Raw genomic sequence first — 57,671 nt, 5'->3', positions numbered from 1 at the left:
CTGTCCAATCGTACGCCGGTGCATTTGTCCATTCCCGGTGATCTCTTTCATTTGGTGACGAAGAACCGGCCCGAGCCGCCGCCGCTGCAGTCCGCTCCTGTCCTCGATCCGGACGGGTTAACGAAGGCGATCGAGATCATTCGAACCGCCCAAAAACCGATGATGCTTGTAGGCGGAGGAGCCCTCCGGCACCGCGATCCCCTCCAAGCGTTTGCCGAGGCTTGGAGCTGCGGCCTTGCGATGGGCTACGGAGCGGCAGGCATCTTCCCGGATGACCATCCGCAGCTGTTAAACGGTCTTGGTGAAGGCGGCAATCCTTACCTGACCGAGCTGTTCAAGGATTCGGACGTTGTGCTTGTCCTTGAGACCGATTGGTGGCCGGAACGGAGCGTTCCAAGTCATGCGCGGGTGATTCATCTCGCCGTCCGGCCGGATATCTACGATGCTACCCTGCCTGTCGAAATCGAGCTGGCGGGCGACCTATCGGTTATGCTGACGCGGATGGCTGCAGAGCTTGATAATTATACGGTACAGCCTGAGTGGATGAACCGGGTCAAGCACTGCAAACAAATTTGGAAGGAGCAAAGCGAAGGAGAGAAAGAGCAGACGGCGACGCCGCTTCATCCTGCGGGCATTATTCGTGAACTTGAGCGGCACCTTGACGACGAAGCTATCATCGCTTTGGACGAAGGGGACTCCACGCTTTGGTTTTTGCGCAGCTTCGCCGCCCGCCGGCAGCAGGTGCTGCTGTCAGGCCGCTGGCGGACCATGGGCTTCGGCTTGCCGGCCGCGATGGCGGCAAAGCTGATCGATCCGCATAAACAGGTCGTCTGCATTACGGGCGACGGCGGTTTGGGCATGGTGTTGGCGGATCTGCTGACTGCCGCGCGATACGGGCTGGCGATCGTCGCGATCGTTTTTGACAACGGCACGCTGCAGATGGAACGCGACAAGATGATCATGAAAGGCCTTGAGCCGGAAGGAACCGCAATCTCGAATCCGGATTTTGTTCAAATCGCGAGGGCATGCGGCTGGCATGCGCAGCGAATCCAAAACGGAGATGAACTGGACGAGGCGCTCGCTTCGATTCGAAGCTTGAGCGGACCGGCATTGCTGAGCGTTGAGACGGCCCGCATTCCCCATCCCGATTACAAAAAATAGCCATAAGGAGAAACGATACCCATGAACCAACCATCGCAAGCGGCTTCCGGTTCGGCGGGAGCGCCAACGCCTCCCTCCCCCCCTTATCCGCCCCAGCATCAAGATGCGCAGCCCGGGATCGAGTCGTTAATGAATCCGCGGCCGATCTTTGATAATCCGGCTTATGCCGGAAGCGGAAAGTTACAGGACAAGGTCGCGATCATTACCGGCGGAGACAGCGGTCAGGGACGCGCGATCGCCGTTGCTTACGCCAAGGAAGGCGCGGATGTCGTTATTGTCTATTTGAACGAGCATGCCGATGCGGAAGAAACCAAACAGGCCGTCGAGAAAATCGGCCGCCGCTGCTTGAATTTGGCCGGCGATATCGGAGACGAATCGTTCTGCTACCAGGTAGTGGAGAAGACGCTGGCGCAATTCGGTAAATTGGATATTCTGGTCAACAATGCGGCTGAGCAGCATGTGCAAAACGGCCTGGAACATATTACGTCCGAACAGATGGAGAAGACGTTCCGGACGAATTTTTATTCCGTCTTCTACTTGACCAAGGCCGCTTTGCCGCACTTGAAACCGGGAAGCGCCATTATTAATGCCGCCTCCCTGACCGCCTACGAGGGGAACGAGCTGCTGATGGATTATTCCGCTACGAAAGGGGCCATCGTCTCCTTTACGCGTTCGCTGTCCAAGTCGTTAGCCGGCAAAGGGATTCGCGTCAACGGCGTCGTTCCCGGTACCATTTGGACGCCGCTCATTCCGGCTTCCTTCCCTGCCGATCAAGTCGCAAACTGGGGCGGCAAAACGCCGATGAAACGTGCGGGACAGCCTTTCGAGGTCGCGCCGGCATACGTTTATTTGGCTTCGCAGGATTCATCTTACGTTTCGGGCCAGTTCCTTCATGTCACCGGAGGCGTGGTCGTGAACGGTTAAGGGATTACAACGAAGGCATTTCGGACGGTACCCATAGCCGCTCGACGTCGAGCCCGCGTTCGTCTCTCTCCTTCAGATCCCGCAAAAATTCCGGAAAGCCGTATTTCGGTTTCCAGCCCAGCGTCCTCTCCGCTTCGGACAGGTCATGCTGTTCGACCTGCGCGGGAAGGTTCAGCTTGTACTTCTCGATCAAACGTCTCGCGCCCGGGACGCGCGACTCGCACCAATCCGGACCGAGCTTGCCAAAATTCTGGACGACGTCGGACGGCATCCCGTGGTCGGTGTGAACGATCGTCCGGAACAGTCCGAAACGCTTCTCCAGCGCCGCTTTGACGGATGCCGCCGTGGCCGCTGCCACATCTCTCCGGTCCACGCCGTTGCGAAGCAGCCGTTCCCCGTATTCCAGATACGGCCGTGGAATGAATTCGTGGTACCGAAGCATGGCGATCGAAGCGCCGGTCATTTCATGGTAAGCTTTGCACAGGTCTTCACCGATAACTTTACTGACTCCATACACGGACCACCAGCCGTAAGCCATCGACGATGCGTAGACGATCGCCTTGATGCCCTCTTGCCGGCATGCCTCGAGCATATGGAACGTGCCGTCGACATTGACGGCAAAGATCGTTTCGTCGCTGACCGGCGGCTGATGGGCGCAGTGCCAAGCGGCGAGATGAACAACGGCGTCCACACCCTCCGCCGCGCGGCGCGCATCGCCCGGGGATCTTGCATCGTACCGGATAAATTCGACTCCCGCCAGATCCTCCGAAGGCGGAGGCATAACATCCGCCATCCTGACCGACAATCCTTGCCGAATCAGCTCGCGGCAAACCGCTTGACCTCCGTTGCCGGACGCGCCGGTAACCAGTACCTTCATAAGATAACCTCTCTCGTTATTGGAATTTGGATTGCGGCGTTAATGCCAGCGTTATGCACGATTACTCAATTCGTTACGGAACCCTCAACTTCCTGTTTGGAAACAAGAGAGATACTGGATGGATGCTATCCGTTCTTTTCGTCCCGGAAAAGCTTCCGTTCGGTGCAGCAGCGTTCAAGCGTTTTCATAACATCTTCGGGTATACCCTGCGGATATATGCGATCCAGATCCAGTAACAGCGCCCCGACGACCGGTTCGAACCGCGCGTTTATACAGTATGCCTTGGGCACTTTTTCCTTGAGGTGTTTTTCAATAAGCTCCTGAATGATATTGTCGCCCTTGCACACGCCTCCCGAAATGACCACAGGCAGCGGCCTGTCAACGATACTCAGTTTTTTTGCGGCAACCACCACATAATTAGCCAAAGCGGCGCAAAATTGGTCAATGTACTGCAGCGACACGGCGTCTCCGAGACGTATGGCCTCAAAAAGCAGCGGGCAGAACTCCTTATACACCGGCTGTTTGGGAGGCTCGTCTTCGGTCCGGCCCGTCGTACAAAGCATATAAAACTCTTCGACGGAGGAAAAACCCGTAAAATCCAGCAAAAGGCGCGTCAGTTCGGTTGGCGGTGCAAGACCGACGCTGGCGTCCACCACAGCGTCTACAATAAAGCGGCCGATGGCTTCGCCGCCCTGATGGATGTTCTTTAAGTAATAGGCATACTCATAACTTTTGCCGTCCTTGTTAAAGACCGCGCAATTGGCGCCTGTGCCCAAGCAGATCACGGCGCAATCGCGTCCGATCATTTCCGTGCCGCCCCGAAGCGCGCCTATGCAGTCGTTAACGTAAGTAACATTCTGGACGCCCAATGTCTCGCGAAGCTGTCTGACGCCAATCGGCAGTTCAAACGGCCAGTCCGCACCGGAACAGCTGGCGGATACCCGGTCGATTTTCGACAGAGGCAAGCCTGCGTCGGCGAGAGCTTTGTCCGCGGCGAAACGGATACGTACCATTTTAAAAATGCGTCTTTCCAGAGCCTCGTATACCCATTCCTTGTCGTCTCCAAAGCCCAGAATATGGCCTTGGCGGTCGGCGACGATCGTATGGGCTTTCGTGCCGCCCAGATCAACAGCTAATATCAATGACATGATTAACACTCCATTTTTTTACTGAACACGTTCAGCGGGTATGCGCGCTTAGCCGTGAGTTAGGGTCCGCTGGAATCTTGGCGATCATTACGAACACACATCGACAGCGCTTCCTAGCACGACTAAAGTCATTTCCGATCCATTTGCGCCAATGCACACCGAACATACGATTTCGGACTCGTTTGTATTAAAATTTCACTAATCGGTCGATTTTGGCCATTTGACTCCCGGGGTATTTATCCTTCACCCTCATCAGGAAGTTCAACTTTTCAATCCGCTCGCCGGAGCGGGGACAGCCGTTTTTAATAAAAGGGATCTGCAGTCCGACTGCCATATCCATGACAACATCGTCGATGACACCGCCGGAACGCCCGGAAGTGATCGAGTGCAGCCCGTGAGCTTCTGCGAAGTTGTGAGCTTCAAGCGCCTCGCTGATCGTACCGACCTGGTTAGGCTTCAGTATGAAGCCGTCGATGGAATTCGTCTTATACGCGCGCAAAATACGGGCTTTGTTTGAAACGGTAAGATCGTCGGCAAGGATAAGCGTACGAGTAATTTCCTGATGCGCTTTTTCATACCCTTCCCAATCGTTCTCGTCCAAAATGTCTTCAATGAATACAAAATTATATTTTTCTGTAAGGTACTTGATATAGCGGATAACCTCGTCACGGGTCACGGCTTTTCCGTTCAGATAATAGCGGTTGGTTTTGGCATCGTACATTTCGCTCAACGCGCAATCCAGCGCAAATGCACATTTATCGGCATAGCCGCATAGATCGATGGCTTTTTGGATCAGGTCAAGGCATACCTCGGGGTCTTCGGAGGGGGCCGCCCAGCCGTACGACTGCCCGACGGCAGGTTCGGCGCCGGTGTATATCCTTATCACATGGCCGAGTTTCTGAAATACTTTGACTGCTATTTCCACAGCTTCCTCAATGTCGTCAGCGCGATAAGGCATGACGATGAATTCGTTGAAGGCCTGCGTAATGCCACCGTTTTTGCCGCCGTTAATCACGTTAAATGATGGAATGGGAACGGTTTTGATATGTCCTCCGGAAATTAAATCATAGAGCGGACGGTGTTTAGTCGCAGCCGCCGCACGGTAGCAGGCGACGGAAACGCTGTAAATCGCGTTGCCGCCAAGAATATGCTTATCCGGGGTGCCGTCAAGGTCAATCATCACCTGATCAAGCATCTTTTGGTCGGTTACATCCAACCCTATCAATTTGGGAGCGATTATTTCATTGATGTTCGCAACAGCCTTGTGAACGCTGAGACCGTCGTATTCTTTCGGGTTGCCGTCACGAAGCACCCAGGACTCGTGCTTCCCCACGGAACTGCCGGTGGGAGCGGAACCGGTACCCATCGATCCGTCTTCCGTAACGACTTCAACCTCGACCATGGGTCTGCACTTGCAGTCGATTAGCTGGCGAGCATGAACGGATCTGATCCGGATGCCATGCTTTGTTTCGGTCTTTCCGGGAAGGGCAGGAACGTACATAATGTTCAAATCACACAGATTGGTGCCCGTGTTTCCGGTAAAGACCGTATCTCCAATCTCTTCAAGCGCTTCAAAGCACGCGTGGCCGTGCAAGGACGCATACATATCAATTCCTTTTTCGCAAGCATTCGCAAAGCTTTGGGAATCTGTAATGCCTCCGGCTACCTTGGTCGTTCCGTCGGTTCCTTCCGTGTCGATGGAAAGCAGAGCGCAGCCGGGTACCTTCTGAGCGGCAATCGCAAAACTGAGCGTGAGCTCCTGACCGGGACCGCCATGCCCCTTAATTTGTGAATTGTCTACAATTTTTGTGGTCGCTTCGCCGGAGCTCAGCACGACGCAAGGAGCCGCGATAGGATTGCCGCTATGCTGGATTTCACGGGCAATAGAGGCAAATACCGTTCCCACATCCTTGCTTTCACCCTCGATGAAGGAGGAAAGAATGGCAGCAGGAATCCCCATCTCCTCTGCCGCTTTCTTTGCATACAGACAAGAATCGGGCAGACTGTTAATGAGAAAGTAGGTATTTTCAGAAAAAGCCTTCGGCGTTTCCCCTTCTGGACCGGCATTTAGGAGGTAGTCCACAACTGCTTTGGGCAGCCGGTCCTTGACATCGTAATCGCGTATGACCCGCCTTGCATCTTCCAGCGTGGTCTGGTCCGGTCCCATGGGGGTGCCTCTATAATCCGGATACGGTTCACCTATATTACGGGTGGCAGGCGTACCAACCGCATCGCTGATACCGAAGCCGATCAACTCGGCGCCGCGGGCTTGGATCCGTTTGGCCAGCACGCCGCCGTTCATCCGGGAAATATGTCTGCGAATGGCGTTTATTTCGTAGATGCCGCATCCGGACTTCAGCATGATATCGGTTGTGTCGATCTCATCCTGAAGCGTTATCCCGTCAATCGGGTAACTCATAAGAGCTGAACTTCCGCCGCTCATCACAACAATAAAAAGGTCGTCGGAGGATGCATGATCAACGATTTTTAATATTTCCCGGCAGGCGCGTAATCCTTCTTCGTTAGGAAGCGGATGACCGCCTACATAAACGTTTGTCTTACGAAAAATATCCGTCTCCTCGGAAATCTTCACGATCGCAATACCAAGTGTAAGATGATCGCCGAGAATCTCCTCCACTGCCATCGCCATGTGATTGCAGGCTTTACCCGCACCGATCAGAAAGACGCTGCGTTTTTTGGAAAGGTCCCATTTACGGCTTCCGATCCAAAGGATATGATCCTCCATATGAGCGATACTTTTGATTCGCTCGTAAGCGTCAAGCTGCTGCAGTGTCTTATCCGCAATGTCAAGAACGATTTTTCTGCTTTCGACGTCGCCATGCGACAGCAGGACGTGTCTGTTTTTTATTTTGGCCTTCATTCCGAATCTCCTTATCGACATCCATCTCAATAGAGCTACTCGTTTTCTTCACACTGTTTCGGACTCTCCCAGAGCAGCAGCTTCTGACCGATTCCCTTCTCGAGCGCAGTCCGATAAAGATCGTATCCGAGACCCAGGTCAAATACGGACATCCCGCATGAAACAAAGCAAATGATTTGCTTATCGCTGATACGGCCCTGTTTTTCCCCGGTAATGACCTGGCCGATGCTGATGGAATCATCAAGGGCCGGTTTCCTGCCGGCATCAATAAGACGATAGATGGGACCGCCGATTACGCCGTTGTAATATTCGTCCTTGTCACCGGATTCGATGGCCTCTTCTACATAGGCTTGGTGCAAACCGATATGGTCATAAACGATATCGGTGTCCATCCAAAGCGTTTCATCGCACTGGAGAGGACCGGAGGCAAGTAGGGTACAACCCGGCTTGATCCATTCGTGTTTAAAATGCAGGGGAGCGGTACGGGAGGCGGCGACAGAAATCACATCCGCTTCACGGGCGGCAGATTCCAAATCGTTTTCAACGGCGGCATTCAGGCCGTAATTTTTTTTGATATAGCTTGCAAGCGAAACGGCTTTTGCTTCAGAGCGGTTATGGCAAATCACCTTCCCAACATTCGGAAGCTCAGTTATAATCGCTTCAAAGCAGGCTTTGCCGATAGGGCCGCAGCCAACAAGAGCGAGAATTTTGGAATCCTTACGCGCGAGGTAGCGGGCGCCGACGGCAGGGACCGCGCCGGTACGGGCGGCACTGATCAGATTAGCGCTCATATAGGCTAAAGGCTCGCCGGTGCTTTTATTATTCAGCGTAAGCATCAGGACGGACCGCGGGAGACCCGCTTTTTTGTTTTCTGCATTTGAGCCGTACCATTTCTGTCCGCATAGATCAAAACGCCCGCCAAGATAGGCAGGCATAGCAACAAAGCGGCGATCCGGCCCGGCAACCGGCATGTTGGGAAATGATGTATCTTTCGGGAAAACAATGTACATCCCGTGATTGTTATGATTGTTTCCCCCCATCAGATAGTCGCCTTGCACTAAAAGCTTGAACACCTCTTCTGCGTTATTCACGCACCTTTTCACATCCAGAACGCCAGCTTTGATGACATCCGGTTCGGACATATATAGGAACTCTGTTCTCTTGCCCAAATTGTTTTCTCCTTTCGAGCCTTAAAGAAAGATGAATGGCGACGTGTGCCCCCTATTGCTGGTTTATTCCCCTGCGACAGGGGGCTACTTATTTTTTGACTTTTTTGACCGATTTTTGAGGGCGATATATGAGCGAATCCAGGGTTGGCGCTTATATCGTGTCCACTGGAATCCTGGCGATGACGGCGCTTCTTACGCCATCGGGCTCCTGCAGAGTACAGGCGATATACAGGATTCCTTCCTGCTCGCAGGCGCAGGGATAAAACCAGACGCCTACTCGATTGTCGAGTTCCGCAGCCTTGTCTTCGAATAACTTATAAACTTTCGTGTATTCCACCTCTCCCGGTTCGGAGAGAGCCATACAGAGCAGACCTCGTTTAAAGTAGCCCTGATCGTTGTTGTAAATCAAGTAGCGCCTGCCGTCGGACAGGATACCTGCGAACATTTTGGAGTTTCCGACCGGCATGGCGGTCATTCGGGCCGGCTTCGACCAGCTCTCGCCGTAATCCTCGCTTGTAAAGACAAAGGACGGTCCGCATGTGAGATCGCCATGCTTGCCCTCGTCATTACGGACATAGGCAGTGACAGCGCTTCCTTGCACGATCAATGTAATCTCGGGGCACCTGATCTTCACGGCGTCCGGAGCGAGCGGATCATACAGGAAAGAGCAGCGCCACGGCTTCGCGATGTCCGCGCCCTGACTGATGAGCACGGCCGGAAAAGCGGGAGTGTCCCCTTTCAGCGGCATCCAGACGCCGGCAATGTAATCGCCCGTATCCATCGGAATGGGGGAAGAATTGCTGAGAAACCCTCCGGATAGGACGGAGACTCTTTCCCATTCGTCAAGCGAAGTCTCCGGAGCCTGGAACAGGTCAAGCGAAATCGATAAATTTTTGCCGCCCATCTCGGTAATCAGCGAATACAGTTTGCCTTCGTGTACAAAGAAGCTTGCCGGCACAAAATGCTCCTCGGCGCTGCCGATCTCGCCCACCACGTTGAATACCTCCGACCAGCTCTCCCCTCCGTCCTCGGAATAGCGTCCGCGGATCAGGGAAGAACCGCAAATTTCCGCATCGGTGGAGTTATACCAGCCCAAATACAACCTGCCTTCATGCGAGGTGATCGTGCAATCGTGAAGAAAGGGCAGCAGATCGCGCCGTCCATCGTGCGCGAGTATCCTTGTCATGCCGCCGGGATAAGACATTTCGGATGGTTGGGGGTAAGCGAGCCCCTCCTTCCAGACGGGAAGCTTCATGCTTTCTCCTCCTTCGGCCGGCTTGTCCAAAAGCCCGGATCCGGCTCATCTCCGGCGATGGCCTGCCATACGGCGTCAAATGCGCGCCCGGAGCTGCTCATCCAGCCGGAGCATATTTTTTTCGCGGTGCCTATATCCCTGATGATAATATTGATTTTGAGGACAATCCTTGAGCCGTCGCGGATTGAAAGGAATACGGGAACAACCCCGGTGGACGACTCGGTGTACTGGGCAATATAGTCTTTCTCCTGTTCAAAGACACGCCTGTACACCGCGCTTTTGGCGGCTACGTCCGTTTTGATCCCCGCAAGCTCCGCGTCGCCGCTCGCCAAGCTCCGGCCGTCGTTCGTGATTTCGTAGACGAGACCGCGCAAATTCACGGCCTGGCAGACAAGTCCCTGCTCCTTGAGAGAGGTAAGCGGCAGCCTGAGATCGGTTTCCGCGACAAGGCCGGTTTCAAATAAAAAACGTGAAAGCTCTTCCACGCTCAGCTGATCCATCTGCGCTAAAGCGCACAGAACATACGATTCCTGGCTCGTCATGATGATCCATCCTTTCCACTCCATAGTTTGCCTTGTTGTAATGATAGGTAATATACGCCCGCGCAGTCGAGAATGAATAAATTCGCTCCCATCGCCAAAAGCCGAATTGGTAGGATATTTTATCATCCTAATCATTTGAAAACTTTTAGTATAATGTAAAAAATGAGAGATACCCTTATCCGGAATTGCCGGTGCCGGACAAAGGCTCCCTTTACCGCCAACACAGGAGGACTGTTTAATGAAAAAGACTTTGCTTGTCGTGATGACCTTTTTACCTGAATTTCGCGCGAAGCTGGAGGCGCTTGCACCTGAGCTCGATATCGTCTACTGCGAGAAGCAGCCTCCTTCGGAAGAAGATCTCAAGCGAGCCTCCTATATCTGGGGGAACCCCAGCGAAGCACAGCTTTCCTTATGCGGGAGGTTGGAATGGCTGCAGCTCCAGACAGCCGGGCATGACCGGTATGTGAAGCCGGGCGTGCTGCCGAATGGCGCTATGCTGTGTAACTGCTCGGGCGCTTACGGGCTTGCCATCTCCGAATTTCTGCTTGCCCATACGCTCGTCCTCATGCGCAAGCTTCACCTGTACCGCGATCTCCAGCATGAGCGCAGTTGGAAGCATCTGGGGCGCATCGGGATTGTAGCGCGTTCTTCTGTACTGGTTGTCGGTATCGGCGATATCGGGGCACGGTATGCTCAAAAAATGCACGCGCTCGGCGCGAAGGTTTTCGGCATTCGCCGGCACGTCGATAAAAAACCCGATTATCTGGATGCTCTGTATCGATTGGATCAAATTGACGATATTTTGCCGCAATGCGACATTGTCGCTTTGTGTTTGCCGAACCACCCGGAAACGGAGGGCTTATTCAGCCGCGAACGCATCGCGAAAATGAAGCAAGGAGCGTTCCTGCTTAATGTGGGACGGGGTTCGGCGGTCGACACCGAGGCGCTCTGCGACGCGCTGGAAAGCGGCGCGCTGGCAGGCGCGGGCCTCGACGTGGTAGATCCGGAGCCTCTCCCTGAAACCCATCGCCTGTGGAAGATTAAAACGGCGATGATTACTCCCCATTGCGCCGGCGGTGACGAATTCGGCGAAATCTATCCTTCCATCATCGAGGTCTGGTGTGAAAATCTGCGCCGTCTGCAAGCGGACGAACCCCTGCTTAACCGTGTTGACACGGAAACGGGATATCGAGTGTAACAAACGCCGAAACAGCCCCTGCCTCCCTCTAATGGCAAGGGCTGCTTCGGCGTTGCCTTTTTGGCGGAAAAAAGGAATCAGATGCCCTTGTAAACCTCTGCAATACTCCACATCACGCGCGCAGTGCTGCACACCCATACTTCCTTATAAGTGCAGTTATTTTGCATAGGCATGTAGGGCTCGTCTTCGTTTTCGAAAGTCTCGAAGCCGACAGGCACGGCGCCTACAGGCTGGCCTGCAAAGCCGCCGTAAAGCGGAGGATAATCATAACCTTCTCCATACATGGTACTCATGGCAAAGGGGTTGAAACCCAAAACATATTCCAGCTGTCTGGCGGCCAAGTCATAAAGCTCGCGGTCGCCCAGGAACCTTGCCAGGGTGAAAACGTTTTTGGCCTTGCTCAGTAAGGTCGCATGAAAGCCGCGGAACTGGTAGGACACCGGAAATCTCCGCAAATACGTGTTTTCGTTCAGCTTGATCCCGTTTTTCACCTGCGCATTGTATTCTTCGATCGTCGGACCGCCAATGTCCTTTGACCCCTCGTGCGACATCTTGGAATAATCGGTGTTGCCCAGTTCATATATGCCTGCAGGCAATATGCCGTAGGGCTCCATGACGTGTGCGGTTTCCTTGATATAGTCGGTGTAAGCGTCCACGCATTGCCTCCACAACCCTGCATCCGGGTGATCCGGCGCGCCTTCGAGCAGCAATATGAAGCCCATCATGAAGAAATGCTCATAACTGCGGTGGTAAAAGCTGATGGGCCTTGTTTTATCGCGATCTTCGTAGAAGTAGCCGTGCAGCGGAAGGGAAAAGTCCGTCCTGCGCTCCAACTGCTGGCATTGAGCCAGCTGCCGGGCACGGTTCGCCGCTGCGTCAAGAAAACGTGTCTCGCCGGTCACGCGGTAGAGCATGGCGGCGGCTGAAACGGCCGCTGCGATACGCTCGGACATCAAGCTGTTATCGTTCGAAGAGACAATCGTTTCTTCGGCAAAGAAAAAGTCTTCACTGGCGCACTTGACGCACCAGTCGTAAAAATTCCGGTCCCATTTGTAAAACGGCGCACCGTAGGCGCAGGTATAGGCGGCGGTGTAGTTATGAATGGCGGTATTCTTCGCCTCCCCCGTCATGTCGTCCTTATCGCCGCGGTAATTTTTGGTCCAGATGCCCTTTGTGAGACTGGTATGACGGTAACCGTCGCCAAAACGGGTGCGCATTGCCCAGTTCAGTCCCCAGCGGGCTTCCTCCAGTACGCGGTCGGATAGATCCGGCTGCGTTTCGCGGGTGGCGTCGCCGAGATCCAGCATGGCGACAATGACATCTGCGGTTTTGTCTATAGACTGCGATAAATCTCCGGCATCGTGCCAGCCGCCATGTATAGGTATCGTGCGTCCGTCGGGGTGTTTGCAAAAAGTATCGAGATGGCATTCGATGTGCAGTTCCGGCACTTCAAAGCCGCAGCGCTCGGTAAAAAAGAAATTAAGGCTCTTCCAGGCGGCGGCGAGAAAGGCGTCCGGGCCGATGGGAATGGCTTTGGAAGTCAGTTCTCCTGCAGCAATCGTATAGAAGCCGGGTGTTTGAAAACCGGAGAAATCCAAAAGGCCAAAGCCGTTTTCGCAAGCCGTTACTTTGCCGGTGTACACGGTTTCACCCTTATCATCGGCCAATGAAAAGGTTTCGGCATGCGAGCCCTGTACCAGCGCCTGTTTGCGCGCATTACTCAAGTAGCCGCTGTGACAGTATGCTATGGAACCTGCCGGAAGGTCCCATCCGCGGCTCTTTTCGGGCTCTACCGATTCAATCCGCAAATCGTCGATATACAAGGACATGCTGTCCGAGGCATTCATGGGCGAGCCGGGCAGGAAAGTGCCTACCGAGATACCGGTGACATTGTCGCGATAAATATCGGGGAGCTCCCAGATAATCTGTGTCCACCGGCCGGGCGTCATGTCAGCGTGATGAGTGCCTTCAAAACGGCCGGGCACTGGCATGATGTGCTCCCCCTCATTGTGCAGTGCAACCAGGACAAATTGGCTGGAAAAACCGGGAGAGTTCACATAGACCCAAAGCGAGATGCGGTTGTACTCATAGAGATTTTCGTGCTGCAGCGGAAATAATATGCCGGGCTCGTCGTATCTGCGGTTGTTGGGTCTTTTGACAGCCGTTGAAGTGGGCGTGTCCAGCCGGACGCTTCCCTTGCCGGATATGGTGTTTGTAAAATCCCTGTGAATAGTACCTGGGCCCTTTTGGATCAGGGAATCGAAATTTTCGCAAAGCAGAAGCTCACGGGACTTCAAAACGGGCTTCTTGCGCCAGCGTTCATAAGCCGAATCCGATTCGTCCACCTTCATGGACCTGCGGATATAACGGCTCTCTTTGAGCTGATCGAGCAGAGGCTGGTACATGGTAAAACCGCCTTTCTTTTTTTGTTAAATCCGGTCGTACGTCTCAAAACAGGGCGATGATCGATCGGGCCGTGAAAAATTCATTCGACATTCAGGCTATTCCAGCCCTCTGTCGCACTTTAAATACCGAATGAGCTCCTGCTCCCGGGCCTTGGTCATTTGCGCGGAAAACGCTTCGTCCCACTCGTAAAAGCCGGCGCCGGTTTTCAGCCCGTACATGCCGCTGTCAACCAGCAAGCGCATAGCCTCGAACGATCGATCGGCCTTGCTCAAATCGGCAAACAAATAGCCCGAAATGGCGTCAAACAAGTCAAGACCGCCCATGTCAGCCGTCATGAAAGGACCGGTTACCGCGAGCCGGCGCCCGAGGCTGTACGTCACGGCGTCGTCGATATCCTCCATGCTGGCGATGCCCTGCTCCAAAATATACTGCGCCTCCCGAAACAGCGCATACTGAAGCCGGTTGCCGACCGATCCGAGCGCATCCTTTTTCACGAGAATCGGTTTTTTGTCCATTGCCCGCAGCAGCTGCATCGCCCGATCCGCCGTCTTGTCGTCGGTTTTCTCCCCGCGTACGACCTCGACGAGCGGCAGCAAATGCGCAGGATTCCAAAAGTGTGTGACGATCATCCGTTCCGGCCGCTTCATCCGCCCGGCAATCGCCGTCGGGCTCAGCCCGGACGTATTGCTTGCGAGTATTACACGTTCATCGCACAGTGTATCCAGCTGCTCGTAAAGCTGCCGCTTCAGCTCCAGCTGCTCGGGAATCGACTCGATCACGAAGCTCGCGCTTGCTGCAGCGTCCGGCACCGAAACCGTAGTACGGATACGCCTGCGTATCGTCGTCATTTCCTCCTGCTTGATCAGACCGTTGTCGGCCAGTAACTCCAGCTTGTTGCAAATTCCTTTGTCCGCGCGCGCCAGACCGGCTTCGCTGTTCCCCTGCAAAACGACCGAAAAACCGGCCCATGCCGCCGTCAGCGCGATGGAATGGCCCATCTGTCCCGCCCCCAGCACGCTTAAGGTTTCTCCCACCCTGTCCCCTCCTTGTTTGCTCCCAATGCGATCATGTTCCAGTACGCACGAATCGCGCCAAAATGTTTCCCGGTCGGCGAACAGGACGAGCGGCTGAAAGCCGAGCCCGTCGTCCGTTCCCCGGCGCGCATGCAATCAACCCAACAGTTCCTTTCTTGCATCGGCAATTGATGCCGCCAGGATGTCGATGAGCGACTCTACCTGATCCTTCTGAATGGTCAAAGGAGGACACAAAGCAATGATGTCCGTATTGTCGATCGAGATCGCGCGCGTGATCAGCCCTTTTTCCATCGCCTTGTCGAATACGAGCTGTGCGGCCTTCTTGGCTGCCGGAAACGCCCGTTTGTCCGCCTTGTTTTCGACGAGCTCAACCGAAGCAAGCAGCCCCCTGTACGTGACATTGCCCACAATATCCGACTCCCGCTTCAACTGCTGCAAACCGGCGCCAAGAACTTGGCCCATGGAGGCAGCATTCGCAACCAGATTTTCCCGTTCGATAATCTGCAAATTTTTAAGCGCCACTGCGCAGGCGGTCGGATGTCCGCTATAGGTATAGCCATGCGGCAATACCGCGGTAGACAGCTCCGCGAGCTCCTTGTGCAAGCCGTCGTTCAAAATCACGCCGCCAAGCGGTATGTACCCGCTCGTAATCCCTTTCGCAAACGTCATCAGGTCGGCAGCAGCACCCTCGTGCTCCATGCCGAACCATTTCCCGGTTCGTCCAAAGCCGGTAATGACCTCGTCGGCGATCATCAGAATGCCGTACTTGTCGCAAAGACGGCGGATTTCGCGCATGTAGCCGGGCGGCGGAACGATTACTCCGCCTGCTCCCTGAATCGGTTCGACAATAACCGCAGCCACGGTGTCAGGACCTTCCCGGAGAAGCGCCTCCTCCATACTTTGCACCGCGCAGGTGGCGCCGCCTTCGGCGCAGGATTCGCACTTTTCGCAGCGATAGCTGTATGGGGCACCCGCTTGTACGAATCCACCCGCGAGCGGTCCGCCCGTCTGGCGGAATATCGGGATGCCGGTGGCGCTCGTCGCGCCGATCGTCACGCCATGATAGGCGCGATAACGGGCGATGATTTTATAGCGGTTCGTCTCGCCCTTCAATTTAAAATATTGGCGAACCAATTTAAATGCCGTATCGTTCGATTCCGAGCCGCCCGAGGTGAAATGGCAGACGTTCAAGTCGGCCGGCGTGAGAGACGCCACTTTTTCGGCCAACAGGATGGCCGGCTCATGGGAAAACCGGTTGAAGGAATGGCTGTAGGCCAGCTTGGTCATTTGCTCCATAGCCGCTTGCGCCAGTTCCTGCCTCCCGTGGCCCACATTGACGTTCCAGAGGGAAGATAACCCGTCGAGATACTGTTTTCCTTCGGTATCGTATACATAAATGCCTTCGCCCCGCTGCATGATGACAGACGGTCCGCGTTCGTATTGATCCTTAATCGGGCTGGTCGGATGCAGCAAATGCTTGCGATCCAATTCCCTCAATCGTTGATTATCAGTCATCTTTCTTCTCCTCACGCCGCTTTATTATGAAAAAGCCGATGATCATGGCGAATCCCCTCTCACGGACGGGCGTGCGTAATATTGTGGTTAATCACGATCAGCTTCATTTCCGTCATTTCCTGGGCGGCATATTTGACTCCCTCACGGCCCGTGCCGCTGTCCTTCACGCCGCCGTAGGGCATCTGATCCACCCGAAATGAAGGCGTATCATTGAGCATTACACCTCCGACTTGCAGTTTTTTTGCCGCGTAAAAAGCATGATGCATATTCGCGGTATAAATGCCGGCTTGCAGTCCGAAGCGCGAGTCGTTAACGTCATTCACGGCCTCCTCAACAGATTTCACCTTATTGATGAGCACGATAGGCGCAAAAGCTTCCTGGCAGGAAACTTTCGTCTTCGGATCGACTCCGAGCAATACGGTAGGCAGAACAATATTGCGCTCGGCGGTTCCCCCTGCGGCGATCGCCGCACCGTTCTGTTTGGCTTCCGCAATCCAGCTCAACGCTCGCTCGACGTCTTTCCGGCTGATCATGGCGGAAAGATCGGTCCTTTCGTCCAGCGGGTCTCCGACGGTCAGTTTCTGTGTCGTCTCTACGAACTTGTTGACAAATTCGTCGTAAATCTCTTCATGAACATAAATCCGCTGCAGCGAAATGCACACCTGCCCCTGGAAACTGAACGAGCTGGCGACGCAGCGGGCCATAATTTCGTCGATGTCAACGTCCCGGTCGACGATCAACGCCGAATTCGAGCCGAGCTCCAAGGTCAACCGCTTTAACCCCGATCTGCGGCGAATTTCCTTTCCGACTTCCGGACTTCCCGTAAACGTTACGGCTTTGATACGCGGATCCGTCACGATCTGGTCGCCAACGGTTTTTCCGCTGCCCGTCACAACATTTAATGCTCCGGCGGGAAGACCGGCTTCAGCAAACAATCCGGCTGCGAACAACGAACTTAGCGGAGTTTGCGAAGCGGGTTTCAACACGACCGAGTTGCCGGCTGCAATCGCAGGTCCGACCTTATGGGCGACAAGATTCATTGGAAAGTTGAATGGCGTAATGGCGCCGACGGCTCCCAGCGGCTCCCTGATCGTGTAGGCTGTCCGGTTTTCCCCGCCGGGCGCGGCATCTATCGCGATTTGCTCACCGTGAATGCGCCTTGCTTCCTCCGAGGAAAACTTGTAGGTCATGATCGTACGCTGCACTTCCGCGCGGGCCATGGCGAGCGGCTTGGCGGCTTCAACGGCGATCAGCCGGGCCGCCTCCTCGGCTCGTTTGGCCAAGAGCGAAGTAACGTTATCCAAAATTTCGGCTCTCTGATGGCACGTCATCTCAGCCATGACCTTAGCGGCACGATCGGCAGCGGCAATTGCAGCTTCGGTCTCTTCTATCGCAGCATGTGGAATTTCAGCAATCGTCTCCTCTGAGTAGGGCGATTTCAGATTCTCGTAGTTGAGCGCTTCAAGCCACCTGCCATCAATGAATAGCTTCTTTCTTCCGCTCATTCCGCTTCGTCCTTTCAATTTTCATGGAAATATTACCCCCAATAACGGATTTACGATCCTGAAACCGGGGGTAACGGGGGACTTCCGGCCATCCTATTTTTTCTTTTTCTTCATCGCGGTAAGCTCATCCAGAACCGGCTGAATCAGCGGCATCTTTTCCTTGACCCAAGCGTTCCAGTTGGCCTCTACATCAGGTCCCTTCAGAACAATGCCCGATAATTCTGCAGGAATGTTCATAACAGCGCGGGAACGCGCGGGTGAATTATAAAAATATACGTCCGGGTCGAGCTTCGCAAAAATCTCGGGATTATTGGGATCGGTGAGCTCGGTTTTTTCCTTATACTGCTTGATGGCTTTATCGCGCCAAATCTGCGGCAATGTCGGATTAACCAGCTGATAATTGTCGCGCAGAAGGAGCAGGGAGGACCAAAGGTTCGGGATACTCTTGTATTTCTCGGAAATTTGGAGGTTCCCGTTCAAGTTAACGATCGTGCCGTCGGGGTTTTTCTTCCAGTCCGTGCCTTCAATACCCATGTTAATTAAGTCCTGCCCTTCTTTAGAAGCGGACTCGTCGAGAATGTCGAGTATGCGTTCAAACTTGGCATCGTCCAGCTTCGGGTTAAAAATAAGACTGCCCGCGAAATTGGGGATTTCATTGGCCCGATAAACGCCGTTATCATCCGTTAAAAACGCATAGCTCAACGACTCGCTAGGATCAACGCCCAAATTCGAGCCCATAAAGCTGGCCTGCCGGGTGCCCACGCTGGCCATACCCGCGGCTTGATTCATCGCAGATATGCCGGCGGTATACATTTGCGCTTCCGTTTGAGGTCCATCCGGCAGATTGTAATACTCCGGATTCAGCAGCCCCTCGTCATAGGCCTGCCGCCAAAGCTTCAACCCTTTCAGAATCTCCGGATCGGCGAGTCCCCAATGAAACACGCCGTCAGCATCCTGATAGAACTGGGAGACCTCCTGGTAATGCGTAGCGTTGGGCCATACAAACATAACCCAAAGCCCGACAGTGGGAACGTCAATCGGAATCAGCTTCTCGCCGACTTTGCCGGGATCCTGCTGCTTGATCTTCCGCGCGATATCCATGATTTCAGCAACGGTGTAATGATCCTTTACCTCGGCGCCAACAGCACGGACCCAATCCGCGCGGAACCAAATTCCATCGTGATTGATCAGTTTGTCTAACGGATAGTTGTCGGCCATGATCGGCTTAAACAGAATATTGTCACTGACCACTTGATCCTCAACATATTTATAAATGCCAGTCCGATCTTGGGCCGCGGCGAGGTTCGGCCACTTCTCACGCCAGCCTTTGGGCAATTCCTTAAGCAGTCCTTGTTTGACATAAGAAACATACTCGGAATGATTGTAGTTCCAGCTCCCCATATCGGCCATATCGCCGGAATTGATCCAGATGCGAAACGTTTCACTGTTATTATTGGATGCTACCGGCCTGATTTCCCAATCGAAATTGTATTTATCCTTCCAGATCTTTGCAAATACATCGTCGTTTACGTCAAGATTGTTGTTGCCGACAGCATACGAAATGGTCATATGCTTGGCATACTTATTTTGTTCTTGCCCTGCGGCTCCCGACGACGCCGGTGCAGATGCGGCCGGGGATGCGGTCTCATGGGCCTCATTGGATGACGAACATGCCGAAACAACACCTGCCAGCATGACCGACACCAGGAGAGAACCGATCGTTTTTGTTTTTTTCATAAAATTATCTCCCTTTTTTAATCATTTTTATTATCAATCGGCGGAATATGGTTATTTGACTGCGCCGACCATAATACCTTTCACAAAGTGTTTTTGCAGGAACGGGAAGAACAGCATAACCGGAAGCATTGTACATATGATAGCGGCTGTTTTTACGCCCATAGCGAAATTTGACGCAAGCTCGATCGTGTCCATGTCGGATTTCACCATGTCCATTTGCGCATCGATTACAATGCTTCGCAGTACCAGCTGCAGCGGTTGAAGATACCCTTTTTGAAGAAAAATCATGGGGTTAAACCATTCATTCCAGCGGTCCACGGTGTAGAATAAGGTGATCGTGGCAATCACGGGCGCGGACAGCGGCAGCACAATTTTGGCAAGAATGCGCCACTCCCCCGCTCCGTCTATCCTCGCCGATTCCATAAGCGAATCGGGCAGGGATTTGAAGAAATTGTGCATGAGTATCATATAAAAGGTACTCACTGTGTTTGCCAGAACGACAGCCCATAAATGATTGGGCACCAGGTGCAGATCCTTCATGAGCATATATAAAGGGATGATTCCGCCGTCAAAAATCATAGCGATCAACACAAAGTAAAAGATGAATCGGCGTCCGGGGAAATCTTTGCGGCTCATCCCATAAGCAAAACTGATGGTAAGAAATAAACTGAGCGGCAACGACATGGCCAAGAGCTTAAATGTAGTCAAATAACCGCTCACGATGCGCCCGTCCTCAAAGATCCGCTTGTACGATTCCAGCGTCGGCTCCGTTGGAAAAAGAAGCAACGGGGTCTTTATGTATTCGGTCTCCGATGTAAAGGAAATCACGACAACGCTGAAAAACGGAAACAGGACGATGATTCCCCATATAATGAGAAAAGCAGGAATCAGATAATCGCCTATCGTCTTTCTTTTCAAGCCATTCGTTGATTTCATAGCCCCTCCTCCCTCCTAGCCCATTAGGCCTTCTTTACCCGCTAGCTTTGCGATGCGATCTGCCAGCAATAAAAATGCCATATTAATGACGGAACGGAAAAGGCTTACCGCCGTTGAGTAAGAAAAATCCGGCGCGCTTTGGAATGAAATTTTATAAATATACATATCCAGCGTTTCAGCTGCTTCACGTACCGCGTCATTGCTTAGATTGAAAATCTGATCGAATCCTGTGGACATCAGACCGCCCATCGTGAGGATAAACATTACGATAATCGTAGGCATAATACTGGGCAGCGTAATGTGAAATATTCGTTGAAACCGATTTACCCCGTCAATGGCTGCGGCCTCGTACTGCTCTGCATCAATGCCGGATATGGCAGCCAGGTAGATGATTGCCCCCCAGCCCGAATTCTTCCAGATCTCGGTAATGTACAGCATGGGGACAAAAATGGGTTCATTTCCTAAAAAATTAAAAGATTTAAATCCAAACGCCCTAATAATGCCGTTAACAAACCCGTCGTAAGAAAGCACCGTAATCAGGACGCTTGATAGTACCACCCACGATAAAAAATGCGGAAACGTAAGTATCGTTTGCAAGCTTTTTTTCATCTTTAGGAACAGGACTTCATTCAAAAGCAGGGCAATCACAATGGCCATCGGGAACTGAAACACGATTCTTCCCAAATTGATTTCCAAGGTACGAACGACCGAACGCATAAACGCCTGATCCAGAAATATATATTTGAAGTTCACCAGGCCGGCCCACGGGCTGCCCCATATTCCGCCGCTCGCCGTATAGCTTTTGAAAGCCAAGGACAGTCCGCCCATAGGCCCGTAAACAAACACGATATACCAGATCAGGCCCGGAGCCAATAAGGTGTAAACCATCCTGTATTTCCAAATCGATGTCAAAAGGATTCTGAACTTATGCGTTTGCGTTCTTTCCGAAAATGAGACATTCAATAATCCGGCCTCCTCCTATTTGTTATTTTCCTCGAGCTCCGTAATAAACGGAATTTCTCCGCCTAAATAATCCAAAGCCATCTGCGCCGCACTGTCCGCGCCGTCAACCTGTGGGCATACCAGGCTGGAATTCGGATATTCCTGCAAAAAGAGCCGCCTATACTCTATCGCAAAAATCGCGGAGTCATAAAATACGCTGCCCCACATTCCACACACAAAAGCGGATTCTTTGTCAAATTCAAGCTTCTGAACCACCTCCCGCGACACATTGACGAGCTCCCTTGCACCTTTGCGCAAAATATCCACGGCAGCCTCATCGCCATCGATTGCCGCGCTGTATACCAGAGACGCTATTTCCGGTTTAATCAGATTGCGTCGGAGACTGTTTGCGCACTTAATCAGTTTGTTTGAGTCGAATCCGTGGAAGTGTTCGATCATATTCTGAACCAATTTTGTCGTGGGTACGCTTTCATCGACCCACCTTGACATATGCTTAAGGGCCATAACCGCGAGCCACTGAGCGGAACCTTCATTGCCCATAATGGCGAGAGGATACCCTCCTGAGCGAGTTATTTTTCCCGTTTCATTTCGACCGACCACAATGGAGCCCGCGCTTGATATGGCCACGACGCCGACGCCTCCCGTCGCCCCGTATAGCGCTACCTTTCCGTCGTTCATACAGAAGATGGGACAAGGAAATCCCAGTGCCGCGTAAAAACTCTCTACCACTAATAGGTCTCCGGACGAATCAATGCCCACCGACCCGACCACAACGCATTTGCAGTCTTCTATTTTAGCGCCGAATTCATTCAAAAGGGCTTTGGTCACTTCGGATACTAAACGTTCGGCTTTTTTCTCTCCGACTATTTTGCGGTTGATCGCGCCTCTCGATTTTTCCGCCAGTGTCCTCCCTTCCAAATCCATCGCTTTAATTGCATATTTTGTCATTCCATCTTCTACCCCGATTACATATTTCATTCAGACCATCACTTCCCCGAATCCGATGTCTTCGTGTCCATATCAGAAGTTATTGAACGTATGGCAGGGTGGCGGACGATCCCCAGCTCCTGGGTGAGCAGCGACGAGATAAGCTGACCGAAATAAATATCCACGAACGGCGACATGAATTTACTGTCTCCCGATTTCAACTGAAGGATATGATCGCCCTGCATGGAACCGGTGCGATCAATCATGTAACTGTTTTTGCTGGCCTTGCGAGCGATGTCCGCCATTTTTCGCATCCGGACGCTGTCTTTGTCTCCGGAATTGAAGAGGAATAAGGCGGTTTCCTCATGGATACAAATTGAGGGGCCATGCAGGAATTCCTCAAACTCATACCCGGCGCTGGGTAAGCATAGCGTTTCCAACACTTTTAGCGCGTCTTCCTCGCCCACGGCCGTCGCCGGTCCCTTACCTACAAACAGGAAATGCCGAGCGGTTTTCAGATCGTCCAGATGAGCGCGGTAAAAGTTCTCGCACGCCTCCAAGTTTTGCTCGCCGTATCCTATCGTTTCTTCCAGCAGTCCGATTTCTTCGCGATATTTCGCCTCGTTTACATTTCCGTTTAAGAGTGCGGCTTCGAGCGTGGCGAGGTATAAGCAAAGCACCGTTCCCGTAACCCCCCTGGTTTTGGGGCCAACAGTCTCATCGCCCACCGAGATGTCTACAGACACATCAGCCATGCGCGCAACGGGATTGTCAACGCCAGCTGTAAACGATACCGTCGGGACTCCGCTTCGCAGTTCTTTCAGCAAAGCCACGGTGTTTGACGACTTGCCGCCCTGGGAGACCGCCAGAATAAGCGGGCGCGAACCTCGGATGACCGGAGGAGTGCTGGGAGGCGCGCAAGTTATTTCCACCCCCAGGATCGTTTCCATATATTCACTTGCCGCTTTGCAGGCATTCAGGCTGGAACCGCTTCCAATCAAGTAAATCCGATCCGGTTTCTGTTTGGTATAAAAACGCGCGAAACCTCCGACGATATCCTTTCTTTTCGAAAGCAGTCCCTTCATACAGGTAGGCTGGCTGCGATAATAGCTGTACATTTCACGCAGCATTTCATGATACTGCTGCATTGCCTGGTCCATAAAAATCGTCCTCTCGACTGGTTAATTTTATGATTTCATCTTATTTTCATCCAACTTTATTGTAAAGGATGAAAAAACTTGCGATTATACCCTTATTTTTAGAAAAGATTACGTTTTTCGCAGGTTCGATTTGCTGCATAATGGCTGAATTAACGTATTAAAAAATGAATTTCAAATCGTTTCCGTTTGTCAAGTATGATTTTTTATAATCACTTCTATCGTTGAATATGACTAGACTTTTTGAATCAATATTCAATAGAATAGAATCAATTTCATAAAACATTAAATCCAGCTTTTACCTTATGAACGCTCTTGCTCTCTCCGCCGTTAAAGGGGATAGCAGCACAATCTTTCATGAAAGCATTTTCAAATGTGGGATGACCGAAGGTATTTTTAGAGCATTCGTCCGGAAGGTGATGGCATGAAGACGGCTGACAACTCTATAAAAGTTCTAGTTGTGGATGGTTCGGAAAAAACGCGGAGTAAGCTCGCGCGCCTTATGGCTAACAATTCGGCTCTTGCTCTGGTTGGTTCGGTTGGCAGCGGGTATGAAGCGGTGACTTTCGCCGCCAATAACACCCCTGACGTTGCGGTAATGGATATTGAAATCGAGTCCAGACTCGCAGGGCTTTACGCGATGCGCGAAATCATCAAGCTGCGGCCAAATACCAAAGTGATCATCTATACGGTTCAGAATTCAGACTATTATATCTCCAACGCGTTTCTATTCGGCGCGTGCGACTACCTCATAAAAGGCGTATCTGACCCCGATTTACCTGACACCATCATACGGGCTGCGCAAAACCGCTCGATTATACACCCGGAAGCTGCGGAGTATTTGAGGAAGGAATATATCCAATTGAAAAACGCTCAAGAGAACCTTGCCTATACGATTCAGGTCATTCTGAAGCTCACCCCGTCGGAAATGGAAATCCTGAACTTGCTGCGATCCGGCATGAAGTACAAGGAAATAGCGGAAGTCCGTTTTACTGAAATGACGACATTGAAGACCCATATTTCAAACCTTTTAAAGAAATTTGACAAAAAGAGTGTGGTCGAGATGCTTGAAACCATTGAGCATACAGGGTTCTTTTCACTCGTAAACAATGCAAAATAGAAGCAGGGCAGAAGATGAAAAAACTGCTCTGCTTTTCTTATTCAAGCTTACAAGCAAAATGAAGCGGCCTCTGTCCCATGTAAATCTGGACCGAAGCCGCCTGGGCGTTTTTTATGAAGTGAAAACCGATAAACGGCTTCTTTATACGTTGTCAAAAATCCAGGTGCGCTGCCAGCTATTGCTTTGACCCGGCGAGAGCTCCAGCTTGTGAAAGGTTTCTACGCTTACGATATGATCTGCGCACCACATCGTCATGCCGCAAATATCAATCTCGTCCTTCACGTCTACACGGGCGCCGGAGGCTTCATTGATCATCGACCATTCAAATATTTTGGGGCTGCTTATTTGTATCTCTTCCGGCGTCACCTTTACAGAGGCGGGTGAAGGTGAATAGTGCGCAAAGGTAAATCCATGACCATCGCCTTTAATATGCCCGCTCAGCACGTCATTCCCCCTATTTTGGATCGAATCCATGCGAATCTTGTAATCCGGCCCAAGTGCCATTGAATTGATGGTAAGAAAATTATGGCAATATTCGCGGATGCTGATCGGCTTTTCTCCCTCGTTTTTAACCGTAATTTGCATGATAAGCATGTTATCCATAACCAATATTTCTTTCTTTTGGCTTATTGCATAGCCCATGCAAAGTCGCGGTTCCGTTATGAATCTGGCGATGTTCTTGCTTTCCTCAACACGAATGCGGTACGGCTCGGCTTCGTATCTTTTCCAGAACGTATACGGTGCGTCTTCGAACTTCTTCAAAAGACCGACGCCGAATTTGGGAAAAGGCTCGCCTACTTGGACCTCTGCGCTGACATCAAATAAATATTCGCTGCAAAGCCCGCGTCCACCGGAAGACGGATGAGAGAGATTATTTGGCTCCGTAGCGCAGAATCGATGCACCCCATCAAGCACGATTTCGGTAATAAATCCCGCACGGTCGAAACGCGTAGTTAGATTGGGAACTTCATTCGGGTGCGCAATCTCAACACGCAAACGATCCGATTTGATTTCAAACATCACTTCCGCTCCTTCTTATACTTACTTTTGCGATTAACCCTTCTTTGCAGACCATCCATTTCAGCACGATGCGTTTTTCTATCCAGAACACCAGCATTGAGGACATCTAGTTCGTCTATGATTTGAAAAAAATAACACGACATCGTCCATAATGTCGAGGATGATTATTTTCGCTGCGTCTAGGAAGGTGGTTGAAGCTTAATTTCCTTCCACCCGGCCCGGTCAATCGATCTTGATGACCGATTTGACAAAACCTTGCGGTTTGGTCCGAATCGCCTCGTACGCGCGGTCGATCTCATGCAGGGAAAAGACGTGCGTGATCATTTCTTTCATATTCAATTGACCTTTCGCAATCAGCTTGAGACCGGCCTCCATCTCCTTGATATGCACCTGGCTTCTGCGTTCATGCGCGTTGACGACTGTAAGGGCCTTCCGCCACAGCTGAGGATCTTTAACGATGATCGAATAGGAGGAAAGATTAAACCCTTTTGGGGCCATATACACCTGCATCGTCGCAGCCGCTGCCGGCTCACTCACAGACAGAATCAAGACATAATACATCGGATACAGGGTAACAACGCAGACAATCGCGGCCAGCACATATAGAACCACGGTTACCGCCGGATTACCTTCGCTAATTTTGTTGTTTATCTTCACAATTGCACCCCTACCATAAGCCAAACCCCGTGATTTTGTTGCTGATTTTGTTGGCCGTATAGGTTAAACCAAAACCGATAAGTGACAGGAACAGTCCCGCGGCCGCAATGTAGCTGAATTCACCGCCCAGAATGCCCAAGCGATACGAATAGGTTCCGATTACATCGGCAACGTCATAGGTCGCCGGCGTATAAAGAAGCAGGATCAAATCGCTATTTGTCCCCAGTATTCCCCCGATCGCCATAATCAAATTGATTGCGATGATGTTTTTGATTCCGGATACCGTGATATGCTACATTTGCTGCCAACGGTTCGCGCCGTCTATTTTGGCGGATTCGTAGAGTCCCGGATCGATGGATGATATCGTGGATAGGTACAGAATGCTGCCAAAGCCGAAGCCTTTCCAAATATTCGTGATCGTATAAATCCATGGAAAGGCGGTAGGTTCCAGTCGATAATTTTTGTCGCCCATCCCGAGCAATACAAGAATCTAATCCCATCCGTATTCACAAAAGAAATAACCATCCCCGCTACAACGACTGCCGAAATAAAGTATGGCATGTAGCTTGCCGTTTGTACCGTCTTCTTAAATGTCGCAGCGCGTATTTCATTAAGAAGAAGCGCAAATAAAATCGGAATTGTGAATCCAAACAGCAAATTCAACCCGCTTAAAACCAACGTATTTTTGATCAGCCGCCAGAAATACTCACCTTGCACAAAATGAATAAAATGCTTCAATCCGACCCACTCCACGCCATTACCGATAAAGGGATTCCAATATAATTCTGAAAGGCAATGACGATTCCATAAATCGGAATATAACAGAAGATGAAGATTAAGATGAAAACCGGAAGCATGAGCGAATATAATTCTACATTGTCTTTCAGGACATCCTTTCGGATCTTTGATCGTTTGGTCGAAACGCCCGGTGACCCGTTGATCGTCGTGATATTCCTTGTTTCCCCCATAAGTAAGTTCTGTCCTCCTCTCTATTTTTTTGGCTGAATACGTTTTAGTCTAGCTATTGCGTAAAAGGGCTTCAAGAATAAAAATTTTACGGACAGATGTAAATTTTCCTTCAGCGAATAAGAATCTTCTTCCATTCAAATATTGTTCGTCAGGAAAATATCGTTCATTCCGACAACCAAGAAAAAAACCTCGTTAAACGCGGTGCAATGTCCGGACAAAGGTCAACCCCCATTCACCCCATGCGGATGTTTGGCGTGTTACGGAAAATGTCATTTCGCAAAGCGGAACAAAAAAAGCCGCATTGTTATGCGACTTCGTTGTGCAGATGTTCTTGTTGTCCGACAGTCATACACCTTATACTCGCTCTTCTTCGATCTACATTCCGTTTGTCGCGCCACCCGCACTTCTATCTCAAGTAACATTCAGAATAATGTCCTTTAGTTCAATCAGATTCTTGATTCGATAGCTGGCCTTTGAGAAGTCATGTGTTTTTGTGAAGTCGTTATAAACAATAACACAGTCGATACCAGCCGCCACGGCTGAGGTCAACCCTCTGTTTGAATCCTCTACCACCAGGGTCTCTTCTTTGGCAGCTCCGAAACGTTTTAGGCCGGTTAAGTATGGTTCCGGGTGCGGCTTGGTGCGCTCGTAATCTTCGCGAACAAGGACGAATTCCATGAATGGTGTAATCCGGCGCTTTTCGTGAATAAGTTGAAAATCCGCACGTTTTGCTGTCGTCACGATGGCCATGCGGACGTAATTTGACAGTACGGCCAGAGTTTCAACTACGCCTTCAATCTCTATGGCTTCTGTTCTTAGGTATTCCTGATAATAGACGTTGCGGACCTCGCGCTGCTTGCTGATGGTCTGTTCATCAATACCAGCCGCCCTCGCTTGGGACCAAGTGCCAAATGACTGGGTCATGTCGCGGAGGTATTGATCTTTATCCAAGGTAAAGCCAATGTCAGCCAGAGCGCGTTCTCCCGCTTTGTAATACCAGAATTCCGTATCAACCAGAACACCATCATGATCGAAGAGGATGTACTTTTTCATGGTTTCGTTCTCCTTTATCCGCTGCGGCAACCATGCATGCCATCGGCGGCTGATCTGGTTCTTCCGAGACTTTCTACACCGTACCTTCAGCTCCCGGGCGACATCCGCCACTTGCTCTCCGATACACAGCTTTTTCATCGGACACAGTTTCCTCTAGGCTGCTGCTAAATTTAGTATAAACTGTATCTACCTTTCAGTCTAACATCAAATCATGCTACGATAAAGGCCTGCCAGGGAACCGGTTCCCTGGCAGGCCCTATGCGTTGGACCAACGTATATAGAAATCCCACGAACCTGAATCCCTGTCCAAAATGTCATCGGATATGCAAGCACAATTCGCCGTCAACGTGTAATGAACGCAAGTGGAAGCTCAGCCGCCCTGGCGGTTTGCGCCATGTATGCCGACGCTAAGCACCCGGTATTCCTTCGGGGTCATGCCCGTATACGTCTTGAATACCGACACAAAATACTTGTACTCGCTATAGCCGACACGCTCGGCGATTTCGAACACCTTGTCGTGCGTCTGTGCAAGCTGAACCTTGGCCGCGCCAATCCGCAGCTCGTTCATGTACTCCTTAAAGCTTTTACCGGTGCTCTGTTTAAAAATCTGACTGAAGTAGCTGGGCGTGATTTTCAGCCACGCCGCGACCTCCGCCGCCTTCAAATCGCACGTAAACTGTTCGGCCATATATTTCTTTGCCTTCTCGATCACCCAGTAGGATTTGTCGATACCGCTGCGGTCGACCAGCTCCAGCAGCCGCTCCATCTCCGCATGCACGATCATCTCCATGCTTTCATACGAGTTGTACACAAGAAGGTCGACCGGCTCGCGGCTATCGTCCTCGAGCCCGGTGAGGCCGCTTTGGCGCAGGCGCAGGCGCAGCAGCACGGACAACTCGTCACTAGCCTTGGCCGCCTCGGACAGCAAAAATCGTTCCTTCCGGAAATGATGGAACACGCCGCCGACGGCCGCAGCTACTGCCGAACGATCCTTCTGGAACAGCGCCAGCACCAGCTGCTGCGCACCGGCTGCGGCATCAAACGCCGGCGGCTTGCGATTCCGGCGAATCGATTCCAGGTTTCCGGGCTCCAGCACATCCCACTGCTCCAGCACATGATAATCCAGCAGCGAGCGTGCCTCCGCGCAGCGCTCCGCCGTCTCGGCCGGCTCCCGAAAAGGTCCCGAGGCGCTGCCGTACAGCTTCCCTCCGGAGGTCCGCCAGGATCGGACGGCCGCTTCCAGCGCTTTGTCCCAGGCCGCATCGTCCGGCTCGCCGTCCGCCATCGCCAGCGTGACCAGCATATTGGCGTGGTGGAACACCGACACGCTGCGCAGCGAGTTCGCGGCGAGGCCAGTCTCCACCGCCTGCAGCCACTGCCGCTGCATATCGTGCCATTCCTCCGCGCTCATGAACGAGTACCGCTCCGCGTAGCGCTCCGCCTGCGTGCATAGAACGCGGTACCAAGTTGCACGCAGACCGGCCGGAAGCGGCTCGTCCTCATATCCCGTCAATCCGCGCGCGCGATTCGCCAGCCAAAGCTCGTTCTCCTTGTCGCTTCCGCGCGCATCCTCTTTGCGGATGTCCCGTGCGATGCCGCCGATAACCGACTCCAGCTCGTCGATTTCCACCGGCTTGAGCAAATAATCCGAGACGTTCAGGCGAACCGCCCGGCGCGCATAGCCGAAGTCTTCATAACCGCTGATCATAACGATCCGTACCTTCGGGAAGCGGCTGCGAAGGTGCTCGGCAAGCTCCAGTCCGTCCATGCCGTCCATGCGGATATCGGACAGCACGAGCTCCGCGCGGCATTCCTGCACCTTGTGCAGCGCCTCCTCTCCGTCATGGGCTTCGCCGACCACTTCGACCCCGAGCGAATCCCAATCGATCGTGTGCCGCAGCCCTTCGCAAATGACGGGTTCATCGTCAACGATCAGCAGCTTCACCTTCCCGCGGGAGTTCCTTTCGCTTGTCATGATTTAATCCCCCTCCTGGGTATGCGGAATCCTGAGTCTAATCCACGCTCCGTCGCCGGAAGACTGGACGACTTCCAGTCCGTAGCCCTCCCCGAAAAAGATCGACAGCCGCTCGTGAATGTTGCCCATCGCCCCGACAATGCCGTCGCTGCTTCGCCGCAGCGATGCGCGCACCGATTCCGCGTCAGCAGTGCTCAAGCCGCGTCCGTTATCCCGCACATCAATCCAGATTTCGCCCTGTTCGGCAGCATAGCACCTCACCGCAATCGTATTGACCGGCTTGCTGCGATCCCAGCCATGCTTGAGGAAGTTTTCCACAAGCGGTTGAATCGACGCTTTAAGCGTGATCGCTCCCGCCACATCCGCATCGGTGAAGAGCGAATAGCTTAGCTTGCTGCCGAGCCGCCGCTGCTGCAGATATAAATACGAACGAACCCATTCCAGCTCTTCCAAAATGGTCGTCCGGTATCGGCCGTTGTTCAGAGAAGAGCGGAAAAAACGCGACAGCATCTCGATGAGCTGGCTGGATCGGGAGGCTTTCTCCAGGCGCGCGGTCCAGCGGATCATATCCAGCGTATTGTACAGAAAATGCGGGTCCATCTGATTCTGCAGCAGCTTTAGCTCCGATTCTCGCTCCCGCAGCTCCAGCTTGTATTTATGCTCGACCAGCTCCTGAATGGTGAACACCATATCGTTGAATTTACGGTTGAGCTCGGCAATCTCGTCATTCGACTCAATCGGTACGCGAGCGCTGAAGTCGCCCAGTTTAACCCGATTGGTCTCCCGCTTCAGACGCAGGATCGGTCTGATGATCGTGTAATGAAACCGGATCAGAGCAATGACGGCGAGCGCGAGAATCGAAGCCAAAATCACGGCGGTAAGCACTTTTAGCCCGCGGGTCTCCTCATTCACGATCGATTCGGGCACCATGGCTACAATTTGCCAATCCGTTTTTTCCATCGTGCGGTAAAAGGTAAGATAGCGTGCCTTGCCGATCGTTAACGTTGACGCACTGCCGCCTTCGGTCCGCAGCTTGCGCAGAAGCTTCCCATCCGGACGGAAACCGCCCGGCAAATGCTCCGGCTGAAGGATGGTTTCGCCGTTTTCGTCCAGCACGTACAGGAAGCTCTTTTCCTTGAATACGCCGCTTTTAAGCAAGTTCTCGATGCTGGATTCGTCCAGTCTGATCACCAGCCGGCCGAGCGGCTTCGTGGTTTCGCTGTACGAATTAAGCACCCGGAACAGCGAGATCAGCCGTTCGCTGCCGCCCCAGTCGCTGTCCAGCGTATAGGCAGCGCTCCAGACGATGCCGCCCTTGCGGTTGTCGGCCCGGTGCAGCCATGCCGATTCGTCTCCGTTAAAGGGTTCGCCCATCTCGATGGAGCTGCCGTTGAAGCCGGTGATGCTGATGGATTTAATATAGTCTTTAGACATGAGTTGAAACGTCAAAAAGCCTGCGATGTTCTGCTTGCGGATTTCCGCCTCATTCCGTCCGAGGGGAGGGGAAGTGCGCAGAAAATTCCTCATGTCCGGACTCAGGATCAGATAGTCGGCAATATCCTCCACCAGGGCGGTTTCTTCCTCAAGCTGGTTGATGACCGTATCCAGACCTCGCTTGGTGGAGCCTATAAACTGATCCCGCAGCACCTCGTTAAACCAATATTGGACCAGCACGCCAACCCCGATCGTCGGCAGGATTACGAACAGTAAGAAAATGACCAATGCCTTCTGCATCAGCCCGACGCTTCTCCACCCTCTGTAGTTCCACCGCATGATACAGACTCCTCTTGTAAACCTGCCGGAAAACAGCGCACGTCCTCGGCCGCTTCCGGCCCGCCCATAACGACTTATCCTTTGACGGAGCCTGCGGTCATCCCGTTGACAAGCTGTTTTTGCAGCATAAGATAGAAAATGATAATGGGCACAAGCGCAATCGTGAGCGCAGCCATCTGCAGCGTCAGGCTTGCCGTCTCCACGCCCGTAAAATTGGCCAAGCCGAGCGGCAGCGTCTTCAGCTCGGACGATGTGATCAACACGAGCGCAAACAAGTATTCATTCCAGTTATAGATGAAATTCAGGATGACGACCGTGGCGATTGCCGGCCGCGTAATCGGCAGGATGATCGACCAGAAAATGCGAAATATACCCGCGCCGTCCATAACGCCGGATTCCTCCATATCCTTCGGGAACCCGCGCATGAAGCCTTCCAATATAAAAATGGTGAGCGACAAGTGAAAGGCCGTGTAAGGCAAAATGAGCGACCACCGCGTATCCAGTAAATGGATATGCCGCATAATCAAAAAAATCGGAATCAGCGTTGCATGAATCGGAACGAGCATGCCGAGCAGAAACGCTCCGTAGGTTACGCCCCGCAGCCTGAACTGGAAGCGCGACAGAAAGTAAGACGCGAGCGCACCCAGGATGACTGTGACAATCAGCGAAGCAAAGGTGATGATGAGACTGTTCAGGAAGTAGGTGCTCATATTGGCGACTTCCCAGGCCTTCTCGTAGTTCGAAAAATGCAGCACGGTAGGCAGGGCGAACGGTTTGGCGGCATATTCCGGCTCCGATTTGAACGAATCGACAATCATCCAGAATATCGGAAATATATTAAGAATAGCGAAAACGCTTAAAAATGTGTAGATCAGTATCTTGACAGAAATCGATTTTTTTTCCATAACCGGATCATCCTCCTTTCTTCAGTCCTTCTTATCTCTGCCTATCCAGTTCACGATGCCTACAACAATCAGACTGAAAATCAGAATTAGAACGGCTGCGGCGCTGCCGTACCCGAAGCGCATATTGACGAACGCGTTGTTGTACATGTAGATGGTCATGACTTCGGAAGCGTGAGCCGGACCGCCGCCGGTCATAATCTGAATCAGATCGAAGACGCGGAACGAATTGCTGATGCTGTAGACTACTGCAACCATCAGCGTGGTCTTAAGCATCGGGATGGTGATGCGCATGACTCTTCGCAGTCCGGTCGCGCCGTCCAATTCGGCCGCTTCGTTCACCTCGGCCGGAATATTTTGCAGCGCTGCGAGAAAAATAACCATATAGAGCCCGCAGTTTTGCCAAATATACGCCGCTCCGAGCGCAAACATCGACAATCCGGGCGTGCCGAGCCAGTTATGCTTCCAGCTGTCCAGCCCAATCAAACCGAGGAAGCCGTTCAGCATGCCGTATTCGGTATTGTAGACCATCCCCCAGATAATGGAGACCATAACCGACGAGATGACGACGGGCAGAAACCCGACCGTACGGAAGAAATTGACGCCCTTCATCTTGCGGTTCAGCAGCAGCGCCAGCAGCAGGCCAAGCGGAATTTGTCCGACCAGGCCGGTCAGCATAATGATGACGTTGTTTTTGACGGAGAGCCAGAAAATATGATCCTTCAAAATCTGCTGGTAGTTATGCAGACCTGTGAAGGTCATGTCGGTGATGCCGTCCCATCTTGAAAATGAATAGTACACAGACAGCCCGATGGGCAAAATCGCGACGCCAAGGTAGATGATCAGCGCCGGCAGCAGCCCGATAAATATAGCGAATCGGGTGCCTTTCAACGTATGCATAAATCCCTCTCCTTCTGTCCTACCGTCCCGCTCGTAAAGAAGAAAACCCGTTGCTCGTTGCTGCGGGTTTTCTTCGGCTTACCTATAGGGGGCGGGGATGACCAGGTCATCTGGTTGGCGGACGATTGCTGTACAGGCGGTCCGAAGACCGCCGATATCTTTGTTTCTTGCGATATTCCAAAAAGTATTCCTTCAGCAAGCGCTTGGCTTCAAGCGGTCTTACTTCATATTGTCAACGGCCTCCTGTGTTTCCTTGGCCACCTGCTCCGGCGTCTCTCCGCCGACTGTGATCGCCTGTATGCCGTTCTCGAACACGTCGTTAACCTGCGTCGGAATGATGCTGTCGAATACCGGCGCGGTGCCGTGGCTCGTCAGTTCCATCATTTCTTTCAGATACGGGCTGGCGTCGGACGGAATGTCTACCTTCGCGGGAACTACGATCCCTTTGCTGATCAGTTCCTTGTACAGATCCTCGTTGACGAAAAATTTCATGAACTCCATTGCCGCTTTTTGCTTCTCGTCGCTCAGGCCGCTTTTGATGCCAATGCCGTATTGCACGACTCCTGCGCTCTTCTTCGGGTCGCCTTTGCCGCCCGGCACGCTCGGGAACAGCGCAATACCGAATTTGTCGCCGTCCGGGTTGGTGATGCGCACGCGTCCGTCAACGGTCGAGGAGGAAATATGCATTGCGGCCTTGCCTTGAATGAAGTAATCCTGTGCTTGTACGGAGTCCATATTGTTGGCGTCCGTATTGAAGGCTTTCAGATTGGTCAATTGGTCGATGACATCCAGCGCTTTGATGTAGTCCGGATCGGTGAATTTCGCCTTTCCGTCCAGCACATTTTGCAGGAAGTCGTCCCCTGTGAAACGGTCCCCGATCGCCGACATATAAGAGGATTCTAGAGGCCACTTTTCCTTGTTGCCGAGTGAAATCGGCGTTATGCCCGCCGCTTTCAGCTTTTTCACCACATCGTAAAAGCCGTCGAGCGTATCGGGGAACGAATTGTAACCGACCTTGGCGAACATTTCCTTGTTGTAGTAAACAATATCGACGAACGTCTGCTTGGTCGGAATGGCGTATTGCTTGCCGCCTTCATTAAAGCCCGCCAGCGCATCCTCGGGCAGCAGCGACTTCCAGTTGTCCATTTCGCTGTCGATTGGCATGAGCAGATTGCCGGCTACGAGCGGCTGGAGATCCGCGCCCGGCCACAGCACGTCGATGTCTGCGAGATTGTTGCCGGCCGCGAGCGTTTTGAGCTTGGTTTTATAATCCCCCGACGGAACGGCATCCTGCTTGATGACAATTTCCGGATGCTCCTTCTCGAACTCGGCAATCCTCGCTTTGTACACCTCGTTGTCCACATTGGGCGACGTCCACGGATGCATCATCGTCAGCGTGACGGTGCTCGGCTTGTCCGAGCCCGCGTTGCCGTCGCTCCCGCTATTGCCGCTGCTTCCGCATGCGGCCAGGCTTAGCGCAATGACCGAAAGGGAACCGGCGAGAAACGTTTTCTTCAGCTTGCTGGATATTTGGTATGATGGCTTGACTTTCAAACGAACCCCTCTTTTCCGGATAGTATTGAGACAGCCGAGCGTCTAACGATCAACCATGAAACCTCAGCCGTCTACCAACATGTGACAGAATTGCTGTCACTTAAACGTTGTTTAAATTAAGTTTACCTGTCGTTTCAATTATGTAGTATCCAGAAATACAGTGGTTTTATCCGATTTTTTTAAGTTTCTTGACAAAAGCTTAAATTATCCGATCCTTCATTGAAGGACAAACAACAATGATATCCCATATAATTGACGTATGTATGACATAGAAGGTGGTTTTTGTAAGGTTTTTCGGATAGCGGCACATAAGCGGCATTTACGAAGCAAGAGGAGGTGAAAAAGCGATGGAAAGCGCCGTCCGAGTCGTCATAAAAGGCGACGACTCGGACGGCGCAATGCGGCAGCTGCCGTATCGCGTTACTGCGGTTCGTTCAAAATGTAATCGACCAGTTCGTTCAGCGGCACGGTGGCGAGCGCGATCGCCGTATCGGTGACGCCGTAATAAATATACAGCAGGCCATCCTTCACCACATTGCCCGTCGGGAAGATGACGTTCGGGATTTGGAAGCCGAATTTCTCATAGTACGTTTCCGGCTCCATAATGAAATTGCGGGTTCTGGCAATGATTTTTTCCGGATTTTCCAGGTCCAGCAGCATGGCTCCGACCCGGTAAACAGTATCCTTGTCTACGCCGTGATACAGCACCAACCAGCCCTTATCGGTGCGTACGGGCGGCGTCGAACCGCCGATTTTCTTGAATTCCCAGTCCACCTCCTGCGCCTTGGCGAGCAGCTTCGGCTCCTCCCAATGGATCAGATCGTCGGAATAGGTAATCCACATCGCCGCCTTCTCGGTACCGTACGCCTCTCCAACATACTCCTCCGGCCGGCGCAGCAGCACGTATTTGCCGCCGATCTTCTCCGGAAAAAGAATGTTGTCACGATCGTTGATGTCCAGCGGCGTCGTATTAGTAAGAAATTCCCAGTTAATCAAATCCTTGGACGTCAAAATACCGGAACGGGTCAGCCAGTGGCCTTCCTCCTCTCCCCAGCCGTCCGGATAGGTCGGCACGGAGCGCTCGGGAATGCCCGCGCCGGTCGGATAATAGCTCATCGCACATGGACGCAGCGCGTAGTTCAGATAGAAGGTGTCATCGATTTTGACGATGCGCGGGTCCTGTACGCTGCCGTAAGGAAATCCGAGCATGTCCGGGGTTACGATGGGCTCATCCTTGACATGGGTGAAATGGACGCCGTCCTCGCTCTCCAGCAGGCCGAGAAAATTTTTACACGGCGTAAGCGAACCGGCCGTTCGCTCGATCATGTAAAACTTGCCGCCGTCGATGATGACTGCGGGATTGAATACCGTCACTTTGCGCCATTCAAATAGCCCCGGCACGACAATCGGGTTTTCCGGGTGTCTTTTAATGTTCAGCTTCATGCTCACATCTCCCGTAATGAAGTTTAGACATTTCGATTTACTCTCGATTTCGACACTTTTTGTTTGCCTTACAGTCATGCGCTTAACTCGTTCCACATCGGCGGATCGAACGCCGGCTTATTTGAGGAAATCGCTTGGACGGGAATGCTTACCCCTTCCGCCGATACTTCCGCCAGCAGCTCGGACACGACTAACTCTTCCATTATAACGAAGCGCCGTCTCACTTTCATATCCGACAAATTTAAGAAAACGTCCGAATATTGCCGATTTCTTCATGCTTGAATGACTCAGAATAAGCTGGACGCGCGTTCCGGCGTCCGTCTCGACCGATCCGTCCGGATAGGACAGCTCGGCAGGCGCCGATTGGGCTTCGCCTGCCTTTTCCCCCATCGCAGCCAAAGGCAGCGATCGTTCCGAAAGCGCCCTGGCCCCATCCGCCGCGCCAACAGCATCGCCGTGCAGGAGATCGTATCAGAACCCACCGGCGGGATGCATCTGAGCTGGCGAGCTTACGCCGGTCCTGCCTTCATGTTCATAAAAAAAGTGGACATCCCGTTTTCATAACGGATGTCCACAAAGGTCCAATTTGCAAGGCTTAATTATTTACTATTCTGATCCTTGTAATTCTTTATATATTCGTCTTGAACGGCCTTGCCGCCCTGATCCATGTACTGTTGAACCAATGATTTGTACAGGCTATCGACATCGGCTGGTTTAGCAACAATGAGTTTTGCGAGCATTTGTGCTGAAAGATTTGTAAGCGCTGAGTTGTATTTTGCATCGGCTGTGTTCGGTAATGCATAGTGGTACGTAGTATAATAGCCCGTCAAAGCGACCTTTAAAGCATTCTCTACCTCATTTTCATAACCAGGATATCCAGCGGAAATAGCCGCAGTATTCTTCTTCGGATCTCCCAGTTCGATACCGTTTGAAAGGATGTCATAATCGAGGTTGTTTGCAACCGTCATCATTTTTTCGCCGGAATTTGTTGTTCCTGTCTGTTTTGGAACACCATTCACCATGTTGTAGTCTACGCCTTCCTGACCGTTCTGGAGGAAGAGGGTTACCTTGGGGTCAGCCATCCAGTTGAGGTATTGTATGGCAAGGTCAACATTCTTGCTTGATTTAGGGATGATGATATACATGCCATTTGGGCCGTACCCGTACTTCGGATGCTTGCCTGCATCGTTCTGCCAAGGATCGATTGGAATAAGCTGGGCACCAGGCACGTTCTTTAAAAGGTTGGTAAGGGTGCCGGGAGCCGTCCTGTACGGACCATCCCAGTTCGTCGTGAATGCTCCGACCTTACCATTGGAAATATCTGCGTCCCTAAGTTTTCCATCCTTGTCCGTTGCGAAGTTCGGGCTGACCAAGCCTGCATTATACATTTTGTTCATGTATTCAACCGCTTTATCAAACCCAGGCATACTCCAGTTTGCCGACCAGCTGGCATACGGCTGAAGTGTAGCAAACTGTTCTTCCGTAAGGTTGGACGGTCTAAAGGCTTCCGGGATAAAGTCCAACCCGGGGTTTGCAGGCTGCAGAGCATAACCATAAGGAATGACTCCGCTTACATTTCCAGGGTTCTTCTCTTTGAAGGCAACCATGGTGTCATAGAACTGTTCCGGTGTCGTAGGAACAGGAAGACCCAGTTTATCGAGCCAGTCTTTACGGATAAACGTATTATCACTTGCGAGAACCGTCCTCTTGCCCGGTACGGCATACTGCTTGCCATCAAATTTACCGTACTTTAAAACATCATCGCCAAGATACTTGGTAAGCGTAGGTCCGTATTGCTGGAGAGCCGAGTCAAGATCTGCCAAACCACCCTGCTGGACATAATTATAAACAACACCCTGGTTGTAAGTGTAGGAAATGTCAGGTGCCTGGCCGGCTGCCATCAATACGTTCAGCTTGTCCACTTCCTGGGATCTTGGAACTGTAACGTAGTTCACGGTGACATTAAACTGCTTGCCGAAATTATCGTTGACATACTTGGTCCAGTAGTTATTATTCAAATCCGGCTGCCCAGGTTTGCCTCTGTCGAATACTTCGACCGTTAATGTTCGATGTGCTTTTGTATTGCCTGATCCTGATGTACCTTCATTTTGTGTGCCGCTTGAACTCTTACCCTGACAGGCGGCCAATGTTGAGGCAATTGTTAACGCTGCCAAAGAAACAGAAATCAATCTTTGTGCCTTTGCCTTCAAAGAAATCACTCCCCTTGTTGATATTTAGCAATTATTTATATAAATCCGTGAAAAAGATTTCATCATCTCTTTCACGTACTTATATCAGCCTTTCACGGCGCCAATCATAATGCCGGATACAAAGTATTTCTGGAGCCACGGATACACGAGAAGAATCGGAACCGTGCCAAACATAATACTTGCCGACTTTAATGCCTCTGAAGGAAGATTTACGTTGACATTCTCGCCGGACATTTGCTGCGAAATATTGATCACGTTATACAGCTTAAGCTGTATCGTATACAAATGCTCGTCTGTAATGTAGAAAAGAGCATCCTGAAAATAATTCCATCTGTATACGGCATAGAGCAGGCTGATTGTGGCAAGTGCCGGCTTGGAAAGCGGAAGCACAACCTTAAGCAAAATCTGCAGATCGTTGCATCCGTCCAGGCGCGCAGCTTCCTCCAGACTATCAGGAATGCTTTGGAAGAACGATTTCAGTATGATCATATAATAGACGCTCATCATACCCGGAAGAATCAGTGCCCATGGCGTGTTCAATAGGCTTAGATTCTTTACGTTCAAATAATCCGGAATCAATCCGCCGCTAAAATACATGGTAAACAGCATCACTAACAATAAAACATTTCTGCCCTTGAGTCTTTTTTTAGTCAGTGGGTACGCTGCCAATATGGTAACGGTCAATGAGAGGAGTACAAATACAACCGTCAGGATTACCGTATAGACCAAGGAGTACAACATGCCGGCATCCCCGAATACAACTTTATAGGCTTCTAAATTAAAGTCGATCGGATAAATGGTAACAGCCTGAGATATAATCGCCTTATTAGAGCTAAGGGATTCCGAAAGAATATAAAGAAATGGAACCAGGCAGATAAAAACCGCAATTAAAATAACAAATGCTGCCGTAAAGTCAACCAGTCTATTTTTTAACGTATGTGACATGGTCAGTACCTCCTCACCAAATTCCGTTTTCGCCTAATTTACGGGTAATAAAATTAGAGCTTAACAGGAATATTAAGCAAATAACGGACTGGAACAGTCCGACAGCTGCACCGACTGAAAAGTTCGCCGATTGAATACCTACACGATAAACATAGGTACTGATAACGTCGCCAAAATCCATAACCAGGTTGTTTTGAAGGTTGAATGGACGGTCGAAGTTAATCGCCATCAGATTGCCGATCTGCAGAATCAGAAGGATCACAATGGTTGGTCTGATCCCTGGCAGCGTAATATGCCATATCTTCCTAAATCGACCGGCTCCATCTGAATCTGCAGCTTCATACAGCTGCCTGTCAATTCCCGTCATGGCAGCAAGGTACAAAATGGTACCCCAGCCTGCGTTCTGCCATACTCCAACCAAAGAATAAGTTGCAACCCATGCATATTTGTTCGTGAGAAAAGGAACCGATTCACTGCCCAAATGGGTAAGCAAGGAGTTAAACATTCCCGTAGGAGAAAGCAACTGTGTAACAATGCCGCCAATAATAACCCAGGAAAGGAAATGCGGCAGATACAGGATAGTCTGGCTTATTTTTTTAAACTTATTCCATACCAGTTCATTAATTAAAATCGCCAAAATGATTGGCGCTGGAAATCCCACAATCAAATCCAAACCGTTAAGCACCAGCGTGTTTCGAACAACTTGATAAAATTGGGGTGATGAAAAAATTTGCTTGAACGTTGCAAAATCATTCCACGGACTCAAGCTGACGCCCTGAAAAATGTTGTAATCCTTAAAAGCAATTTGTATGCCGTACATGGGTACATATTTAAATACCACGATATATAAAACCGGAATAAGCAGCATCAGGTAAAGCACGAAATCCATTCTTATATAGTAAAACAATCCTTTCTTTTTTTGCACCGGCTCTTGAACGACATCTTTTTTTTCCAAAGCAACACTATTCTTCGCTGCTTGCATAAACTACAACCTCCATTCTACTAACTCCTTCGAGCAAACCGCGGACGGTCTCGGTCTCCCGTTACGGAAATATTATTGGCTCACGTTTTGCCCTACGCCTTCAATCAGTTTGGCATCGCGCTGCGCCAGCAGGCAAAGCTCGGCCGCTTTAAAGGCGTGCTCCTGCGTCATCGCAATCTCCGTACGGTTTAAACAGTCCAGAATCAGTTCTCCGAAAAACGGATATCCGATCTTCCCTGTTACGTCGAAATGATACTCCCCCTCATGATTAACGAGGTATACGTGTCCGCCGCCCTTTTCTCTCGCTATATCCACGTATTTGCGCAATTCGATATAACCATCGGTGCCCAAAATAATCGTACGGCCGTCTCCCCATGTGCTGAGGCCGTTCGGCGTGAACCAATCGACGCGGAAATATCCCGTGGAACCGTTGTTGCCCACCAAGTTGCAATCGCCGAAATCCTCAAACGTCGGAAATTGCTTGTGGTTATAATTAGCCACCTGGCTGTTCACCACTTTTGCGTCCTTGGAACCTGTATAATACAAAAATTGCTCACATTGATGGCTGCCGATATCGCAAAGAATACCGCCGAATTGCTCGCGGTTAAAAAACCAATCCGGTCTTGACGGCACGTTGATCCGGTGCGGGCCGTATCCGCTCACCTGCAGAACACGCCCGATGGCGCCCTGCTCGATCAATTGTCCTGCATAAACCGCGCTTTCCACGTGCAACCGCTCACTGTAATAAACCGCATATTTCAGGCCGGTTTCCGCAGCTTTTTGCCGGGCCTGTTCCAGCTGCGTTAACGTCGTTAACGGCGCCTTGTCCGTAAAGTAATCCTTTCCGTGCGACATGACGCGCATTCCCAGGGCACAACGTTCCGACGTGATGGCCGCGCCGGCAACCAGTTTCACATTCGGATCCTGCAGAACCTCCTGTTCGGATCTTGCCGCCTTGACTCCCGGGTAGGTTTGAATGAATTTTTCCACCTTGGCCGGGTCCGGGTCGTATACCCATTTCAGTTGTCCGCCTGCTTCGATAAGTCCGTTGCACATTCCGAAAATGTGCCCGTGATCAAGCCCGATCGCCGCAAATGGAAATTCTCCCTTTTCACAAACCGGGGCCGGTTTTCCTTTCGGGGCGTAATTCATACCGTCTTGTGTTTGCATCGCATTCATCCCCTGTTTCATTTATAATCGCTGCCAAGCGTAATATCGTTTTTCGAAAAGGAAACGACCGAAGCGGTCTTTTCGTAAAAATGCGGAGCGTTCGCCAGCAAGCTGTCTCTCGAATAGAACAGGCTGTCTTTCGTTAAAGGCAGGCTTACGGTTTTGCCTGTAGCCGCCGATTCATAGATAGCCGTGATCAGCTCAAGCGTTTTGCGTCCTTCTCGGCCGTCAATGAGCACCTCCAGCGATCCGCTTGCGATCGCTTTCATTACGTCGTCGATTTGTCCGGCATGGCCGGTAAAAGGAAGGTCCGCCATGCTGTTATACGTAGCCTCAAGCTCCTCCTCGAGCTCGGTGTTCCGAATCGGAAATCCGTTTTCCTTCGAGGTGGATGCATAAACCTTCCAGGGTGCTGAAATTCTCGCCTTTTCCCCTTGGAATATGAGCTGCTGCTCCTGTCCATGATGCACAACTGAGCTTGTAATTTGCGCCAAGCCTCCGCTGCCGTAAGAAAGAATGGCGATGGAGATGTCCTCGACTTCCGCGTTATCATGCGACGTGTTGCTCATGACCGCATGGACTTTTTCCGGCATTCCCATCATCCACTGCAGCATGTCGATGTGATGAACGGCGTGGTTCAACGTACAGCCGCCGCCTTCTTTTTCCCAAGTGCCCCTCCACCACAAATCGTAATAGGAGTGCCCTCTCCACCAGTGGGAATCAACCTGCGCATGAACGATTTTGCCTAATTTTCCGGTGTCGAGCGTGCGCTTCAGCTTCATGATCGGATCCCTGAACCGGTTTTGCCCGATGACGGATAAAATGCGTTTCGACTCGGAAGCCGCTTCCAGCATGCGATCGCACTCTTCCAAGGAAGAAGACATCGGCTTCTCTACCAATACATGCTTTCCGGCTCGCAAAAAGTCGATCGCGATTTGAGCATGCGTATATGGCGGGGTGCAGATCGACACCAGATCGATATCGCTGTCCAGCAGCTCTCGGTAGTCTTGTTCAACTCTACAGTCGAGCTGAAATTTCTCTTTATTCTGGACTGCCTTTTCCTCGTAAATGTCACATAACGCTACGACTTGACATCTTCCTTTAAACGACGAAACATAGGCATCCAAATGCGAATTTGCGATACCGCCGGTTCCGATAACGGCTACTTTAATCATCGACATTCGCTCCTTGATTATTTAAAAAATTTGGCGTGCTTCTGTTTTAAATTTTCTTTTTCAATCACGACCAGATCCAAATGATCCTTAAGTATTTTTTCCGCTTGGTCGGGATCCTTCTCCTTGATGGCACGTACAATGCCATGATGATGGGCAAGTATGATTTTCCAGTCGGAATCGGAAGCCAGCCGTAAAATCCGTATGCGGTTGTCATGCGTGGCCATTTGCTGAATAAGTCCCCACGTACGGCCCCGGCCGCAGCCGATCATAATCGATTTGTGAAACTCTTCGTCGAGTTCAAACAGGCGCCCATAATTCTGTTCGGATTCGCACAGTTCTTGCAGCGAGACGAGATTTTGCAGATGAAGCACCTGTTCCTTGTCGAGCTTCTCACATGCTTCCCGCACCACGGTGGATTCCAAGGTTTTTCTGATAAACCGGGACTCCTCCGCATGCTGCAAATCGATAAGCGATATGATCGAGCCCTTCTGAGGAGTGGTTTCGATCAATTCCTCCTGAGTGAGTTTGACCAACGCTTCACGAATCGGCGTTCTGCTGACTTGGAGCATTTCGACCATTTCTTTTTCCGAGATAAATTGTCCCGGCTCGAGCCGCAGCTCCATAATGTTTTTCTTCAAGGTTTCGTAAACGAAATCCCGAATGAGTCCTTTTTTGTCTCTTGAAACGTCAATCTGAATACTCATAAGATTCCTCCAGCCCGACGAGCCGCCATTCATCCTTCAAGCGCTTTCAAAAAGCGCTTTCAAAAAGCGCCTATAATATCCGGAATGACTAGTTACCCTAGTATACCAGCTTGAATGGAGTGAGCCGGATCACTTTATTAAGCTTAATCGCCCGCCCTCTTTGCACGGATTCATTCTCCCAGCCACAATATGATGATGACGCCTTGCGGATAAAATATTTGGTGCCTTTATCCTGTGATAATACTAACATACCACCCTAATAAAACGCAAACCTAATATTTTTTATCAATAAACGGCGCGGTAAATTCCCCCATTTATCACTTTGCGTTAGCCTTCGGTGTCAGCGGCGATGGAATGATAGGGCACTCCGAACACCAAAAAATGGATCCGCTTTAAATTCATCGGATCCCGCAGCTGCGCTCCCCCTTAAGCATCGTTGCTCCCTCTTATCCTTTGACCGCTCCGATCGTCAATCCTTTAATGAAATACTTCTGCAAGAACGGGTACAAGAAAATGATCGGTCCAATCGTGATGACGACCGTCGAAAGCTGCACGCCTGTCGCGGAGACGGGAATGTTCACGTTCGTGTTCAAATAATTCAGATTTTGTGAATTGGATATGATTCTGCGGAGCATCATTTGCAGCGGATGGCGATGCGGGTCGTCGATGAACATCAACGCGTTAAACCAGTCGTTCCAGTACGTAAGTGCATAGAACAGCGTTATCGTCGCAATAACGGGCATGGAAATCGGCCAAATGATCCGAAAAAAAATATACAGCTCGTGCGCCCCGTCTACTGTCGCCGCTTCATTGAGCTCAAAGGGCAGCGTGCGGAAATACGAAGTCATGAGGAACGAATTGAAAGCGGAGAATAACAGCGGCAGCAGCAAGGCGAGCAGCGAATCCCGAAGGCTGAGCCAGTTGGAGATGAGCAGATAATAACCTACCAGGCCTGGCGGGAACAGCATCGTGAAATAAATGTAGAAGGACAGCACATAGCGGTATTTGACATGCGGATGAGCGGCTGCGTAGGCGAACATGGATGTAAGGAGCACGGCTCCGGAGGTACCGACGACCGTTATGAAAACGGAGACAAAGCCGCTTTGGTAGACTTGGCTGCCCTGCAGCAGGAACCGGTAAGCATCTAGCGAAAATTCCGTCGGGAACATGCGGAACCCTTGAACAATTTGGGATTCCGCCGTAAATGAACCGATATAGATTAGCCAGAACGGAATGAAGCAAAGCAAAGAGAACGCTCCGATAAAAATATAAGCAACCGCTGAAACGGCAAGCTGGGACATATCCCGCTGCTTCGCCGGCCTCATGGGCTTCGATCGCGCTGAATTCTCCAACAACCGTGTTTGATTTGACGCCATATGCGAACCTCCCTCCTTTTCCCGAACTAAAACAGCTTCGAATCGTTATCGACCCGGCGGACGAACCAGTTGAAGAACAGAATCGTGATGAGGCCCATGACGGATTGAAACAACGCGACCGCCGCGGCATTGCTGTAGCTGTTCATATTCGTCGACCGGAGCGAACGGTACGTATACGTATCGATGACGTCCGTCGAATGGAAGAGCAGCGAGTTATCGCCGATAATGCCGTAAATCAAACCGAAGTCGCCGTAAAAGATACGCCCCAGCCCCAGCAGCGTCAGCACGATGATCGTGGGCCGCAGCAGCGGGAGCGTAATGAATCGGATTTGCTGCCAGCGTTTGGCGCCATCGATTCTGGCGCTTTCATAGTATTCCTCGGAGAAGCCGGTCAAGGTGGCCAGGTAAATGATCGAGCCCCAGCCTGCGCCTTTCCAGACGAAGATAATCGTCAGAAGGTAAGGCCAGACGGCCGGTGTCTGAAACCAGTTAACCGGCTCGAAACCAATCCGGTCTATTAACCGGTTTATCATGCCGTCTTGGCCGTTAAAGAAGTTCAACACCATCAGATTCACAACCATAATGGAAATGAAATGCGGCAGGATGACAAGCGATTGCGTCACCTTCTTGAAATAAGCGCGCCGGATTTCATTCAGGAGCAGCGCGATGCACAAGGAGCAGGCCGTGCCGGCTGCAATGAAAAGCAGGTTAAGATAGACCGTGTTCATCGTGACGCCCAGCCAGTCAGGGCCGGTGAAAAAAAAGGTGAGGTTGTCGAGTCCCGTCCATTTACTGCCCCAAATTCCTTTTGCGGGGATAAACTGCTTAAAGGCCAGCAGATGAGCCGTCATTGGCACATAAGAAAAGATAAAGACATATAGGACGACGGGAAGCGACATGGCGTAAAGCCATCTGTTTTTGCGGAGCTCTCGCCATATTCCCATGCTCGATTCCCACCTTTCGCGAACATGTACTTGCCGCGTATACGGCGATCGCCTGCTACTTCTTGCTTACCAGAAAAGCGTCCAATTGCTTCTGATACTCCGCTTGCACTTTTTTCACATTGTCGTAGGCCGCTTTTTTAAACATCGCGAGCCCTTCTCTCGGTTCCGTAACGCCCATCACGAGCGGATTATAAAACTCGGTCCCCGCATTGTTAAGCTGCGCCACCTCGCCTGCGACCGGGCTCGGATCGAAGGTAAAGCCCGCCAGGATGTCGGGCGTAAAATGGCTCGGATCCCGCTCCCACTTGTTCAGTGCGATCACATCCGCGGGCAGGCTGGCATCGATCCGGTCCAGCTTCGGATTCCAGCCCCAAGCGAACGGAATGCCCGGATAAGGATTCGCTTGAATCGGCTTATACAGACCCTCGCCAACATCCACCCAGTTTTTCCTTTTTATTCCGTATGCCAACAGATCGTAATTGTCCTTCTGGTTCAACCAGTTTAGAAACTGAACGGCACGCTCCTTGTTTTTGCTGACGACCGGAACCGCGATGAAATTTCCTGCTTTGTAGGTCGAGTTCAGCTTCATGTCCGTGCTGTACAGCGTAAACGTCTCCGCAGCCGCTCCCGGAACCGACTTTTCCAGCGTGGTGCGGGTACTGAGATTGACTCCGAAGTCATTAAAGGTGGATACCGCCGCCTTGCCTTTCGTGAACTCCGAATTGTTCAGGGTTAGGGCGTCCTTGGCCAATATGCCATCCTTGTACAGCTTGCGGTTCTGCTCTAAAGTGCTCATGATGAGCGGGTCCATGTTGTCGAAAATATTATAAACTTTACCGTCGTTCCCTTTTGTGTACGAGCCGGGGTAATTGAGTACGGATGCCAGATTGGCCGACGGGTCGAGCATCCCGGCCAGCTTTAAGCCGATATGCTCGCTGCCGTTCGGTATATACGGCGTCAAGCCCGGCTCTTTCTCTTTCACAGCATACATAAAGTCGATCAGTTCGTCATAGCTGGTAATCGGCTTGAAGCCGAGCTTCTCCCTGATATCCTTGCGGATGACGAACGTCCACGGACGTATGAAGTTCACCTCAAGCGGTACCGAGTACAGCTTTCCGTTCACTTTGTTGGCGTCCATCAGCTCCTTCGAGCGTACAGCCTTAATGTCGGGACCGTATTTATCGATCAGATCGTCCAGCGGTTCATAGAGGCCGGCGGCGATATTTTGCGCCGGGTCGTTGTCCCAGATCAAATCGTAGTCCTCCGCGGAGGACAATGCGACCTGACGCTTCTGACGGACATCGGACCATGGGATAAACACGACGTTCAGTTTCACGTTCAGCGAACCGGCCATTCGTTTCTCCATTTCCGCCTTTACTTCATCCCAGTTCACCGGCGGATCTCCGGGAAACATGATTTTAAGTGTAACCGGTTTTAGCGTACTGTCTCCGGAAGCCGGAGGTTTGTCGCTTGAAGAAGACGACATGCTTCCTCCAGAGCTGCAGGCGGATAAAACAACCGCGAGAATAAGCGATGCGATCAAGACCGCTTTTCTTCCGAATCTCATGGCCAAACCCCTTCCGATTATGAACTGCCTGCCTGCGGCTGCAGCATGTGATCCGCCGCATACCAGGCTCGCGTGTTCGATCTTACCCGGCCTCTTGACATTCTGTATAGTACGGTATTCATCAAACGGTACGGAAATTGACAATGAAGACTGTATCGATTTTAATTATGTGTCCGGTACGCGCCGCTGCCCGTTATTTCTTCGCAGTCTCCAGGCGATATTGGCCCGGTGTCATGCCGGTCGCTCGCTTGAATAACGAGAAAAACGTACTTTTCGTTTGAAATCCGGATTGCTCCGTAATTTCCGCTACCGTCCAATCGGTCGTTGTCAGCAGATGAATCGCGTATTTAATCCGCTGGTCCGTTATATAATCGGATAGCGACAGCTGATAATGCGCCTTGAATAATTGCCGGGCATAGTTAACGGATATGTTCACGTGCTCTGCGACATCGTCCACGGAGAGCCTCGGATCGTGCAGATGATTGCGCACGTAATCCATCATTTCAGCGACGCATTCCTCCTTACGGTTTGAGCCGCTTCGCTGACGCTGCTGATCCATTATCAGCAGAAGCTCTTGCAGCAGCCAAGTCTTCACTTCTCCAATGGTGGAAAACCGATCAAGGAAAACATGAATGCTCTTCATCCCTTGAAACGTCTTGCCGTTTTTGAAGCTTTTCATCATCGAATAAATGATATGGGTAAGCTGCAGCTTGCATTCTTCATAGCTAAGCCCCTGCATATGCCGGGTAAGACGGTCCAGATCGGCCGCCAGCGCGTTTGCGTCCCGCAGTCGAACGGCTTGAATGACTTGCTCCAGCAGCCGTTCGTCCGGATCGCTTCCTTCACCGGGCCGATACCGATCAGAATCGGCTCTGGTGAATACCCGGTCCTCCTCGCATAGGAAGGCCAGCAGGGTGAGTTCGTAAATTTCCTCATAGACCGGTTGAAGATCGGCCCCGTCATCAAGCTCGGAACTGACCGCCGCCTGCAGCTCCAGCTTCAGCCAGCGCCTGATTTGAACGCGCACGTCTTCCATGGCATTCAGGATGCGGGCTTCCGTCTCAATCGAAGCGGATGAGGCGATTAGAGCTACAATATGATCGGAACCGAAATCGATCGTTTCCGCGGAAAATCCATGGTTTTCCAGTACCTCCGCCATCATGTTACCAAGTGCATAACGCAGGAGCTTGCGCGATGTAAAATCGTAATATTCCGTGAAACGCCCGTACGATTCCAGACGAATCACCGCGATGCGGAACGTCCCCGTCCGAAGAATCGCGGTCTGTTCTCGGATATACTGCTCGGCAGGGCCGGAAGATTTCGACCCAAGGATCCATTGCTTGATTAAGTCCTCCTTGATGAGGGCCTTGCTGCTCTTCAAGGACAAGTCCAGCTGCTCGAGCCTTTCAACCAGCCTTTCGAAGCCGGAATCGAGCCAGTCGATCTCGTTGCCTGCATACGCCGGATTCGCGATCGATTCCTTAGGCCCCAGCTTGGATTGCAGCCGCGCCGTCAAGTCGCTTATCGGCTTCAAACGGCGATATGACTGCCAAAATAGAAACAACAGAATCGCAAGGACAAGGACGACGGAAGAAGCGATGATGTCCATCCGGATCCGAACGATTTTGGCTCGGCATTCGGAGTAGGGGGATAAATGGTAAATCTGCCACCCTTCGATCGGCAGCGATGCCGTCTGGACCGACCAGGTCCCTTCCCCGGAGGCCAATTCCCATTGCGACGAATCCGATGCAGGCTTCTTTGCATTCGCCACCTTCGACACAAGATCCGTTTCGGCATTGCCGAGCAAGTACGTTTTGTTTGGGCCTTCGACGATCATTATATTTTGATCCTGCTCGGAGATTTGCAGCATATGCTCGTTTAGCAGCGGCTTGCTGAACAGAATCGACACGTATCCGTTAAAATTCCGGTTCGGCCCGGATGCCGGTACGACGAGCGCAAGATACGAATTACCATTCACGCTATGATCGAAAAATTGCAGGTATGGCGTCGTTCCTTTGCTTTCGATATTCTTCAACATGGATGGGTCGTAGAAATCCTGCGGCGAATAGAGGCTGGTTTCCGAGGAGGAGTAAATTTGGTTGAGATTGAAGTTGAACAAGCAGATGCTTTGGACAAAAGGTTCGCTGCTCACGAATTCCCGTACGCTTGCGGCCGCTTTATACAACGACAACGGGGAGTAATCGCCGCTGCCCATGTTCAGCCAAAGCGCGATGTTTTCTTCCGAATATACTCGAAGCGCAAACTGGCGTAATTTCTGCAGTGTAAATTCCGACGTTTGCACGACTTGCTGGATCTTTTCACGATCGGATGTTTGAATTTCCTCCGTTGCGCTTCGCACGAACAGCTGGCTTAAGTAAATTGTGAACACAAATGTAAGCATGCATACAGCTAAGCAGGAATAAATAAAAAGGCTGGAATACATCTTTCTCGGCTTTAACCGACTCCACAATCTTATCTCCCCCGCTTCCCGCGTTTCATATGAAAAGAGCCGATTCCTCTATTTTGTCCAATATGTAATTTATTCCCGGCTGCCTGATTCTATTACATTGCATACCGGGAGATGAACTGGTGGCAATTCCTTAGCGGACGGAATTTCCGGCTTGTTGATCTAAGTTTCGCTTCGCGCGCGTTTTTCGCGTTTTGTATGCGGTAAAAAACCATCGCCTATGATGGCGATGGTTTTTTATACGGTATGGTGACTATTTATACGAAATTTCATTACATTGCAAGCGATCATTATAAGGAATGTACGGTTCCGCCCCCTTCTTTAAAACGCTTCTAAGTCGTGAACTTCCCGGCATTCAATTTTTATCTCAATCCCGGCTTTCCTGCTTGCGGCAATCGAAATAATTTCATCGTTTACCGGCCGGAAGGTATAGTACAAATAATATTCGTCGGCCGCCCGTTCGTCGTAGACCGGTACGGAGAACGACAACGGCGGATGCGAAAAGCCCTTCCCCACCGCTTTCATCACCGCTTCTTTCCTCGTCCAGACGGTATAAAACGCCTCCCTCTTCTTCGCCAAGGACGATTCGGCTTCAATAAGATTTCGTTCGCTATGCACGAAGACGACAGGCATAACATCCAAAGGGGGCGACGGGCTCATGCTTTCCACATCGATGCCCGCCTCCTCAAGCGATGAAATGACGCAGGCAACGATTCGTTTGGAATGGGACAAGTTGAAATAAATCGGTTCATTGCCCGTTTCATTGTTGAATTTCGGGTGTAAATATAATTTTCCATACGGGTTTTTGACAAAGGCTACCCGCTCGGGTTCAATCGCCAGCCGCCGCCCGATTAACGATTTCAACAATAATCTTCCAACCAGAAATTCAAGCTTCTTCTGATCCGTGAGATAGCGGTCATAGACCGTTCTTTCTTCTTTATTCAATAAGCCTAACCGGGACTCCCATGCCGATAAGTCGATCTCCTCCGGAAGCCGCACCCAGTAAATGTTCAGTATGGACTCTGTTTTGATCTCGCTCACATCGACCTCTGCTGTTGTTCGATTTTTCTCGTCATCGTCATGAACGGAATATGGACGACAATCTTTAAGCTCATGCCGATCCCGAAGAATAAAACCGCATACAGTAAGGAATTAAGGCTGAATAAATAACCGAATATCAGAAATCCGACCAGTCTTCCTGCGCCGTTCAATACCATCATCCCCGCCCCATACCTTCCGAACAGCTCTCTTGGAACCACCGTTTGATAGAAGGAAGCGAAAAAAACGAGATAGAAGCTAAAGGCCAGGAAAAGCAGGAAACTAATCAGTCCGAAAAAAAGAACCGGATAATTGTCATTCAGCTTCAAAAGTTCCAAAAAATTCGGATTGGCTAAAAATAACAAAGGGATAATCGGGACGCACATGCCTAATATCCCGATTCCGATATTATTGGCGACTCCGAATTTCTTCATCGGCGGCACCGTGAAGATGGCCAGAATCGATCCGATTGTAGAAATACTTTCTACGATACCGTAATCGGTTTGTCTCCCGCCGAGTAACGTTACGATGATATACGGAAAACCGAGCAGGATGAACGGATACATAAAAAAGTGCGTTAGAAAGGCATTCGATACGATCGAGGTGATTCGTTTATCAATAAAAAATACTTTAAACCCATCCCACATATCTTGAAACAGACGGATCGGTTTAGCTGCCGCGCTGTCCACTCTCGGTATGGCCATCAAGGAGATCGCCAGAGCCGAGATCAAAAAAGTGATCCCGTTTACGAATAAAACCGGTCCGATGCCGGCCAAGCTGAAAACCAGCGTCCCAAGAAAAGGCGCCAAAATTTTCATGGTTTCGTTGATCGTTTTTTCGAACGAATTGGCACTGACCAGCTCATCTTTTTTCACGACACTTGGCAGCAGTGAAATAAATACTGGCCCATAACAGATCTCGCAAGTGGATATAAATAGGACCGCGAAATAGATGAAGGGCATCGTAATCGTCCCGAACAAGCTGTACCCAAACAAAACCAAACAGAGCATGCCTCGCAAGACATCCATCACGATCATCCATATTTTCTTGTTAAATCGATCCGCCAATACACCGGCAATCGGACCCACGATAAGATAGGGAACCATTCCCAATGCGAGAACGGACGCGAACTTCTCCGCCGAACCCGTTAAGCCAAGGACGTAAAGAGCGAGCGCCGCATTCAAGAAGTAAGAGCCGAACAAAGAAGTCGCTTCCGATATAATTAATAAGGCAAAGCCGCGCTGCCTGAACAATGAGAAATTCACCTGTCGATCTCCCGCCTTCCGTCACTTCATTTCGCGGGCCAAGACAAGTTCTTCATCTTCCATCCAATTCATTGGAATCGAACGGTCGATGAAGAACGGTCTTTGTCCGGTTCATCGTTCCTTTATCGACCGATGCTCGGTTCGAATTGTTCCGCCATGGCTTGAACGATTTGTACATATTGCTGCATCATTTCCAGCACTTTCGCTTTGTTTAAACGAGCCTTATACTTACATTCCACTTCCATATGCTCGGGGTGCTCGTGAAGCACCAGCAGCAGGTCGCAGTGCTCGGCAAACTTCTTCTCCAAGTCTAGCCCGCGATTGCGCATAAAACCGGGAACCAAAGCATGCTTTTCGCTAACCGGGCCCATAAGCGATAACCTCACATCATTCTGGGAGTCCGCTTCGTTTAACTGAGCTTGTACGATTTGAAGCAGATCCGATATCTGCTCGACCCGGCTTAAATCAATCGTGACGAAACGAATGTTATCGTTCCAGCCTGTAATCGTTGGAATCGTCACCTGATTCTGCTCGGAAAGCTCGGCATGCAGATAGAGATATAAAGCAAGCATGACCGCTGACGGTTCCAATTGCATGTTCCCGGCCATATCAAACACGCGCGCATACAGCTTGCCATCTAATGTGAAATGAAACGTACCGTCTAGTCCGTTTGCTCCGGCGAAGTATTCTTCGGCATACGGAATAGCTTGTATGCCTGGCTGCCGCCCCTGGAACGCGGACTGCCGAATAAATGCCGCTAATTTCGAAATCGAAGGGTAAGCGAATAGATGGGTCACCGTCACGCTAAGGTATTTGGGTTCGATGAGACTATGCAGTTGGATTAACGACATCGAGTTCCCCCCGATATCGAAGAAGTTCGTATGAACCCCAACTCCCTTCATCCCGAGCACCTGTTCCCAGAATTGAATGAGGTCTCGTTCGACTTGATCCATTGGCGATGAGGGCTCGGTTTCCATCCCGATCATTTCTTCGATCTCGGGCAAGGCGCGACGATCGATTTTCCCGTTCGGCGTTAGCGGGATCCGGTCAACTGCCGCAAATTGGGCCGGAATCATGTAATCCGGTATTTTCTTCGCCAAATAATCCCTCAGAGCGGCTAGCGTAAACGCTTCTTCAGCGACGATATAAGCGATTAACGATTGACGGTCGCTGCAGATGACCGCCGCTTGATGGATCGACGGGTGCTGCAGCAGGTGGCTTTCGATTTCTTCAAGCTCGACCCGGTAACCTCGAATTTTCACCTGATGATCGACACGGCCCATAAATTCGATCTGCTGATCGGGCAGCAGTCGCACGATATCTCCGGCACGGTAAAGCCGTTCCCCTTCCACAAAGGGACTCGGTACAAACCGCTCTTTCGTCAGGTCCGGACGATGCAGGTAGCCTCTCGCAAGCCCTGCCCCCGAGATGAACAGTTCGCCGGGAATACCGGCAGGCACAGCCTGAAGCTCATCATCCAAAATGTAAATTTTCGCATTGTTGATCGGTTTCCCGATAGGGACATGGTTACGGTTTGCGAGCTGCTCCGAGTCTACAAATCCTGCTATAGCTCCGACACAGGTTTCCGTCGGACCGTAATGGTTGAGGATTTGAACCTGCGGATGCGTCTGAAGGAAGCCTCTGACGTCTTCCGCATTCATCGCTTCGCCGCCTAACACCACTAACCGCAAGTATCGGTCGGTTTCCTGCCAGTGCCTTGAAGCAACATGCAGCATCATGCGGAAGAGCGACGGCGTCCCTTTAAGATAACTAATTTTGTGCTCGCCCAAGTACGATAATAACGCCTCCGGATTTCGCACCAAGTCTTGATCGGCGATATGAATGGCGCAGCCGTTCAGCAAGGACGAATACAAGCTGGTGTAGCCTAGATCAAAAGCATAGGATGAGAGCAAAATCGTACGATCGCCGGCATGCAGCTTCGCCGTCTCGGTAAACCATGCGACATAGTTGACCATGCTGCGATGCTCGACCATCACGCCTTTGGGCTTGCCCGTGCTGCCGGATGTGTAGATGACATACATGAGGTCGTCCGGCCGGCTCCCGCTCTCCGGATTTGTAGCGGGTTGACGGTTCAGCGAATCATCGTCGATCTCGACAACTTGACCTTCGTAGTCGGACCTATCCAGCAAGCTGCTTTCGGTAATCAGCACATCCGCGCCGCTATCTTCCAAAAAATAGCGGATGCGTTCCGTCGGAAGCTCCGGATCCACCGGAACATAAGCTCCGCCCGCCTTCAAGATTCCCAAGATCCCGATGATGACCTGGGCCGATCGCTCAAGCATTACGCCCACGATCGTCCCGTTATTCACACCCAGCTCGCGAAGCCGCCACGCCAGCCGATTCGCCCGTTCGTTTACCTGAAAATAGGTAAGGCTCGTTTCCCGATGAACAACGGCGGTCTTATGCGGCGTTCTGCCCGCCTGCTCTTCGAACAGCCGATGAACGGTCCGATCGGATGGAATCGGCACATCCGTTTCGTTGAGGTCGATCAGGATCCGTCGTTTTTCCATCTCCGTCATCATTTCGATGTCGGCCAGACGCCGCTCAGGATGCGCGAGAACGGACTGCAAAATCCGCCGGAAGTGCCCGGTCATCCGTTCCATCGTTTCTTGTGCAAACAGCGCCGTCGAATAGTGGAACGTAAACTGGAGCTGTCCACCCATTTCCCGCACATATAAGCTGAGATCAAATTTTGAGTACGGATAAGGCGCATCAAAGGGCTCTAAAAGAAGAGTATGGGAATCGCTTTGCGGAATATCCGGGTACTCCATCGAAAACATCACGTCGAAGATGGGATTTCGGCCCGGATCCCTTTTTACTTTCAATTGATCGACCAGCAGCTCGAACGGATAATCCTGATGACGGAAAGCCGCTAACGCTGCCGCCTTCACCTCTTCGACAACCTGTAAAAAGGTCTTGCCGCTTTGCAACTTCGTCCGAATCGCCAGCGTATTGACGAACATTCCCGCTACATGCTCCACGTCCGCGTGCGTTCGGCCGGCGACCGGCGTGCCGATTACCACGTCATCCTGACGGCTGTATTTGGCGAGCAGGACATTAAAAGCAGCCATCAGCACCATATAGTTCGTCGTTCCCGTCATTTTCGTCAGTGACTTTAAACCGTCGGCCGCGGAAGCGTCCACAGTAAACGATAGCGAATTCCCCTCGTAGGTTTTTACAGCGGGACGCTGGAAATCCGCCGGCAGCTGGAGTACGGGGATTTCGTCGCCCGTAAACCGGTTTACCCAATACGTTTCATGCTGCTTCATTTCTTCTGATTCAAGAAGCGCATTGTGCCAGGACGCATAGTCTTTATATTGAATGGTTGTTTCAGCTAGCGTTCGTCCTTCATAGAGATCCATGAATTCGCGCAGGAGGATTCCGATTGTAGCTTCATCCGATATAATATGATGCATATTCAGGACAAGGATAAAATCCGAATCCGTCCGTGTCAAAACGGTTGCCCGAAAAAGCGGGGCCATCTTCAAGTCAAACGGTTTCGCAGCAAGACTTTGCAGCCGGTCCGCTTCGGCTTCAGGGGAAACCGGAATAAAATCGACCGTGAAAGGTACCGCCGGATGAATATGCTGGACCACTTCGCCGTGAGTGAGCTCGAACCCGGTGCGCAGCGTTTCGTGGCGCTCGATCAGCTTCTGCCAGCAGGCTTCGAATCGCGTACGATCGATATTCCCCTTCATTCGAACGGCAATCGGAATGGTATACAGCAGCTTGTTCTCGATCATCCTGTCCAAGGTAAACATTCGCCGCTGCGCCGAGGATGCCGGGTAGTAATCTCGAGGCTCGACTGCCGAAATCGGCAAGTGCCGTATAGGCTGCGCCTCAGAAACGTATGCAGCCAGTTTTTCGATCGTCTGATACGTAAAAATATCTTTAATCTCGATTTCCGCCTGCAATTGCTTGCGTAATTTACTGACAAGGATCGTAGCCTTCAAAGAGTGACCGCCTAAAGCGAAGAACGAGTCCCGGACGCTGATCCGTTCGAGACCGAGAACTTCCCGCCATACCTGCGCGAGTTCATTTTCCCGCTCGTTGCGAGGCTCGACGAAGTCTTGTTCCAGGTCTCCTCCTGTTTGAGGCTCGGGCAATTGCTTCCGGTCCACTTTGCCATGAGCGGTCAGCGGAATCTGCTCAAGCTGTACAAAAAAGCTTGGAATCATAAAATCAGGCAAGGATTGTGCAAGATGCTCGCGCAGAACGGACGCGGATAACGGCACCGGGCTTGTCAAGTAGGCGCATAAATATTTATCCTGCTTATCTTCTCTCGCAATAACCACCGCTTCTTTTACTTGATCCAGCTGCAGGAGGCGGTACTCGATCTCGCTAACCTCCACCCGATAGCCGCGGATTTTGACCTGTTGGTCAATCCGTCCGAGAAACTCCAGCGTTCCGTCCTCGAGCCAACGGACCAGGTCCCCTGTTTGATAAAGCTTCTCCGCGGCTTGGAACGGGCTCGGGATAAACTTCTCGCTCGTCAGTTCCGGCTGATTGAAGTACCCTCTCGCAACGCCTTCTCCGCCGACCCACAATTCGCCGGGTACGCCGACCGGACGCAGCAATCCCGTCTTGGGATCCACGACGTAAGCCGTTGAATACCGCAGCGGTTTGCCGATCGGAAGCGAAGAATCGAAATCGCGATTCACATGATACGTTGTGGAGAAGGTTGTATTTTCCGTCGGTCCGTACGAGTGGATCACCTTCAGCTGCGGACAATGTTTTCTCACTTCGTTCACATGGCTTGCCGATACGACATCGCCGCCTACCAATAGCGTCTTGACCGCAGCAAACATCGCCGGGTTCTCTTTCGATAACTGACTAAACAACGGAGAGACCAGATGAACGATATCGATTCGATTGTCCGCTAATTCACGCTCGATCTTGGCGGGATCGAGCAGCTTCTCTTTATTCAGTAAATGAAGCGTCATCCCGTTCAATAACGGCCCCCATATTTCCAGCGTGGAGATATCGAAGGCAAAGTTCCCCGTCATCAACAGACGCTCACCCGGCAGGAAGTCGATAAAATCCTGATGGATGACGAGCCGAAGCACATTGCGGTGTTCGATCATGACGCCTTTCGGCTTTCCGGTC

General features: G+C 51.3%; 44 protein-coding genes (2 of these 44 only partly in view). 4 read left to right on the top strand and 40 right to left on the bottom strand.

What is annotated here, in order from left to right:
* On the top strand, positions 1-1,161 hold the 3' portion of the coding sequence (locus PD282_RS13850) for a thiamine pyrophosphate-binding protein (RefSeq protein ID WP_274651263.1). Its footprint begins 498 nt before the window's first position; the window shows 1,161 of its 1,659 coding nt (coding positions 499-1,659); its start codon lies beyond the left edge, outside the window; the stop codon is at positions 1,159-1,161.
* A 21-nt stretch (positions 1,162-1,182) separates the two neighbouring features.
* Complete coding sequence (locus tag PD282_RS13845) at positions 1,183-2,085, top strand: SDR family oxidoreductase (RefSeq protein ID WP_274651262.1); 903 nt, start codon at positions 1,183-1,185, stop codon at positions 2,083-2,085.
* A gap of 4 nt (positions 2,086-2,089) precedes the next feature.
* Here PD282_RS13845 and PD282_RS13840 read toward each other — a convergent pair whose 3' ends face one another.
* From PD282_RS13840 to PD282_RS13815, 6 genes are all read right to left on the bottom strand, one after another.
* On the bottom strand, positions 2,090-2,962 hold the full coding sequence (locus PD282_RS13840; protein WP_274651261.1) for an NAD-dependent epimerase/dehydratase family protein: 873 nt from the start codon (positions 2,960-2,962) through the stop codon (positions 2,090-2,092).
* Between the two features lie 125 nt (positions 2,963-3,087).
* Positions 3,088-4,110, bottom strand: a complete 1,023-nt coding sequence (locus tag PD282_RS13835) for an N-acetylglucosamine kinase (protein WP_274651260.1) — start codon at positions 4,108-4,110, stop codon at positions 3,088-3,090.
* Between the two features lie 187 nt (positions 4,111-4,297).
* Positions 4,298-6,991 carry a phosphopyruvate hydratase gene (gene eno / locus PD282_RS13830; RefSeq protein ID WP_274651259.1) on the bottom strand — a complete coding sequence of 898 codons (2,694 nt, stop codon included), beginning with the start codon at positions 6,989-6,991 and terminating at the stop codon, positions 4,298-4,300.
* A 35-nt stretch (positions 6,992-7,026) separates the two neighbouring features.
* Positions 7,027-8,160, bottom strand: coding sequence for a tyramine oxidase subunit B (locus tag PD282_RS13825; protein ID WP_274651258.1), 1,134 nt, complete (start codon positions 8,158-8,160; stop codon positions 7,027-7,029).
* Between the two features lie 151 nt (positions 8,161-8,311).
* The gene (locus PD282_RS13820; RefSeq protein ID WP_274651257.1) at positions 8,312-9,415 is read right to left on the bottom strand and encodes a sialidase family protein; all 1,104 of its coding nucleotides are present in this window, start codon (positions 9,413-9,415) and stop codon (positions 8,312-8,314) included.
* Positions 9,412-9,957 carry a DUF4364 family protein gene (locus PD282_RS13815; RefSeq protein WP_274651256.1) on the bottom strand — a complete coding sequence of 182 codons (546 nt, stop codon included), beginning with the start codon at positions 9,955-9,957 and terminating at the stop codon, positions 9,412-9,414. Before PD282_RS13815 ends, PD282_RS13820 begins: the two co-directional genes overlap by 4 nt.
* A 238-nt stretch (positions 9,958-10,195) precedes the next feature.
* Here PD282_RS13815 and PD282_RS13810 point away from each other — a divergent pair, with 238 nt between their 5' ends.
* Complete coding sequence (locus tag PD282_RS13810; protein WP_274651255.1) at positions 10,196-11,155, top strand: D-2-hydroxyacid dehydrogenase; 960 nt, start codon at positions 10,196-10,198, stop codon at positions 11,153-11,155.
* Positions 11,156-11,232: 77 nt separating this feature from the next.
* Here PD282_RS13810 and PD282_RS13805 read toward each other — a convergent pair whose 3' ends face one another.
* The 9 genes from PD282_RS13805 to PD282_RS13765 form a co-directional block, all read right to left on the bottom strand.
* The gene (locus PD282_RS13805; protein WP_274651254.1) at positions 11,233-13,560 is read right to left on the bottom strand and encodes a glycoside hydrolase family 9 protein; all 2,328 of its coding nucleotides are present in this window, start codon (positions 13,558-13,560) and stop codon (positions 11,233-11,235) included.
* A 96-nt stretch (positions 13,561-13,656) separates the two neighbouring features.
* Positions 13,657-14,595, bottom strand: coding sequence for a 3-hydroxyacyl-CoA dehydrogenase family protein (locus tag PD282_RS13800; RefSeq protein WP_274651253.1), 939 nt, complete (start codon positions 14,593-14,595; stop codon positions 13,657-13,659).
* 135 nt (positions 14,596-14,730) lie between these two features.
* A complete protein-coding gene (locus PD282_RS13795) occupies positions 14,731-16,110 on the bottom strand; it encodes an aminotransferase family protein (protein ID WP_274651252.1) in 1,380 nt (459 codons plus the stop codon).
* 59 nt (positions 16,111-16,169) lie between these two features.
* A complete protein-coding gene (locus tag PD282_RS13790) occupies positions 16,170-17,615 on the bottom strand; it encodes an aldehyde dehydrogenase family protein (RefSeq protein WP_274651251.1) in 1,446 nt (481 codons plus the stop codon).
* A 93-nt stretch (positions 17,616-17,708) separates the two neighbouring features.
* A complete protein-coding gene (locus tag PD282_RS13785) occupies positions 17,709-19,352 on the bottom strand; it encodes a type 2 periplasmic-binding domain-containing protein (protein WP_274651250.1) in 1,644 nt (547 codons plus the stop codon).
* Positions 19,353-19,403: 51 nt separating this feature from the next.
* Positions 19,404-20,288 (bottom strand): carbohydrate ABC transporter permease, encoded by an 885-nt coding sequence (locus tag PD282_RS13780; protein WP_274651249.1) that lies wholly within the window; start codon positions 20,286-20,288, stop codon positions 19,404-19,406.
* A gap of 15 nt (positions 20,289-20,303) precedes the next feature.
* The gene (locus tag PD282_RS13775; RefSeq protein ID WP_338045190.1) at positions 20,304-21,251 is read right to left on the bottom strand and encodes an ABC transporter permease; all 948 of its coding nucleotides are present in this window, start codon (positions 21,249-21,251) and stop codon (positions 20,304-20,306) included.
* A gap of 15 nt (positions 21,252-21,266) precedes the next feature.
* Positions 21,267-22,229: a BadF/BadG/BcrA/BcrD ATPase family protein gene (locus PD282_RS13770; protein WP_274651248.1), complete on the bottom strand. Its 963-nt coding sequence runs from the start codon at positions 22,227-22,229 to the stop codon at positions 21,267-21,269.
* Between the two features lie 8 nt (positions 22,230-22,237).
* Positions 22,238-23,338, bottom strand: coding sequence for an SIS domain-containing protein (locus PD282_RS13765; protein ID WP_274651247.1), 1,101 nt, complete (start codon positions 23,336-23,338; stop codon positions 22,238-22,240).
* 421 nt (positions 23,339-23,759) lie between these two features.
* On the opposite strand from PD282_RS13765, the gene PD282_RS13760 reads away from it, so the two are divergent.
* Positions 23,760-24,455: a response regulator transcription factor gene (locus PD282_RS13760; protein ID WP_274651246.1), complete on the top strand. Its 696-nt coding sequence runs from the start codon at positions 23,760-23,762 to the stop codon at positions 24,453-24,455.
* 141 nt (positions 24,456-24,596) lie between these two features.
* Here PD282_RS13760 and PD282_RS13755 read toward each other — a convergent pair whose 3' ends face one another.
* From PD282_RS13755 to PD282_RS13635, 25 genes are all read right to left on the bottom strand, one after another.
* Positions 24,597-25,475 (bottom strand): hypothetical protein, encoded by an 879-nt coding sequence (locus PD282_RS13755; protein WP_274651245.1) that lies wholly within the window; start codon positions 25,473-25,475, stop codon positions 24,597-24,599.
* 222 nt (positions 25,476-25,697) lie between these two features.
* Complete coding sequence (locus PD282_RS13750; RefSeq protein ID WP_274651244.1) at positions 25,698-26,132, bottom strand: MDR/zinc-dependent alcohol dehydrogenase-like family protein; 435 nt, start codon at positions 26,130-26,132, stop codon at positions 25,698-25,700.
* Positions 26,133-26,142: 10 nt separating this feature from the next.
* Positions 26,143-26,340 (bottom strand): hypothetical protein, encoded by a 198-nt coding sequence (locus tag PD282_RS13745; protein WP_274651243.1) that lies wholly within the window; start codon positions 26,338-26,340, stop codon positions 26,143-26,145.
* Between the two features lie 84 nt (positions 26,341-26,424).
* A complete protein-coding gene (locus PD282_RS27370) occupies positions 26,425-26,604 on the bottom strand; it encodes an ABC transporter permease subunit (protein ID WP_338045251.1) in 180 nt (59 codons plus the stop codon).
* Between the two features lie 908 nt (positions 26,605-27,512).
* Positions 27,513-28,292, bottom strand: coding sequence for an HAD family hydrolase (locus tag PD282_RS13735; protein WP_274651241.1), 780 nt, complete (start codon positions 28,290-28,292; stop codon positions 27,513-27,515).
* A 232-nt stretch (positions 28,293-28,524) separates the two neighbouring features.
* Positions 28,525-30,129, bottom strand: a complete 1,605-nt coding sequence (locus PD282_RS13730; RefSeq protein ID WP_274651240.1) for a response regulator transcription factor — start codon at positions 30,127-30,129, stop codon at positions 28,525-28,527.
* Positions 30,130-30,132: 3 nt separating this feature from the next.
* Positions 30,133-31,902: a cache domain-containing sensor histidine kinase gene (locus PD282_RS13725; RefSeq protein WP_274651239.1), complete on the bottom strand. Its 1,770-nt coding sequence runs from the start codon at positions 31,900-31,902 to the stop codon at positions 30,133-30,135.
* A 74-nt stretch (positions 31,903-31,976) separates the two neighbouring features.
* Entirely contained in the window at positions 31,977-32,807 is an 831-nt protein-coding gene (locus tag PD282_RS13720) for a carbohydrate ABC transporter permease (protein ID WP_274651238.1), read from the bottom strand.
* Positions 32,808-32,828: 21 nt separating this feature from the next.
* Positions 32,829-33,704, bottom strand: a complete 876-nt coding sequence (locus PD282_RS13715) for a carbohydrate ABC transporter permease (RefSeq protein WP_274651237.1) — start codon at positions 33,702-33,704, stop codon at positions 32,829-32,831.
* A 219-nt stretch (positions 33,705-33,923) separates the two neighbouring features.
* Positions 33,924-35,258, bottom strand: a complete 1,335-nt coding sequence (locus PD282_RS13710) for an extracellular solute-binding protein (protein ID WP_274651236.1) — start codon at positions 35,256-35,258, stop codon at positions 33,924-33,926.
* Positions 35,259-35,678: 420 nt separating this feature from the next.
* On the bottom strand, positions 35,679-36,695 hold the full coding sequence (locus tag PD282_RS13705; protein WP_274655211.1) for a glycoside hydrolase family 130 protein: 1,017 nt from the start codon (positions 36,693-36,695) through the stop codon (positions 35,679-35,681).
* A gap of 80 nt (positions 36,696-36,775) precedes the next feature.
* A complete protein-coding gene (locus tag PD282_RS13700) occupies positions 36,776-36,904 on the bottom strand; it encodes a hypothetical protein (protein ID WP_274651235.1) in 129 nt (42 codons plus the stop codon).
* A 396-nt stretch (positions 36,905-37,300) separates the two neighbouring features.
* On the bottom strand, positions 37,301-38,911 hold the full coding sequence (locus PD282_RS13695) for an extracellular solute-binding protein (protein WP_274651234.1): 1,611 nt from the start codon (positions 38,909-38,911) through the stop codon (positions 37,301-37,303).
* A gap of 84 nt (positions 38,912-38,995) precedes the next feature.
* The gene (locus PD282_RS13690; protein ID WP_274651233.1) at positions 38,996-39,856 is read right to left on the bottom strand and encodes a carbohydrate ABC transporter permease; all 861 of its coding nucleotides are present in this window, start codon (positions 39,854-39,856) and stop codon (positions 38,996-38,998) included.
* Positions 39,857-39,869: 13 nt separating this feature from the next.
* Positions 39,870-40,838 carry an ABC transporter permease gene (locus tag PD282_RS13685; RefSeq protein ID WP_420832293.1) on the bottom strand — a complete coding sequence of 323 codons (969 nt, stop codon included), beginning with the start codon at positions 40,836-40,838 and terminating at the stop codon, positions 39,870-39,872.
* 72 nt (positions 40,839-40,910) lie between these two features.
* Positions 40,911-42,008, bottom strand: a complete 1,098-nt coding sequence (locus tag PD282_RS13680) for a Gfo/Idh/MocA family protein (protein WP_274651232.1) — start codon at positions 42,006-42,008, stop codon at positions 40,911-40,913.
* Between the two features lie 17 nt (positions 42,009-42,025).
* The gene (locus PD282_RS13675) at positions 42,026-43,183 is read right to left on the bottom strand and encodes a Gfo/Idh/MocA family protein (protein ID WP_274651231.1); all 1,158 of its coding nucleotides are present in this window, start codon (positions 43,181-43,183) and stop codon (positions 42,026-42,028) included.
* Positions 43,184-43,200: 17 nt separating this feature from the next.
* Entirely contained in the window at positions 43,201-43,920 is a 720-nt protein-coding gene (locus PD282_RS13670) for a GntR family transcriptional regulator (protein WP_274651230.1), read from the bottom strand.
* Between the two features lie 413 nt (positions 43,921-44,333).
* Positions 44,334-45,263: a carbohydrate ABC transporter permease gene (locus PD282_RS13665; RefSeq protein WP_274651229.1), complete on the bottom strand. Its 930-nt coding sequence runs from the start codon at positions 45,261-45,263 to the stop codon at positions 44,334-44,336.
* 26 nt (positions 45,264-45,289) lie between these two features.
* Positions 45,290-46,207 carry an ABC transporter permease gene (locus tag PD282_RS13660; RefSeq protein ID WP_274651228.1) on the bottom strand — a complete coding sequence of 306 codons (918 nt, stop codon included), beginning with the start codon at positions 46,205-46,207 and terminating at the stop codon, positions 45,290-45,292.
* Positions 46,208-46,262: 55 nt separating this feature from the next.
* Complete coding sequence (locus PD282_RS13655; protein WP_274651227.1) at positions 46,263-47,600, bottom strand: extracellular solute-binding protein; 1,338 nt, start codon at positions 47,598-47,600, stop codon at positions 46,263-46,265.
* Between the two features lie 367 nt (positions 47,601-47,967).
* A complete protein-coding gene (locus PD282_RS13650; protein ID WP_338045250.1) occupies positions 47,968-50,217 on the bottom strand; it encodes a helix-turn-helix domain-containing protein in 2,250 nt (749 codons plus the stop codon).
* Between the two features lie 345 nt (positions 50,218-50,562).
* Complete coding sequence (locus tag PD282_RS13645) at positions 50,563-51,282, bottom strand: 4'-phosphopantetheinyl transferase family protein (protein ID WP_274651225.1); 720 nt, start codon at positions 51,280-51,282, stop codon at positions 50,563-50,565.
* Entirely contained in the window at positions 51,279-52,544 is a 1,266-nt protein-coding gene (locus PD282_RS13640) for an MFS transporter (protein ID WP_274651224.1), read from the bottom strand. Before PD282_RS13640 ends, PD282_RS13645 begins: the two co-directional genes overlap by 4 nt.
* A gap of 122 nt (positions 52,545-52,666) precedes the next feature.
* Positions 52,667-57,671: the end of a non-ribosomal peptide synthetase gene (locus PD282_RS13635; protein WP_274651223.1), read on the bottom strand. The gene runs 5,114 nt beyond the window's last position; the window shows 5,005 of its 10,119 coding nt (coding positions 5,115-10,119); the start codon falls outside the window, past its right edge; its stop codon occupies positions 52,667-52,669.

Source organism: Paenibacillus humicola (genome assembly GCF_028826105.1).
Taxonomy (GTDB): domain Bacteria; phylum Bacillota; class Bacilli; order Paenibacillales; family Paenibacillaceae; genus Paenibacillus_Z; species Paenibacillus_Z humicola.
The sequence above is the reverse complement of the archived record's forward strand: the minus strand, read 5'-3'. Positions and strand labels throughout refer to the sequence as shown.

What these genes read in the sequence shown, in the direction of transcription:
- PD282_RS13845 (WP_274651262.1), top strand. Translation starts at nt 1,183, where the DNA reads ATGAACCAACCATCGCAAGCGGCTTCCGGTTCGGCGGGAGCGCCAACG.
- PD282_RS13840 (WP_274651261.1), bottom strand. Translation starts at nt 2,962, where the DNA reads ATGAAGGTACTGGTTACCGGCGCGTCCGGCAACGGAGGTCAAGCGGTT.
- PD282_RS13835 (WP_274651260.1), bottom strand. Translation starts at nt 4,110, where the DNA reads ATGTCATTGATATTAGCTGTTGATCTGGGCGGCACGAAAGCCCATACG.
- eno (WP_274651259.1), bottom strand. Translation starts at nt 6,991, where the DNA reads ATGAAGGCCAAAATAAAAAACAGACACGTCCTGCTGTCGCATGGCGAC.
- PD282_RS13820 (WP_274651257.1), bottom strand. Translation starts at nt 9,415, where the DNA reads ATGAAGCTTCCCGTCTGGAAGGAGGGGCTCGCTTACCCCCAACCATCC.
- PD282_RS13815 (WP_274651256.1), bottom strand. Translation starts at nt 9,957, where the DNA reads ATGACGAGCCAGGAATCGTATGTTCTGTGCGCTTTAGCGCAGATGGAT.
- PD282_RS13810 (WP_274651255.1), top strand. Translation starts at nt 10,196, where the DNA reads ATGAAAAAGACTTTGCTTGTCGTGATGACCTTTTTACCTGAATTTCGC.
- PD282_RS13805 (WP_274651254.1), bottom strand. Translation starts at nt 13,560, where the DNA reads ATGTACCAGCCTCTGCTCGATCAGCTCAAAGAGAGCCGTTATATCCGC.
- PD282_RS13795 (WP_274651252.1), bottom strand. Translation starts at nt 16,110, where the DNA reads ATGACTGATAATCAACGATTGAGGGAATTGGATCGCAAGCATTTGCTG.
- PD282_RS13790 (WP_274651251.1), bottom strand. Translation starts at nt 17,615, where the DNA reads ATGAGCGGAAGAAAGAAGCTATTCATTGATGGCAGGTGGCTTGAAGCG.
- PD282_RS13785 (WP_274651250.1), bottom strand. Translation starts at nt 19,352, where the DNA reads ATGAAAAAAACAAAAACGATCGGTTCTCTCCTGGTGTCGGTCATGCTG.
- PD282_RS13780 (WP_274651249.1), bottom strand. Translation starts at nt 20,288, where the DNA reads ATGAAATCAACGAATGGCTTGAAAAGAAAGACGATAGGCGATTATCTG.
- PD282_RS13770 (WP_274651248.1), bottom strand. Translation starts at nt 22,229, where the DNA reads ATGAAATATGTAATCGGGGTAGAAGATGGAATGACAAAATATGCAATT.
- PD282_RS13765 (WP_274651247.1), bottom strand. Translation starts at nt 23,338, where the DNA reads ATGGACCAGGCAATGCAGCAGTATCATGAAATGCTGCGTGAAATGTAC.
- PD282_RS13760 (WP_274651246.1), top strand. Translation starts at nt 23,760, where the DNA reads ATGAAGACGGCTGACAACTCTATAAAAGTTCTAGTTGTGGATGGTTCG.
- PD282_RS13755 (WP_274651245.1), bottom strand. Translation starts at nt 25,475, where the DNA reads ATGTTTGAAATCAAATCGGATCGTTTGCGTGTTGAGATTGCGCACCCG.
- PD282_RS27370 (WP_338045251.1), bottom strand. Translation starts at nt 26,604, where the DNA reads ATGGGCGACAAAAATTATCGACTGGAACCTACCGCCTTTCCATGGATT.
- PD282_RS13735 (WP_274651241.1), bottom strand. Translation starts at nt 28,292, where the DNA reads ATGAAAAAGCTGTGTATCGGAGAGCAAGTGGCGGATGTCGCCCGGGAG.
- PD282_RS13730 (WP_274651240.1), bottom strand. Translation starts at nt 30,129, where the DNA reads ATGACAAGCGAAAGGAACTCCCGCGGGAAGGTGAAGCTGCTGATCGTT.
- PD282_RS13725 (WP_274651239.1), bottom strand. Translation starts at nt 31,902, where the DNA reads ATGCGGTGGAACTACAGAGGGTGGAGAAGCGTCGGGCTGATGCAGAAG.
- PD282_RS13720 (WP_274651238.1), bottom strand. Translation starts at nt 32,807, where the DNA reads ATGGAAAAAAAATCGATTTCTGTCAAGATACTGATCTACACATTTTTA.
- PD282_RS13715 (WP_274651237.1), bottom strand. Translation starts at nt 33,704, where the DNA reads ATGCATACGTTGAAAGGCACCCGATTCGCTATATTTATCGGGCTGCTG.
- PD282_RS13700 (WP_274651235.1), bottom strand. Translation starts at nt 36,904, where the DNA reads ATGGAAGAGTTAGTCGTGTCCGAGCTGCTGGCGGAAGTATCGGCGGAA.
- PD282_RS13690 (WP_274651233.1), bottom strand. Translation starts at nt 39,856, where the DNA reads ATGTCACATACGTTAAAAAATAGACTGGTTGACTTTACGGCAGCATTT.
- PD282_RS13685 (WP_420832293.1), bottom strand. Translation starts at nt 40,838, where the DNA reads ATGCAAGCAGCGAAGAATAGTGTTGCTTTGGAAAAAAAAGATGTCGTT.
- PD282_RS13680 (WP_274651232.1), bottom strand. Translation starts at nt 42,008, where the DNA reads ATGCAAACACAAGACGGTATGAATTACGCCCCGAAAGGAAAACCGGCC.
- PD282_RS13675 (WP_274651231.1), bottom strand. Translation starts at nt 43,183, where the DNA reads ATGATTAAAGTAGCCGTTATCGGAACCGGCGGTATCGCAAATTCGCAT.
- PD282_RS13670 (WP_274651230.1), bottom strand. Translation starts at nt 43,920, where the DNA reads ATGAATGGCGGCTCGTCGGGCTGGAGGAATCTTATGAGTATTCAGATT.
- PD282_RS13665 (WP_274651229.1), bottom strand. Translation starts at nt 45,263, where the DNA reads ATGGCGTCAAATCAAACACGGTTGTTGGAGAATTCAGCGCGATCGAAG.
- PD282_RS13660 (WP_274651228.1), bottom strand. Translation starts at nt 46,207, where the DNA reads ATGGGAATATGGCGAGAGCTCCGCAAAAACAGATGGCTTTACGCCATG.
- PD282_RS13650 (WP_338045250.1), bottom strand. Translation starts at nt 50,217, where the DNA reads ATGTATTCCAGCCTTTTTATTTATTCCTGCTTAGCTGTATGCATGCTT.